The following is a 52,202-nucleotide window of genomic DNA, read 5'->3' as shown; positions in this document are numbered from 1 at the left end:
GGCGGGTCGAGCAGCCGGATCGTCACCGGCAGGCCCGCCATGATCTCGAACAGCTCGATGAAGTCGGAGCGCTGGATCGGCAGAAGGCGATCCAGCGCCGCGCGGCGCCCGGCCTCGTCGCGCGCCAGGATCATCTCGCGCATCATCGAGATCCGCTCGCCCTCGAAGAACATGTGCTCGGTGCGGCAGAGGCCGATGCCCTCGGCGCCGAAGGCGCGGGCCGCGCGAGCTTCCGCCGGCGTCTCGGCATTGGTGCGAACGCGCATGCGCCGCGCCCGGTCGGCAAACTCCATCAGCGTGGCGAAATCGCCGGTGAGCGAAGGTCTGCGCAGCTTCGGCGCACCGAGGATCACGTCGCCGGTGGAGCCGTCGATCGTCACCCAGTCGCCCGAGCGCAGCGTGCGCCCGAGGGCGATGAGCGTGCCCGCCTCGGCGTTGACGCGCAGGAGCCCGGCGCCGGTGACGCAGGGTTTGCCGATGCCGCGCGCCACAACGGCCGCGTGGCTGGTCGTCCCGCCGCGCACGGTGAGGATACCCTCGGTCACGTGCATGCCGTGAACGTCTTCGGGCAGCGTCTCGTTGCGCACGAGAATGGTCTTGCGACCCTCCCCGGCCACCGCGATCGCCTGTTCGGAGGTGAACACGATCTCGCCGCTCGCCGCACCCGGCGAGGCCGGCATGCCTTTGCCGATGAGGATGATCTCCTCGCCGCGCTCGATCGTCGGATGCAGCAGCTGGTCGAGCGAAGACGGCTCGATGCGCAGGAGCGCGTCCTCCTCGGCGATCAGGTTCTCGCGCACCATCTCGACGGCGACGCGGATGCCTTCGGCAACGTTGCGCTTGGCGACGCGCGACTGGAGCAGGAACAGCTCGCCGTCGCCGACCATGAAGTCGATCTCGCAGACGTCGGCCATATGCGCCTCGACGCGCCGCGCATGAGCGGCGAGCGCTTCGAGGTCGGCGGGAAACTCGTCGCGCCCGGTGCCACCGGCGCCGATGGCGGCCAGATCGATCGGCTCGGGCCGGATGCCGATGGCCTCGCCATTGCCACGCCCGCCGAGCGCGAACTCGCCGGTCAGGGCGGACTGGCCGGTCTTCAGGTCGCGCGAGAGGGCGCGGCCGGTGCCGGAATTCTCGCCGCGCTCGTTGAAGATCATCGCATGCACGGTCGTGGCGACGCCGGCATTCTCGGCAACGCCATGAACCATGCGGAAGGCACGCGCTACAGGGGTGCGCCAGCTGGCGAAGGAGGCTTCGACCACGCTGTAGAGTTGCTCGAGCGGCGTCTGAGGCATGGCCGTGCCCAACTCGTCCTCGACGAAGGCCAGATAGGCTGCGATCAACGCGCGCCAGTCGACCAGCGAATGCGGCTCGGCGCCATCCCATCCGGCGCGCGCGCGCTCGGCATCGGCCACCTCGTCGAAATCGCCGGGGTCGATGCTGTGCACGAGGCTGCAATAGCTCTCGATGAAACGGCGATAGGAGCGGAAGGCGAAACCGAGATCCGCCAATTCCTGGGCCAGCCGCTCGACCGTGCGATTGTTGAGGCCGACATCGAGCACCGTGTCGGCCAAGCCCGGCATGACCGAGCGGGCGCTCGTGCGCACGGCCAGCAGCAGCGGCTTCTCGGATCCGTTGAAGGTCCGCCCGGTGACGCCCTCGAGCCATTCGATCGACGCCAGGATCTCGTTGCGCAATGCCGCCGGAAGCCCCTCGGCAGTACCGGCCTCGCGCCAGGCAGACGTGGAGATCGTGAAGCCCGGCGGAACCGGCAGATCCAGCGAAGCCAGCAGCGCAAGGTTCGATCCCTTGAGGCCGAGGGCCTCCGTCGCGTCGGCCGTGCGGTCCGCCGCGCCACGTCTGAACGTGAAAAGTCTCTTGGCCATGGATCGTCTGATGTGTCGCCCGCTGCAGCAGGATGCCGGATACGCGGATCGGGCGTTCCTTCTACGTCAAATGTGCAGCGACGCCAATTGTTGCAACGCACAAATTCCCACGTGAGCATCGACCCGACCACGTATGTCCACGTCACGTGGGTCCGTTCCGCCTCACCGGTCGATCAGGGAGAGATCCATGCGGCGGCCATCAGCCCAGCGCGGCGATCGAACACGGCGCGACGCTGGCTGCCATCGACAAGCCGAAGAAAGTCGATCGCCTGTGCGTGAACCCGCACGAGCGTGAACCGCTCCACGACCGAACCTGCGTCGGCCTGGTCCAACATGTCAGGCGCGGCGATCACGGTGCCCGGCGCCGGATCGGTGCGATACTTGACGCGGCCCGCGTCCGGGATCGGTGCCAACGCCCTCGCCGCCTCCTCGCTTCCGGGTTCGTGAAGCGTGGCGAGGCCGGAGACCCGGATCTGAACCGACGATACCGGATCCCAGAAAAGGAGTTCGACGGCGCCGGACCTCGTCAATTCGCCAACCTTGGCCGAACGCGCGTCGGTGTGGAACTCGATGAGGCCCGTCTCGCCATCCACGGCCCGCAGCACGACGATCCGCGCATTGGGGCGACCATCCGTGCCGGTCGTGGCGACCACGACGTTGCGGAACGCGGAAGTGCGATTTCGGCATCCTGCCTCGAAGGATCGCCAGATGGACGCCAGCAGGACATCAAGCCGATCGGTATCCCAATCCGGTTCGGCGTCGGGGTTCGCAGGCGTCATGAGGGTTCGCCGCAATGCGTCCGAACGACGGTCGACGGGAATGCGAAAGAAGAACGTCCCGCAGCCGATGAATTAGAGCGCAGCCAAGCCGACTCGGCGAGCACTTTGGTGACCCCGGCAGGATTCGAACCTGCGACCATCGGCTTAGAAGGCCGGTGCTCTATCCTCTGAGCTACGGGGCCGATGCGACGCGGCACTGAGACGACGTCAATGCGTCCAGGGCTGCAGGCGCTCGTACTTGAAGTTATCGGAATAGGAAACGCGCGGGCGCACGGAGACGTGCTCTTCTTCCACGCGGAAGGGAATGGCATTGCGCTCGGCATATTCGATTGCCTGTTCCTTCGAATCGAAGGTCAGACGGATCTGGGCGTTCATGTCACCCGACGAGGTGTAACCCATCAGGGGGTCAATGCTCTTGGGCTCGGCGGGCTCGTAGGTGAAGAGCCACTCCTTCGTCTTCCCCTTGCCGGACTGCATCGCCGTGCGGGCAGGACGATAGATACGAGCCACCATGTCAGGAACTCCGCTCCGACGCCAAGTCTGGATTCTCGCGGCGCCGGACGAATGGTCGGAGCGGCAGGATTCGAACCTGCGACCCTCTGGTCCCAAACCAGATGCGCTACCAGGCTGCGCTACGCTCCGAACGGTCCCGGCGGACGGGAACGGACCGTGATATGCCCTGCCCGCCGGGGTCGGTCAAGGGCGCGGCACGCAATGGCTGGAAGAAGGCCGTATCCGCTACTTGTAGCGGCGCGATCTAAGGTCTCAGGGCGTGTTCGGGTTGGTGATGATCGGATGCTCCAGCCGATCGCCGACCTTGGTGCCGTAGGTCGCCGCAGCGCCGCCGTTCAGTTCCAGAACGTATTGAACAGGCGCACCGGAGGGAATCAGCGACAGCGACAAAGGCTGGGCGTTGGCGGCGATGCGCAAGACGCGACCATTGTGGTCCATGAACAGCATATCCAGCGGGATGAGGGTGTTCTTCATCCACATCGTGACCTCGCGCGTCTCGTCGAAGTCGAACAGCATGCCGCTGTCTTTCGCCATCCGGTCCCGATTCATCAGCCCGATCTCGCGTGCCTCCGGCGTATCGGCGAGTTCGACGGCGATCGGGTGGCGCCCGGACGCGGTGACGAGCGTGGCATTGGAGCCCGACGAGCCGGAGGTGAAGACGAAGTAGGAGGTGACCGCCAAAAGAAGGATGATGGCGAGGACGGCCTTGTTGCGGCGGATCGAGGCGATCATCAGTGTGCTCCCGCCCGGGCGGGACCATCGGCGGGATGGACCTCGGCGGCCATCAGCCCCTTCGACCCCGGCCCGAACCGCACGAGAACCTCCTGGCCCGGGCGCAACTCGGTCATGCCGAAGCGGCGCAGCGTTTCCATGTGGACGAAGATGTCTTCGGTTCCGGTCCCGCGCGAGACGAAGCCATATCCCTTCGTCCGGTTGAACCACTTGACCGTCGCCGGCTCCAGGTCGCTCGTCGCGACGACATCGACCTGTGCCTTCGGCGAGGTGCTGCGAGCCGGAAGTGTCGCGGTCGACTGGTCCATCGACAGCACGCGGAAGGCCTGCAGCCCGCGGTCGCCGCGCTGCACTTCGCAGACGATGCGGGCGCCCTCCAGCACGGTCGAGAACCCGTCCCGGCGCAGACACGTGACATGCAGGAGAATGTCGCCCGAACCATCATCCGGTACGATGAAGCCGAAGCCCTTCGCGACGTCGAACCACTTGATGTGACCCGACACCACGTCAAGGTCGAGTATCGTCGCCTCGACCTCGTCAAGGCCCGACAGGGTGTCGGGAATGCGTTCCGTCATCGGGCTGCCAGCCTGTTCTGCGAGAAGGCCGCGGATACCGTCGACGGGGTCGCTACGGAAAGGCGGGCGAGCCGAGCCCATGACCAAAGCGTTCGCACCTGTCGTACCGTCCCTCGATCGATCACCGTTGGTTTCAGAATAGATTACAAGGTGAGTTTGTGAATCCTCGCAACCTCACTTTCTTCGAAAACCAGCGAGAAAGCCACCGTCGGCAGGGCGAAACCCGCAAGCTTGGCAACATCTTTCGCGACCATAAGGGTCCGGGATGGAGTTCCCTGCCGACTTGGCGCGGGCACCCGTCGCGCTACCTCGCCGAGGATCCACCGGAGAGAGAGTTTCATGCGCTACCTGCACACCATGGTTCGAATTGCGGACATCGATCGTTCGCTCGACTTCTTCTGCAACAAGATGGGCATGACGGAAGTGCGCCGGACGGAGAGCGAGGGCGGTCGGTTCACGCTGATCTTCCTTGCGGCGCGGGACGACGTGGAGGCAGGCCGCGAGCATGCCGCTCCCCTCGTCGAACTGACCTACAACTGGGACCCCGAGGACTATGGAACGGGCCGAAATTTCGGCCATCTCGCCTACGAGGTCGACGATATCTACGCCACGTGCCAGTCCTTGATGGATGCAGGCGTCACGATCAACCGCCCGCCGCGCGACGGTCGGATGGCCTTCGTCAAATCGCCCGACAATATCTCCATCGAGTTGCTGCAGCGCGGCGAAAGCAAAGCGCCCGCAGAGCCGTGGGTTTCGATGGCCAATACCGGCAAGTGGTGAGAGCATCGACTCTCACGCCACACTTGTGCCACAGTAGTGAACGTTTTGTAATGTGCCCGGACATCCGCCCCTAGGGGTCGAAGGATGGGGACCTTCGGGTTCGGGTCAGACTTCGGTCGCGGGCGCCAGTTGGCCTCTGCGGCCGTTCACGTCGAGAGATCGACGCCGAGAGGGTGGACGACCATTTGATAGAGTATCAAGTCTCCGCGGCGCGTGCGCGCCTTGCAGGTCGCGGCTTGGCTGCCGCCTGCGTGCTGATGATGCCGATGATCGGTGGCTGCGTGTCGGCGGTCGATGAAAGCGCCTCGTTCGGTTTCGCGCCCACGGCCTCCTCAACATCCGCGGCGACCGGTCTTCCCAAGGATCAGACCACGGGCGAAATCGCCAAGGTGGACGCCGCGAAGCCTGCGGACGCGCCGGAAGAGAAAACGGTAGCCGCCGTGATCGAAGCGTCCGAGACCCAGGTGGCGGCCCTCGCCACATCGGAGACCGGTCGGCAACTAGCTAAAACCGCGGATGCGGCCGTCGAGGCCGAAGCCGGCGCGACAGGTGGCATCCAGCCTTCCGCCTTAATGACGCGAACCTCCGCCCCTGCCGTCGCCGCCTACGCAACCCCCAACCGGGGTGGCAAAGCCTCCGAGAGCTCGCTCTACGCCTCGCTCTTCACGCAGGCCGAGGCCAAGACGCCTCTGAAGAACGCCGAGGCCGGCAAGAGCCGCCGCGTGGTGGTTCTTCAGACGAAGGGGTCGGACAATGAGGCCGGCGGCAATTCCCTGCCCGGCGTCGATCCCAAATCCCTCTTCGAAATCGGCCAGCGCGCATCCGTCGATTCGGAGCTGATGGACGATATCGGCGGCAGCTACCAGATCGCCTCGCTCTCCGGCATCGCGCGTCTCGCGCCGAGCGGCCTGATGATCCAGCGCGAGGATGTCGTCACCAACTGCTTCGACAGCAATCTGATGGGCCTCATCAGCCAGATCGAGAATCGCTTCAAGCAGAAGGTGGTCATCACCTCCGGTTTCCGCTCGCCCGCGCACAATCGAAGAGTGAACGGCGCCAAGGCGTCCATGCACATGGCATGCAAGGCGGCGGACCTCCACGTGCCCGGCGCCAACGGGCTCGAAGTCGCCAAGTTCGTGCGCGCCCTGCCCGGTCGCGGGGGCGTCGGCACCTATTGCCACACGGCCGCGATCCATATCGACGTCGGCCCGAACCGCGACTGGAACTGGCCGTGCCGGACCCGTCGCATGGCCGCCATCAAACAGGACGGTTGATGCAAAAAGCGGGTTGCGCCAGTCCGCGACTCGTCTTATAGACCCGTTTGTCCGCGCCCATCGTCTATCGGTTAGGACGCCACCCTTTCACGGTGGAGAGAGGAGTTCGATTCTCCTTGGGCGTACCACCCTTTTTCTTCTGAATTACTTCAGTTGCGCATCGTCCCGATCAGGTTTTCTGATCGGCACGATGTGATTCGTCCCGCTTGCTTCCGCGCCGCGTTTCGTTGCTTCGGATGTGCCGCATCGGGTCGTCAGACCGGCGCTTCGCCGATGTCCGTGATCCGAACCGACACCTTCTCCCGCCCCTGATACCGGTCGATCGACAGCGTTCCCGCGGCATGGACGAGACGGTCGCGATTGCGCATCAACGCATCTCCGAGCGGCGAACCCACGGCCCGGAACGCGATCGCGGATGCGTCCGCCCCGTCGGCCGATCGCAGCGTCGCCTTCACGTGGCCGCCGGTGCCGACTTCCAGGGCCGAGACGAGCCGGTGACGCGGCAGAGCGAAAAGCGGCTGTGCATGGCCGGCGCCGAACGGGCCGGCCCGTTCGAGCTTCTCGACCAGCGCGGTCGTCAGGCCCACGGCGCTGACCGCGCCATCGAAGCGCAGGAGGTCGTTCGCCATCAGCCGGGTCACGGTCTCTCGGGCCTGATCCTCAGCGGCGGCGCGGAAATCCGCCAGCCGCTCGCGCTCGATCGTCAGTCCCGCCGCCATGCCGTGGCCGCCGCCCTTTACCAGAATGCCGTCCTCGACCGCGCGACGCACGAAGCCCCCGATGTCGAAACCGGGGATCGAGCGACCCGAGCCGGTGCCGCGACCTTTGGCGTCGAAGGAAATGGCGAAGGCCGGGCGCGCGAAGCGTTCGCGCAGGCGCGCCGCGATCAGCCCGACGATGCCGGGATGCCAGTTCGCACCTCCCGCGACGAGGATGGCGGGGCCGGTCCCGTTGCCGATCTCGGTGCGCACCTCGTGCTCCGCCTCGGCCAGCATGTCCTTCTCCATGGCCTGTCGTTCGGCATTGAGGAGATGGAGTTGCTCGGCCAGTTCGTGCGCCTCGCCGGCATCGCGGATCGTCAGGAGGCGGCTGCCGAGATGGGCTTCGCCGATCCGCCCGCCGGCATTGATGCGCGGCCCCAGCAGGAAGCCGAGATGAAACGTGTCGATCGGCCCGGCCAGCCGCGAGACCTCCGCCAACGCCTTCAGCCCGGCATTTTCGAGCGAGCGCATGCGAACGAGACCGCGCACCACCAGCGCGCGGTTGAAGCCGATCAGAGGCACCACGTCGCAGACGGTGGCCAACGCCACGATGTCGAGATCGTCGAGGATGTTCGGCAGGGAGGCCGGGGAATGACCGCGTCGGCGCAGCTCGCGCGAGACGGCGACGAGCGTCATGAACACGACACCAGCGGCGCAGAGATGCCCCTGCCCCGAAAGATCGTCCTGCCGGTTCGGATTGACGATGGCGACGGCCGGCGGCAGCGCCGGGCCGGTCTGGTGGTGATCGAGAACAAGGACATCGACGCCGATCGCGCGTGCGGCTTCGAGGGCATCGAAACTGCCGGTGCCGCAATCGACGGTGACGATGAGCGTCGCGCCGGCCGCCGCCATGTCGCGCATTGCATGCGGGTTCGGCCCGTAGCCCTCGGTGACCCGGTCGGGAATGCGGATGGGCGCATCGATGCCCATGTGCCGGAGATACCGGTGCAGGAGGGCCGCCGAGGCCGCGCCGTCGACGTCGTAGTCGCCGAAGATCGCGATGCCCTCGCGGCGCTCCACGGCGTCGGCAAGGCGCGCGGCCGCCACGTCCATCTGCGTCAGCGTCGATGGATCCGGCATGAGGTCGCGGATCGTCGGATCGAGGAAGCGTGGCGCTTCGTCGGCCTCGACGCCGCGCGCCGCCAGCACGCGCGCCACGAGGTCGGGAACGTTGCTCTCGCGCGCCATGCGCCCGGCGGTCGCTTCGGCGCGCAGGTTCAGAGCATGGACCCAGCGCCGCCCGGTCGCGGATCGCTCGACGCCGAGAAACGTCCGATGGGGATCGGTCATGAAAGCCTGATGGGCGTCAGAGCCCGAACTTGTCGAGGTCGTAATGCCGCGCGCGGATGTCGCGGATGGTGCGCGACTGCGCGCGCATCACCAGCGTGTGCGTCTCGATCCGGTTGGCGTAGATGCGAACGCCGTCGAGAAGGTTGCCGTCGGTCACCCCGGTCGCCGCGAAGATGACGTCGCCGGCCGCCATGTCCTGCAAGCGATAGATCCGATCGGGATCGCCGAGGCCGAGTTTCTCGGCGCGAATGCGCTTGTCGACGGTGTTGAGCTGGAGCCGCCCCTGCATCTGACCGCCCATGCAGCGCAGCGCAGCGGCCGCGAGCACGCCCTCGGGCGCCCCACCGATACCCATGTAGATGTCGATCCCGGTGCCCTCGGGGTCGGTGGTGTGGATGACGCCCGCCACGTCACCATCGCCGATCAGGCGGATCGACGCGCCGGTGGCGCGGATCTGCTCGATGAGCTTGGCATGGCGGGGGCGATCGAGGATGCAGGCGGTGATCTGGCCGACCGGCACGCCCTTGGCGGCGGCCAGCGCCTCGATGTTCTGGCGCGGCGTGCGCTCGAGGCTCACCACCTCATCGGGATAGCCGGGGCCAACCGCGATCTTTTCCATGTAGACGTCGGGCGCGTGGAGAAGGCTGCCCTTCGTGGCGACGGCGATCACCGTCAGCGCGTTCGGAAGGTTCTTGGCGCAGATGGTGGTGCCTTCGAGCGGATCCAGCGCGATGTCCACCGGCAGGCCGCCGGTGCCCACCTCCTCGCCGATGAAGAGCATCGGCGCCTGATCTCGCTCGCCCTCGCCAACGACGATGGTGCCACTGATGGCCAGCGCACCAAGTTCGACGCGCATGGCGTCGACCGCCGCCTGGTCGGCCGCCTTCTCGTCGCCCCGGCCGCGCAGCATCGCGGCCGCCACGGCGGCTCGCTCGGTGACGCGGGCGATCTCGATCGACAACACCCGGTCGAGCGACTGCGCACCATCGTCCATCGTGTCCGCCATGCCGTCAGCTCCCCGTTTCGAACTGGTATGCCCGACTTGCATGAAAACGCAACAACAGCGGGCGGGCCCGTACGGCCGGCGCGCGACGGTCGCGGATCAATCGAGGGTTTCGATCCGGATCATCCGGGGTTCGCCCTTGAGATGCCCGTCGCGCGACACGGCGTCGAGCGCCTTGCGGACCGCCGCTTCCGTGGTCTCGTGGGTGATCAGGATCACCGGCGCGGTCTCGCGATCGCCGCCATCCTCGCGCTTGCGCTGCACGATCGATTCCAGCGAAATCGCGTTCTCCGCCATGCGACGGGCGATCGATGCGAAGGCGCCGACCCGGTCGAGGACGCTGAGGCGAATGTAGTAGCCGCCTTCATGCGCCCTCATCCGCGCCCGCTTGTAGGGTACGAGGCTGGCCGGATCGACCGCGAAGGTCGGCATGCGAACGCCCTGCGCGGCGTCGATGATGTCGGAAAGAACCGCCGACGCCGTGGCGTTTCCGCCGGCGCCCGGGCCGACCAGAAGGATCGAGCCGAGAAGATCGGTGTCGACCGCCACCGCGTTGGTCACGCCGTCCACCTGCGCGAGCGCCGAATGGGCGGGGATCATCGTGGGATGCACGCGCTGCTCGATCCCGGTTTCGGTGCGTTGCGCCACCGCCAGGAGCTTGATGCGGTAGCCGAGTTCCGCAGCCGCCTCGATGTCCTCGTTCGACACCGAGGAAATGCCCTCGATGAAGATCGACTCGAGGTCGATCTCGCAGCCGAACGCGAGCGAGGTCAGCAGCGCCAGCTTGTGGGCGGCGTCGAAGCCGCCGATGTCGAAGGTCGGATCGGCCTCCGCGTAGCCGAGTCGCTGCGCGTCGGCGAGGCAGTCCTCGAAGGCGATGCCCTCCTTCTCCATGCGGGTCAGCATGTAGTTGCAGGTGCCGTTGAGGATGCCGTAGACGCGACTGACCGAATTGCCGCGCAGCGCCTCTCGCATCGTCTTGATAATCGGGATGCCGCCGGCCGCCGCCGCCTCGAAGAAGATCGTCGTGCCCTTGCGCTGCGCCAGCTTCGCGAGTTGCACGCCATGATGGGCGAGCAGCGCCTTGTTGGCGGTGACGACGGGAATGCCGCGGTTCAACGCAGCCTTCACGCTGTCGAGCGCCGCCCCTTCCGAGCCGCCCACGAGTTCGACGAAGAGATCGATCTCCGCCTGCGCCGCCAGCGACACCGGGTCGTCGAACCATTCGAGGCCGGACATGTTGATGCCGCGATCCTTCGAGCGGTCGCGCGCCGAGACTGAGACCACGTCGATGGGTCGCCCCGCCTTGAGGGCGTAGGCGTCGCGTTTGGAGGCGATCAGGCGGGCGAGCGAAGCGCCGACCGTTCCGAGCCCGGCCAAGCCGAGCCGCATCGGGCGATCCATGGAAGTCCTCGAAGGCTGGCGGTCGGGGCGACTCGCGGCAAAGGTCCGTCTACTGGCTTGCGCCGGCAAGCGACGCCTTTTGGACGGGATCGTGGCCCGACGCAAGGAAACGCTTGATGTTGCGCGCGGCCTGCCGCAGCCGGTGCTCGTTCTCCACCAGCGCGATGCGGACGTAATCGTCACCGTATTCGCCGAAGCCGATGCCGGGCGCGACCGCCACGTCCGCCTTTTCGATGAGGAGCTTCGAGAACTCCAGCGAGCCCATGGCGCGGAAGCGCTCGGGGATCTGGGTCCAGGCGAACATGGTGGAGGACGGCGGCGGAACCTCGAAACCGGCGCGTCCGAACGACTCGACCATCACGTCGCGGCGGTGACGATAGATCGAGCGCACCTCCTCGACCGCCGCGTCGCCGGCGTTGAGCGCCGCCGTCGCCGCGACCTGGATCGGCGTGAACGCGCCGTAGTCGAGGTAGGATTTGACGCGGGCGAGCGCCGCGATCAGCCGTTCGTTGCCGACCGCGAAGCCGACGCGCCAGCCCGGCATCGAGAAGGTCTTCGACATCGAGGTGAACTCGACCGTCACGTCCATCGCGCCGGGCACCTCCAGCACCGAGGGCGGCGGCGCGCCGTCGAAGAAGATCTCGGCATAGGCGAGGTCGGACAGAATGATGATCTCGTTCTCGCGCGCGAACTTCACGACCTCCTTGTAGAAGTCGAGATCCGCCTCGTAGGCCGTCGGGTTCGACGGGTAGTTCAGGATGATGGCGATCGGTTTCGGGATCGAGTGCCGCACCGCGCGGTCGATCGCCCGCAGGAAGTCCTCGTCCGGCTTGGCGGGAATCGAGCGGATCGTGCCGCCGGCCATCAGGAAGCCGAAGGCGTGGATCGGGTAGGTCGGATTGGGGCAGAGCACCACGTCACCCGGGGCGGTGATCGCCTGCGCCATGTTGGCGAAGCCCTCCTTCGACCCCAGCGCGGCGACGATCTGCGTGTCGGGATTGAGCTTCACGTTGAAGCGCCGCTCGTAATAGGCGGCCTGGGCGCGCCGAAGGCCGGCAATGCCCTTCGAGGCGGAATAGCGGTGGGTGCGCGGATCGCGGATCGCCTCGCACAGCTTGTCGACGACGAATTTCGGCGTCGGCAGATCGGGATTGCCCATGCCGAGGTCGATGATGTCGACGCCGCGCGCACGGGCTGCGGCCTTCTTCTTGTTGACCTCCTCGAACACGTAGGGCGGGAGGCGGCGGACCTTGTGGAACTCTTCGCTCATGGCGGATGGCTTTCGAATCGCGGCGAACATGTCGGCGGCGCGGCTCTCGGCCGGCCCACCCCGTGGCTCTCGAAGAACGTCGCTCGGTCCGGGCGCATCGACCCCTCCCGGGGCCGGCGGCGCTCTATTGCGCCCGGCTGGTGGCGGCAGCCTCGTCCGCGGGCGCAGGCGCCAGTGCCGCGGCGGCCTCGCGCTGCTGCGCCGCCGCCACGCCCTGCATTTCCTGCACGCGCTGAAGATAGGCCGCGTTGGACGAACCGGAGGCGCGGGCGCCGATATTGGCGAATCGTTGGCGTGTCGCCTCGACGTCGGCATCGCTCACCTGTGTCGTCGCAGCCTTGGGCATGGCACCGATGATCGGATAGCCGTTCGCGTCCCGGCGCTGCGCCGACGGACCGGAATCCGGGGCGGCGGCCAGAGGCGGCAGAATGCGGGGGGCGTCGTCGCGCGGCAGGAACGCCTGGCAGCCGGACAGCGGCACGCCGAGCGCAACGAGCACCGCCGCCATTCGAACCGTGTGTAATGCCATCGCTGCCGAACCTTCCCGAAACCGCTTTCTCTTATCGGATACGCGGTTCCTTTCAAATCGAAAACAGGCAGATCGGCCGATGCTGCGGTGCCGCGACGAAAGTCGGATCTTATTGGCGGCCGAGACCTGAACTGTCTCGCCGTTTCGTGCTTTCTAGGCGACAGGAGGAGATGGCCATGACCGAATCCCAGACCCGTTCCGCCGACGAATCCGGCGGCGCTCCGCCGTTTTCCGACTATGCCGTCCGAGACCCGGAAGCGTTCACGCGCAATATGGCGCACATGCTCGAGCATCTGGGCAAGGCCGCGTCCGCCTGGGTGGAGCCGCGCGAGCGCGGCGAAGTGCAGGACGGACCGGTCAGCTACGGCGACGTCGTCTCCACCCTGTCGAAGGTCGGCGAGTACTGGCTGACCGATCCGACGCGGGCGCTCGAAGCACAGACGACGCTCATGGCGGGCTTCTTCGGCATCTGGAGCAACTCGATCCGCCGCATGTCCGGCCAAGCGGCTGACGGCGCTTCGCCGGCACCCTCGATGCCGTCCGACAAGCGTTTCACGCATGAGGAGTGGACGAAGAACCTCTTCTTCGGCTTCCTGCGCGAAGCCTATGTGCTGACCTCCGACTGGGCGCAGCAGATGGTCGACCGGGCCGACGGCCTCGACCCCCACACGCGCCAGAAGGCCGCCTTCTACGTCAAGCAGCTGACGAACGCGCTGTCGCCTTCCAACTTCGTGCTCACCAATCCCGAGCTCTACCGCGAGACCGTGGAGCAGAACGGCGAGAACCTCGTGCGCGGCATGAAGATGTTCGCTGAGGACATGATGAAGGGTGCCGGCACGCTGAAGCTGCGCCAGTCCGACGCCTCGCAGTTCGCCCTCGGCAAGAACCTCGCGCTGACGCCCGGCAAGATCGTGGCACAGAACGATCTCTGCCAGATCATCCAGTATGCGCCGGCAACCGAGACCGTCTTCAAGCGGCCGATCCTCATCTCGCCGCCCTGGATCAATCGCTTCTACATTCTCGATCTGAACCCCGAGAAATCGATGATCCGCTGGATGGTCGAGCAGGGCCACACCGTGTTCGTGATCTCCTGGATCAATCCCGAAGCGCGCCACGCCGACAAGAACTGGCAGGACTATATCGACGAGGGCATCGTCTTCGGGCTCGACATGATCGAGGCGGCGACCGGCGAGCGCGACGTCAACGCCATCGGCTATTGCGTCGGGGGCACGCTTCTGGCCGCTTCGCTTTCCTATCTGAAGCAGCGCGGCGACGAGCGCATCCGCTCGGCCACCTTCCTCACCACGCAGATCGACTTCAAGCACGCCGGCGACCTGAAGGTCTTCGTCGACGAGGGCCAGCTCGACGAGATCGAGAAGGCCATGGATCGCGGCTATCTTGAAGGCACGCGCATGGCGACGGCCTTCAACCTTCTGCGCTCGGGCGACCTGATCTGGCCCTATTTCGTCAACAACTACCTGAAGGGCAAGGAGCCGCTGCCCTTCGACCTCCTGTTCTGGAATGCCGACGCCACCCGCATGGCGAAGGCCAACCACCTGTTCTACCTGCGCAACTGCTATCTCGAAAACCGGCTGTCGCGCGGGCGGATGGAGATCGGCGGGTCCAGGCTCGATCTCTCCGAGGTCACGATCCCCATCTACAATCTCGCGACGCGCGAGGATCACATCGCCCCGGCCCTCAGCGTCTACGAGGGCAGCCGCGCCTTCGGCTCGGACGTCACCTATGTCGTGTCCGGGTCCGGCCATATCGCCGGCGTCGTCAATCCGCCCTCGCGCGGCAAGTACCAGTTCTGGACGGGCGCGCCACCGTCCGGCGACCTCAGCTTCGAGACGTGGTGGACGCAGGCCGAGGAAACGAAGGGCTCTTGGTGGCCGCACTGGCAGAGCTGGATCGAGACGCAGTCGGGCGAGCAGGTGCCGGCCCGCGAACCCGGCGGCGGGTCCCTGTCGCCGATCGAGGATGCGCCGGGCAGCTACGTGCGCAACTGATCCCGGCGGCGGCAAGGGGTTGAAGACGCTGGCATTCGGTGCGACATCACGATGACACCTGCCCTGCACGAACCGATCAGGAAGCGCCCGTTCCCGCGATGACGATCTACCTCGAAGCCGAAGCCAATCCGCTGCGCAACACGGGCTCGATCCGCCTCTATGACGAGGCGGCCTTCGAGGGCATGCGCCGGGCCTGCCAGCTGACGGCGACCTGCCTCGATCAGCTCGCGACCATGATCGTTCCCGGCGTGACCACAGAGGCGATCGACCGCCACGTGTTCGAATTCGCGATGGATTCCGGCGCCCTCCCGGCGACGCTGAACTATCGCGGCTACATGAAGAGCGTCTGCACCTCGATCAATCACGTCGTGTGCCACGGTATCCCCAACGACAAGCCGCTGCGCGAGGGTGACATCGTCAATATCGACGTGACGCTCGTGCTCGACGGATACTACGGCGACTCCTCGCGCATGTATCCGGTCGGCAAGATCAAGCGCGCGGCCGAGCGCCTGTGCGAGATCACCTACAAGTCGCTGCTCCTCGGTATATCCGAGGTGAAGCCCGGCGGTCATGTCGGCGACATCGGCGCCGCGATCCAGGATTGTGCCGAAGGAGAGCGCTGCTCGGTGGTGCGCGACTTCTGCGGCCACGGCGTGGGCAAGCTGTTCCACGACGCGCCGAACATCCTCCACTACGGGCGTCGCGGCGAAGGCGTCGAGATGCGCCCGGGCATGATCTTCACGATCGAGCCGATGATCAACATCGGCCGCCCGCATGTGAAGGTGCTCGCGGACGGCTGGACGGCGGTGACGCGCGATCGCTCGCTCTCGGCGCAATACGAACATACGGTGGGTGTCACGGAAGGCGGCTGCGAGGTCTTCACGCTCTCGCCCGGCGGCTACGACATGCCCGGCTTCTCCGCCGAAACCTGGACCGCCCTCGGAGCCTGAGGTCATGTCGATGGGCGAGAAAACCACCGGGCTGAACGAGGCCTCGCTCTCTCTCCTCGGCGACGCCCTTCCCGTCTCGCCGGTCCTGCCGGCCCTCCGTCCCTCCAGGGATGCAAGGGCCAAGGCGATGCCAAAGCACGAGGATGGGCACCGCGACCGGCTTCGAGACCGCTTCGCCGAGGCCGGTTCGCTCGCGCTCGCGGACTACGAACTGCTCGAGCTTCTGCTGTTTCGAACGATTCCCCGCCGCGACGTGAAGCCGGTCGCCAAGGCGCTCCTCAAGCGGTTCGGCACCATGGCGGACGTCATCAACGCGCCCCTGCATCTCTTGCGCGAGGTCGACGGCGTCGGCCCCTCGACGGCGCTCGACTTCCACATCGTCGCGGCCGTCCACCAGCGCTCGATCCGCTCGGCGATCCGCTCGCGCGAGGTTCTGTCCTCGTGGTCTGCCGTCATCGAATACTGCCACACGGTCATGGCGCATGAGCCGCGCGAGCAGTTTCGCGTGCTGTTCCTGGACAAGCGCAATGCGCTCATCGCCGACGAGGTGCAGCAGACCGGCACGGTCGATCACACGCCCGTCTACCCCCGGGAAATCATCCGTCGCGCGCTCGAACTCTCGGCGACCGCGGTGATCCTCGTCCACAACCATCCCTCGGGCGACCCCGCCCCGTCGCGGGCCGATATCGAGATGACGCAGACGATCATCGATAGCGCGCGGCCGCTCGGCATTTCCGTCCACGACCACATCATCATCGGTCGCAACGGACACACGAGCTTCAAGGGCCTGCGACTGATTTGACCGACGTCGGCGACCTCAGTTGAGGTAGCCGACCTCTTTGACGAAGCGCACTTCCTGCGGCTTGATCAGGCCGCGATGCATCACGCGCACCGAATGGATCCGCGCCTCCACTTCCCGCTCCCAATGGTCGAGAAAGCGCTTGAGGCGCGGATATTGCGGAGCGATGTCGTCGAACTGCCAGGAGAAGGTCTGCAGGAAGCTGGGGTGGTCGGGCATGCGGTAGAGGATCTCGGCGAATGTCACGCCGTAGCCCGAAAGCATCTTCTGGAACTGCGGGTCGGAAACGCGTGCGGAAGGCATGTCGGCTCCTGTCCTGAGCGAGCCGAACCACTCGGCCTGACCCTCAGCCTGCACCCGAATGGTTAACCGGATCCTAACGCCGAAAACGCTATCCGCCTGGTTTCCGTGCATGCCTCAATAGTCGCCACCGGAGGTGAGCCCATCGAGAAACCGCCTCGTATCGGCCCGGGCGGTCGCGACCTTCGCCTCCGACATCCGGTCGAGCGTCGCCACCGTTCGGCTCGTTCTCGGATTGCGGGCGAGATGCCGCCGGTTGCGGGCCACGAAATCCCAGTAGAGGTAGTTGAACGGACAGGCACCTTCGCCCTCCCGCTTCTTCACGTTGTAGGCACAAGATCCGCAATAGTCGGACATCTTGTTGATGTAGTTGCCCGATGCCGCGTAGGGCTTGGAGGCGAACAGCCCTTCATCGGCGTAGAGGATCATGCCGACGACGTTCGGCATCTCCACCCATTCGTAGGCGTCGTGATAGACGACGAGATACCATTCCTGCACCTCGCGCGGATCGAAACCGGCGAGCAGGCAGAAGTTTCCGAGCACCATCAGCCGCTGGATATGATGCGCGTAGGCGTTGGCCCGCGTCTCTTCGATCGACTGCTTCAGGCAGTTGAGATCGATCTCGCCGGTCCAGAAGAAGTCCGGCAGCGGGCGCCTGGCGTCCAGCGCGTTGCGCTCGCCATAGCCGGGCATCTCGCGCCAGTAGACGCCGCGGATGAACTCGCGCCAGCCGATGATCTGCCGGATGAATCCTTCCACCGCGTTGATCGGCGCCTCGCCCTCGTGAAACGCGGCCTCCGCCGCCTCGCAGCATTCGCGGGGATCGAGCAGCCCGCAGTTGATGAGGCCTGACAGATGCGAGTGGAAGAGGAGCGGCTGCCCCTGCCGCATCGCATCCTGATAGGTGCCGAACTTTGGGAGCGCTTCGGCGACGAACCAGCCGAGATAGTGCAGCGCCTGCTCGCGCGTCACCGGGTAGTCGAAGTCTTCGAGACTGCCGAAATGATTGCCGAAGCGGGAGCGGACGAGATCGAGCGCCTCCTGCGTCACGGCATCCGGCGGATAGTTCGGGCGCTCGGGCGCCTCCAGTCGCGGCGGCAGCGCCTCGCGGTTCTCGGCATCGAAATTCCAGCGCCCCTCCGCGGGTTCGTCCGGTCCCGCCATCAGGTAGCCGGTGCGCCGGCGCATCTCGCGATAGAAATACTCCATGCGCAGGGTCTTCGTACGCCCCGCCCACGCCGCGAATTCATCGTGGGTGCAGAGGAAGCGGTCGTCCGCTCGGATCTCGACCGGCAGATCGAACTGCCTCGACCAGCCCCGGATCATCTCCATCACGCGCCATTCGCCGGCTTCGGTCACGACGATGCCGTCGATGTCATGACGGGCGAGCGCACGCTCCAGTTCGCCGGTGAAGCTACCGCTGTTGTCGCTATCGTCAAGCTTGATGTAATCGACGCAAGCGCCTGTCTTCGCGAGGTCTTCGGCAAAGTGGCGCATGGCCGAGAAGAGGAAGGCGATCTTGCGCTGGTGGTGGCGCACATAGGTCGCCTCGTCCCCGACCTCCGCCATGAGAACGATGTCGCCGGACTCGATGTCGCGCAGAGACGACAGGGCCGTGCTGAGCTGGTCTCCCAGAACGAAACGAAGCTTCGGCAAGCGCGTCAGCCCCGACCGGTGCGAAGGGTCGAACGCCCGCCGTCGACGCCGATCGTCTGCCCGGTGATCCAGCCGGCGTCCGGCGACAGCAGGAAACAGGCGAGCGCCGCGATCTCGTCGGCATGCCCGAGGCGCGGGATCGGGTGCAGCTTGGCGACGGCCTCGACCATTTTCTCGTTGCCGGCGACGGTGCGCCCGAGCGGCGTATCCACTAGCGACGGCGCGATGGCATTAACGCGGATGCGCGGCGCGAGCTCGGCCGACAACGAGCGCATCAGCCCGACCACCGCGCCCTTGGCCATGGCAATCGAGGCGTGGGCGGGAAAGCCCTGATCGACCGCAACAGTCGAGAACAAGACGATCGACGCGGCCTCGCTCGCCTGCAATGCCGGCAGGCAATGGCGAACGGCACTCGCCGCTCCCAGCGCATTGATGCGGAAGTCGCGCAGGAAATCGTCGTCGGACAGTCTCGTGAAGGGCTTCAGGTTGATCGTTCCGGCAGCGTAGACGAGCCCGTCGAGCGACGGACCGGCCACCGAGGCCAGCTTGTCCCATCCCTCGCCGCTCTCGACATCGAGCCGGACGGCCTCACCGCCGAGTTCCGAAGCCAGCGCCTCGATGGCGCCGGGATCGCGCCCGGTCAGCACGACGTCGTGGCCTGCTTTCCGAAGCCGGCGCGCCGTCGCTTCGCCTATTCCGCCCGATGCTCCCAGCACGATGTAACGCACGCGGTCTGTCTCCTCAGCCATTGACCGCATGAGATGCGCCATCCGGTCGCGGCTTCAAGTGCGGCGGGCGGGCGCAGCCGGCGCGCTGGCTGGACGGCGGAGGCGGCCCTATCTGCGCCGCCATGGCGAAGATGCGATCGAAGTCGGACCTGCCCACCAAACCCTGCGCGCACTGCCGTCGGCCGATGACGTGGCGCAAGGCCTGGGCGCGGCACTGGGACAAGGTCCTCTACTGTTCAGATCGCTGCCGTGCGGAGGCCAAGCGCGAGCGTCAGGGCGCAGCCAGCGTCACGCCGGCCGGCAACACCTAGAGCGGCGACGCCAGGATGCCGCCGGCCCGGGCCATGAGGTCTGGCGTATCGACATCGAACGAGGCCGCGGCACCGATTTCGACGGCCGTCACGAGATCGCGGTGGGCCTGGACGATGCTGCGCGCGCCGATGTCGCCGGCCAACCCCGCGACCTCGTCGCGAAACCGGCTCGACAGGATCACGGGGTTGGCTCGGCGCCCACCGTCGGCCGCCAGGACGATCGCCCCTTCGCCTGACGGGCGGAACTCGGCGATCATCCGGTCGAGATCGCCGGCCGTCAGCAGGGGCTGGTCCGCCAGGAGGACCAGCACCCCGTCCGCGGTCCCGGCTGCGGCCTCGAAGCCGGCCTTGAGCGACGTCGCCAGGCCATCGGCGTAGTCGGGATTGGCGACGAGCCCGACGTCGAGCCCGTCGAGCGCCGAGGTGATGGCATCCCGCATATGGCCCGTGACCACATGAACCCGTGCCGCGCGGCTGGCCAGTGCCGTCTCCACGGAGCGGCGGATCAGCGGCACCCCGTCGAAGGTCGCCAGAAGCTTGTTCGGACCGTTCATGCGGCTCGACCGGCCGGCCGCGAGCACGACGATCTCGACGCGCGGTGCGGGATCTGCAGCCGGATTCGCCGGAGCATCGCGCGGCTGCGGACGAGAGGCAATTTCCATGAGCAATCCTCCTACGCCCAACCCCGTCACATCCTCACGCGTCACAGGAAGATCGGCGAGGATGCGATTGAGAATCCAGTCGAAACCGTTCTCGCGCGGACTGCGAGCGCAGCCTGGCGCGCCCAACACGATCCGCGTTCCGATCCGCCCCAGCAGCAGCAGGTTGCCGGGGTCCACCGGCATACCGAGATGCTCGACGTCACCGCCCGCCGCCCGGATCGCGGCGGGAATGACGTCGTCGGCGTCGATCACGGCCGAGGCTCCAAAGACGATGGTCAGATCCTCGTCTGCGGCCGCCTCGACAAGCGCTTGCGCCAGTGGCTCCCCACTGTGATGGCAGCGCACCTCTCGCTCGATCCAGGACTCCGACTTTTCGAGGCGCGAAGCCAGCGCGTCACGGGTCTTGTCGAGGACGCTCGCCTTGACGGTTGGCAACTCCGTCTGCACCAGCCCGACTCCGCGCGCCCGAAATGGCGCCAGCTTCAGCGCCCGCCGCCCGCGCAGCAACGCGACCGCGGCCTCGACCGCCGCGCCGGGAACGGCCAGCGGAATGATCTTGACGGTGGCGACCATCCGGTCGGCTTCGACCGGCGCGAACTCGCCGAGCGTCGCCAGCGTGATGCCGGGGTCGAGGCGGTTGAGCCGGTCGATCGTTGCGCGATCGGGCAGGAACAACCCGTTCTCGCCCGCGAAAAGGTTGGCCCGGCCGGTGGCGGCGGGCGCGGCGCCGATGCGCGAACTCGCGAGCGCCTCGGCGATCTGCCCGGCGGCTTCGTCCTCGCCGACATCGCCCGCGTCCAGCATGGCCGCTACCACTAAGGCGATGTCCGCCGCACGCAGCCGCTCGATCTCGGCCGGCCCGATCCGCGTGCCCTTCGCGATGCGTCCGTCCGGAAGCTTCTGCGCATGGGCGAGGATCGCCCCAATCGCACTCTCCACCGCGACCGGCCCGAACCTCATGCCGGGTCCATCTCGCCGCGACGCTCGGCGTGCATCTTGCGCTTGCGGAACGCGGAGATCACCGAGGCCAGGATCGCCACCGCGATCTCGGCCGGCGTAGAGGCTCCGATATCGACCCCGATCGGCGCCTCGATGCGGTCGATCCTGTGCTGCGGCAGGCCGGCCGCAAGCAGTCGCTCGACGCGGCGCGCGTGGGTCTTCCGGCTACCGAGCGCGCCGACATAGAAGCAGCCGGTCCGCAGCGCTTCGATCAGCGGACGGTCGTCGATCTTCGGGTCGTGGGTGACCGCGACGACGGCCGTGTAGGGGTCGAGCGGGCGCTCGCCGAGCGCAATCTCCGGCCATTCGGCGCGGAGGTCCGCCCCCGGGAAGCGCTCGACGGATGCAAAGGCCGTGCGCGGATCGATGATCTCGACGTGAAAGCCGGCGAGAGCCGCCATCGGCGCCAGCGCCTGGCTGATATGGACGGCGCCGATCACCAGCAGCCGCGGCGGCGGCAGATGCACGTTGAGGAAAAGATCGCTTCCCTCGAGCCCGCCCGACTTGCCCGAGCGCAACGCCTTCTCGGCCTCGACTTCGAGCGCGTCACCCGCAATCTCGGTTTCGCGCAATAGACGGCTTTCGCCGGTCTCCAGGTCGGTGACGAGGAGGCAGGCGCGGCGGGCGACACGCTCGACATTGAGCTCGCGCAGGAGATCCAGATGCATCAGGCCACCTTCTCGACGAAGACGCGGATCCTTCCGCCGCAGGAGAGGCCCACCTGCCACGCCGTCTCGTCGGCGACGCCAAATTCCAGCATCCGCGCCGTGCCGCTCTCGATCACCTCGGCCGCTTCTGCGACCACCGCTCCCTCGACGCAGCCGCCCGACACCGAGCCCTCGAAGCGCCCCTCGGCATCGATGACGAGATGGCTGCCCACGGGGCGCGGTGCGGAGCCCCAGGTTTCCACGACCGTCGCGAGCGCCAGCGAGCGTCCCTCGAGACCCCAGGCCTCGGCGATGGCCAGAGTGTCGTTCGCCGTGATCGACGCGTTGTCCGACATGGGCGGGATCTCCATTCAGGCCGCCTGTGCGGCGGGATCGTCGAGAAGCCATCGGCGCGGATCAAGCGATCCGCCGGACGGCGCAGCCGAGAGCGCCCGGCAGAGATCTTCCATCGCATCGAGCGAATGCACAGAGCGGAACTCGTCGACATGGGGCAGCATCGCGCGGACGCCGCGAGCGCGCGCCGAAAACCCCTCGAAGCGCAACAGAGGGTTCAGCCAGATCAGCCGACGGCTGGACCGGTGCAGGCGCGCCATCTCACGCGACAACGTATCGATGTCGTCGCGCTCCAGCCCGTCGGTGATCAGCAGCACCACCGCGCCGCCGGACAGCACCCGCCGCGACCAGCGCTTGTTGAAGGTCTCCAGCGCCTCGCCGATCCGCGTGCCGCCCGACCAGTCGGCGACGGCGCCCGCGCACCGGTCGATGGCGGCGTCGGGGTCTCGGCTCGTCAGCTCGCGCGTCACGTTCGTCAAACGCGTGCCGAAGAGGAACGTGCGCACCCGTCTCCTGCGCGCCGTCACGGCATGGAGGAAATGCAGGAAGATGCGACTGTACTGGCTCATAGAGCCCGAAATGTCGGCGATCACGACCAGCGGCGGATGAACCTCGCGGCGTGCGCGGTAGCGCGGGAGGACGAGGTCGCCGCCGGTGCGCATCGACGCCTGCAGCATGCGGCGCGGATCGAGCCGCCCGCGTGCCGCATCCATGCGGTAGCGCCGGGTCGCGACGCGATCTTCTGGTAGTTCGAGCGCGGCGATGGCCCGCTTGGCACGCTCGATCTCGGCCGCGCTCATCTGCGCGAAGTCCTTCGCCCGCAGGATCTCGTCGCGCGAGACGGTCAGCCGCGCGTCGATTTCCAGAACCGGCGTGTCCTGCATGCGCGGCTCGCGCCGGGCCCCTTCCGCCAAGGCCTCGTCGACCCGGCGCTCACCCGGGCGCTTCTTCTCGGGCGCCGTCTCGCGCGGCGGCGCCATGGAGGAGAACATCGCGATCATCTTCTCGACGAGCTGCCGCGAGCGCCAGAACTGCCGGAAGGTTTCCGCAAAGACCGCCTCATCCTCGCGCCGCATGACGAAGACCGAATGCAGCGCCCAGAAGAAGTCGTCGCGCGAGGAAAGTCCCGCCGCCTCCGCCGCATCGATGGCGGTGAGCGTCGAGGCAGGCCCGATGCGCAGGCCGGCCTTGCGCAGGGTTCGCGCGAAAAAGGCGATGTTGTCGGCCAGCCTGCCGTCCGGGTCCGCGCCGTCGCGCTCCGTACTCATGCCCGTCAGACCTGCCGCATGTCGCGCTTGACGGCGGCCAGGATCTCGCGGCTCTCGCCCTTCTCGATCCGTGCGATGTCGTCCTGATACTTGAGGATCACGCCAAGCGTATCCGTCACCAGAGCTGGGTCGAGCGCGACCGCGTCGAGCTCGGTCAGCGCCATCGCCCAGTCGATCGTCTCGGCGACGCCCGGCGCCTTGAACAGGTCGACCTGCCGAAGCCGTTGCACGAAGTGCACGAGCTCGGCGGCGAGATGGGCGTTGGCGCGCGGCGCCTTGCGATGGACGATCTCGAGTTCCCGCTCGGCCGAGGGGTAGTCCACCCAATGATAGAGGCAGCGACGCTTGAGCGCGTCGTGGATCTCGCGCGTGCGATTGGTGGTGATGATGACGATCGGTGGCTCGGCGGCCTTCACGGTGCCGAGTTCGGGGATCGTCACCTGATTGTCCGACAGGATCTCGAGAAGGAACGCCTCAAAGGCCTCGTCTGTGCGGTCGAGTTCGTCGATCAGCAGCACCGGGGCCCGCCCCGGCTCGCCCTCGAGCGCCTGCAGGATCGGCCGCCGGATCAGGAAGCGCTCGGAGAAGATGTCGGATCGCATTGCGTCGCGAGAGACGTCTCCGGCCGCCTCGCGCATGCGGATCTCGATCATCTGCGCGGCGTAGTTCCACTCGTAAAGGGCGGTCGAGACGTCGAGGCCCTCATAGCACTGCAGCCGGATCAACGGCCGGTCGAGCGCGCTGGCCAGAACCTTCGCGATCTCGGTTTTGCCGACGCCGGCCTCGCCTTCGAGGAAGAGCGGCCGGCCCATACGTAGCGACAGGAACAGGACGGTCGCCAGCGATCGATCCGCGACATAGTCGGCGCTTTCGAGAAGCGCCTGCGTTTCGTCGATGCTGACGGGAAGTGATGCCACGGGCCGATCCTGTGCGAGACGGAGCGCTGTTGCACCCAAGATAGGCGCGGCAGCCGGGCTTGGACAGGCTCCCTGCGCGTCAGCCCATCAGACGACGTGATAGCTGCGGGCGCGGTAGACAAGGCTGCCGCCAGCCTTCGGCTCGGCCAGAGCGACCACCTGGCCGATCATCACGCGATGCGTCGCCACCGGGCGGCTGTCGATGATGCGGCAATCGAAGCTGACGAGGGCGTCGTCGAGGATCGGCGCGCCCGATTCCAGCCGGTGCCAGCGACCGGCGGCGAAGCGGCCCTCGACGTCGAGATTGCCCTCGCCGGCAAAGACGCGGGCAAGCGCCTCGTTGCGATCGGCCAGGACATTGACGGCGAAGACGCCGTTCTGCTCGAAGCGCACGTTCGCGGCGCTGGACTGGTTGAGGCAGACGAGGATCGTCGCGGGATCGTCGGACACCGAGCAGACGGAGGTGACCGTGACGCCCCTGAGGCCCGCTGGTCCGTCAGTGGTTACGAGACAGACGGCAGCGGCGAAATGGCTCATCGCCTCGCGGTAGGCGACGCGGTCGATCAGGTCGGGAGAGAGGGACGATGAGGTCAGCACGAATGATCCTTTTCCGGCCGACTCAGGGGACATGCGGCTGGGCTCCACGGCAACATAGGGCTCGCAGCGCGATTTCGCACCGGGCGGACAGATGGGACCGGGCAGCACGCGAAATTTGGCAGGGCGCCGGCCTCCCGCAGCGACCGAAGCATTCCGGCGCGCATCCCCTCGCAGCCCGCGATCGAACTCGCAAGCCGACGCGCAACGACGTCGCGCCGCCTCTCGCCGCCCCACTCGGCTTCCGCTACGCTGACCTCATGAACCTGCGTCCGTTCCTGCCTGCCCTCGCCTGCCTCCTCGCCGTCTCGGCCTCCGTCAGCGCGAGAGCGCAGGAGCAACCCATGCGGATCGGCGTCGCTGCCCCTTCCAGCGGCCCCTATGCCGCCCTCGGCGCGCAGATCCTGGCGGGCGCTCGCTCCGTCGCGGGCAATGCCGAGATCGTCTCCGCCGATACGCAATGCTCCGCGGAGGGTGGAATGCAGGCCGCCGAGCAGTTCGTCCGGGACCGGGCCGACATCGCGATCGGCTTCCTCTGCACCGCCGCGCTTCATGCGGCGCTTCCGATCCTGAAGGGCGCGAACATTCCGGCGCTCGATGTGGGCGTGCGCGCGGACCGGATCCTGACCCGCCGCGAGCGGGATGGAACGCTCGTCTGGCGGATCGCGCCCGCCTCCTCGGCAGAGGCCGAGGCCATCGCCCGCTTCGTGCGCACGCGCTGGAGCGGCGCGGCTTTTGCGATCGTCGAGGACGGCTCATCCTACGGGCGAGATCTCGCCGACACCGTGCGCGCCCGCCTCGAAGAGGATGGCCTGCGCCCCAGCTTCGTCGACAACTATCGGCCGGCCGAGGAGAAGCAGTTCGCCCTGGCGCGGCGGATCGGGCAGAGCGGCGTGACGCGGGTCCTCGTCTTCGGCACGCGCGGCGACATCGCCGTGATCGCACGCGATGCCGCCGCGTCCGATCTCGGCCTGACGATTGCTGGCGGCGAATCGCTGCTGGATGAGAGCACCGGTCAGGTTCCGCTGGCGCCTGGCATCATTGCGGTCGCCTCGGGTTTCGACGTCGACTGGACGCCGTCCGAAACCGCACCGCCGCTCGAAGGCTACGGCACGGCCGCGGCCGTCGCCACGGAGGTCGCGGTCGAGGCCCTGCGGCGCAGCAGGTCTTCCGGTGGCTCGATCGCGGACATCCTCAACACCGACAGCTTCGACACCAGCCGCGGCGCCCTGCGCTTCGACGGCACGGGTCAGGCCGATCTCGCGACGTTCCGACCCTATCGCTGGGACGGGGCACGCTTCCTGGCCGACGGCGAAGGCTAAGCCCGTGGAACTTTGGCAGCCTGGCCTCCGCAATCTCCTGACCGATCTCGACGGCGTCACCGTCGGAAACGCTTCCGATGAGCGGATGAAGAGCGGCACGACGGCGATTCTGTTCGATCGGCCCGCCGTCGCCTCCGCGCTCGTGCTCGGCGGAGCCCCGGGCTCTCGTGACATCGAACTCCTCGATCCCGCCAACACGGTCGGCGGCGTCGATGCCTTCGTGCTGTCGGGCGGCTCCGCCTTCGGCCTCGATGCCGCATCCGGCGTTCAGTCCTACCTTCGCGAGGCCGGACGCGGTTTCGAGGTCGCGGGCTTCCGGGTTCCGATCGTGCCGGCCGCCATCGTCTTCGACCTCGCCAATGGCGGTGACAAGGACTGGGGCTTCGCCTCGCCGTATGCAGCGCTCGGGCTGGACGCGGCTCGCCTCGCCTCGCGCGACTTCGTGCTCGGCACGGCGGGCGCAGGCACCGGCGCGACGACGGCCGTCTGCAAGGGCGGTCTCGGCTCGGCGTCGATCAGGCTGCCCGGTGGCATCACCGTCGCTGCGCTCGTCATCGTCAACGCGGTGGGTTCGCCGCTCGTCGGTGGCACCCGCAGCTTCTGGGCGGCACCCTTCGAGATCGCGGGCGAGTTCGGTGGCCTCGGCCTACCGCATCCGATGCCGGCCGACGCCGCGATGCCGCGCACCAAGCACGGGGCGCGCGAGGGCGCCAACACGACGGTCGCGGTGATCGCGACGGATGCGGTGCTGACGAAGGGCGAAGCCAAGCGCCTCGCGGTCGCCGCCCATGACGGGTTCGCCCGGGCGCTCTATCCCGTCCACACCGACTTCGACGGCGATCTCGTCTTTGCCGCGGCCACAGGCACCAGCGGCATCGCGCCCTCGCCGCTCGACCGGATGATGCTGGCGGCGGCCGCCAGCGCAGCGATGTCGCGCGCCATCGCCCGAGGCGTCTTCGAGGCGATGGGCACGCCCGGAGACCGCCTGCCGGCCTGGCGGGATCTGCCGGCTTGAGCGCTCGCGATTGAGGCGCGGGGCGCGGTCTGTTAGGAGCCGGGCATCCGCGATCCTCGCTTTCGAAAGCTCGAACCCATGATCCCTCGCTATTCCCGTCCCGAGATGGTCTCGATCTGGTCGCAGGAGACCAAGTTTCGCATCTGGTTCGAGATCGAGGCGCATGCCTGCGACGCGCTCGCCGAACTCGGCGTGATCCCCAAGGACGCCGCGAAGACGATCTGGGAGAAGGGCAACGCCGCGACGTTCGACGTCGCCCGCATCGACGAGATCGAGCGAGAGACGAAGCACGACGTCATCGCCTTCCTCACCCATCTCGCCGAGTTCGTCGGGCCCGACTCGCGCTTCATCCACCAGGGCATGACCTCGTCGGACGTGCTGGACACCTGCTTCAACGTGCAGCTCGCACGCGCCTCCGACCTGATGCTCGCCGACCTCGACGCGCTTCTCGCCGCGCTGAAGCGCCGCGCGATGGAGCACAAGGACACCGTCACGATCGGCCGCTCGCACGGCATTCACGCCGAGCCGACGACCTTCGGCGTCAAGCTGGCGCTCGCCTATGCCGAGTTCGACCGCTGCCGGGCCCGCCTCGTCGCCGCCCGCGAGGAGATCGCGACCTGCGCGATTTCAGGCGCCGTCGGCACCTTCGCCAACATCGACCCGAGCGTCGAGGAGCATGTCGCGGCGGCGATGGGCCTGAAGCCCGAGCCGGTCTCGACGCAGGTCATCCCGCGCGACAGGCACGCCATGTATTTCGCGACGCTCGGCGTCATCGCGTCCTGCGTCGAGCGCCTGTCGATCGAGATCCGGCACCTGCAGCGCACCGAGGTGCTGGAGGTCGAGGAGTATTTTTCGCCGGGCCAGAAGGGCTCGTCGGCCATGCCGCACAAGCGCAACCCGGTGCTGACCGAGAACCTCACGGGCCTCGCCCGCATGGTGCGCTCCTACGCGCTGCCGGCGATGGAGAACGTCGCCCTCTGGCACGAGCGCGACATCTCGCACTCCTCGGTCGAGCGGATGATCGGCCCGGATGCGACGGTGACGCTCGACTTCGCGCTCGCCCGCCTTACCAACGTCATCGACAAGCTTCTCGTTTACCCCGAGCGGATGGACCGGAACCTCAACCAGTTCAAGGGTCTGGTACATTCGCAGCGGGTGCTGCTGGCGCTGACGCAAGCCGGCGTCAGCCGCGAGGACGCCTATCGTCTCGTGCAGCGCAACGCGATGAAGGTTTGGGAGCACAATGCCGACTTCCTCGAAGAGCTGCTGTCGGACGGCGAGGTGACGGCCGCGCTCGGTGAGGCGCAGATCCGCGAGAAGTTCGATCTCGGCTACCACACCAAGCACGTCGACACGATCTTCGCCCGCGTCTTCGGCGCAGCCTGACCTGTCAGGCCGCCTGCGATGCCGTGGCGCCCGCAACAATGACGGGCGTCGCCAGTCGCTCAAGCGGCGCGAGGTCGATGCCGCGAATGTCGACCTTGATCATCTGATGATCTGAGAAGGGCTGGTCGATGATCTCGACATCGGCCTGCTCGCGCAACTGCGGCGACAGAAGGCACGTGTCGAGCGTCGCGCGGTAGGGCCCGAGCCGGAAGGTCGGCCCCGACTGGGCGTTGGCGTGGACGAGGCCGCTGCGCAGCAGCGGCTCCAGTTCGCCTGCGCCGCGAAACAGGTTGAAGTCGCCGACGACGACGGTCGGCGTCTGGCGCTCGTCCACCCAGCGCGCCAGTTCCGCGATCTGGATGCAGCGGATGCGATAGCGCAGCGACAGATGCGCGACGAGCACCCGGACGCCGGCCATCTCGATGTCGTAGACCAGCCGCTTCTTGCCGGCCGAGAGATAGCGCGCCGCATAGTCGAGCGGCCGGGCGGCGAGGAAGGCGTTTGACTTTCCGACCGAGACGGAGAGCCGCCGGAACTGCTTGTCCGCCCCGTACTTGTTGTCGATCCGCACCGTCGTGTGGTGCTCTTCGCGCAGCGATGGCAACTGGTCGAAGAAGCCGTTCGTCAGCGAGCCCCGGTCGATCTCGACGAAGCAGGACAGGTCCGGTTTCAGGTCGCGGAGGCGCTCGCGCACGAAGCCGAGAGTGCGCTCCTGCACCCGCCGCGTCGTGAAGACATGGCGGTGGCCATGGCGCACATGATGGCCGATGGATCCGTCGATATCGCGGGCATAGCCGAGATTGGCGTAGACGATCCTCAACATGGCTTCCACCCGTTCCCGCATCCGGAACGATGCTGCAGGCAACGCCCCGCATCGGGGCGCCGTTCCGGAGCCCATCGACGATTCATCTCGACCATAGGCGTCGCGTGTCTGGAACGTCGTTCGCCGCGGCCCATATCCCCGCTGAGACGCGGCCGCAATCCCTGCTAGACGGCAGGGGGCCGGCCTTCATCCGAACGGCGCTTCGGTTTCGTGCCGAGAGGACCAACGAGACATGACGGACTTCTTCGACGGCACGGTCTGGGCGATCGCTGCGGGTGTGATCAGTTGGTCGATCATCATCGGCGCCGTCGTCTACATTCCGTTCCGCCGCTCGCCGGTGGCGGCGCAGGCCTGGCTCCTGCTGTTCTTCTTCCTGCCCTGGGTCGCGCTGCTGATCTATCTCGCGGTCGGCAACGCAAGGCATCCGAAATGGCGGCGGGACCGCATCGCCGAGGTGCCGGACATCATCCGCAAGGCGATCGGCCACATCTCGCTCGAAAGCATGGGCGGCATGCGCAGCCTCAGGCCGCATCACCGGATGACAGCCCATCTCGTGCATCGCATCGGGCGCTTTCCCTGCCTTGCCGACAACCGGATTCGGCTCGATGCGGACTACAACCGCGTGGTCGACCGCATCGCCGGCGATATCGACGCGGCCAAGCACCATGCGCATGTCATGGTCTACATCCTGCAGAACGATCAGGCTGGCAACAAGGTGCTGAGCGCGCTCGAGCGGGCCGCGCGGCGCGGCGTGAAATGCCGGCTGCTCATCGATGCGGTGGGTTCGTCGCGCGACCGCAAGGCCATCGCCAAGCGCCTCAAGGGCAGCGGCGTCGAGCTTCAGCTGATCCTGCCGCTGCGCTTCTGGAACCGCGCGACCCGCCTCGACCTGCGCAATCACCGCAAGATCGTGGTGGTGGACGGGCGCGTCGGCTGGGTCGGTTCGCAGAACATGCACCGGATCGAATACGAGCCCAAGACCTTCTATCGCGAACTGATGGCGCGAGTCGAAGGCCCTGTCGTGCTCGAACTCCAGGCGATCTTCATCGGCGACTGGTATCTGGAAACCGAGGAGGACATCGCCTCTCGCGATCTGATGCCCGAGCCCCTGCCGCCCTCGCCCGACCGGACCGCCACCGCGCAGGTTCTGCCGAGCGGCCCGGACTATCCGATGGCCGGCGTCGACGTGCTCTTCACCGATCTCATCTACAGCGCCCGCCAGCGCGTGGTGCTGGCGACGCCCTACTTCATCCCGAACGAGCCGCTTCTCGTGGCGTTGCGCACGGCCGTGTCGAAGGGCGTGCGCGTAACCCTCTTCGTCACCTCGACGACGAACAGCATGCTCATCGACCGGGCGCAGCAGTCCTATTACGACGAGCTGCTGGAGGCGGGCGTCGAGGTCATGCTTTACCGGGAGCGTTTCCTGCACGCCAAACACCTGTCGATCGACGACGACATCGCCATCGTCGGCTCCGCCAACATGGATCGGCGCTCCTTCGAGCTGAACTCGGAGGTAACGCTCATCGCCTACAACGAGGATCTGGTGCGCGACCTTCGCGTCATCGAAGACGACTACCGCGCCAAGAGCCACCGCCTGCAACTAAAGGACTGGGAAAAGCGGGGTTTCTTCATGCAGCTGGCCGAGAACGCGACTCGGCTGATCAGCCCGCTTCTCTAACTGCCGCAGGAGCGGGCCGGCTTCGGTCGCCCCGCTCGCTTGACAAAATCCGGCGGCCTTCGCATCTCGGCACCATGCGAATTTCAGAAGCCGACATCCTCATCGTCCCCGGATACACCGGCTCGTCCGACCAGCACTGGCAGACCCGCTGGGAGCAGAAGCTCTCCACCGCGCGGCGCGTTCATCAGCGTGAATGGTCGAAGCCCGTCCGAGAAGATTGGACGCAGGCGGTGGCCGATGCGGTCAACGAAGCCGTGAAGCCGGTGGTGCTCGTGGCGCATTCGCTCGGCGTCGCTGCGGTCGTACAGGCCGTGCCGCTGTTCCGGCATCGCGTCGCCGGCGCCTTTTTCGTCTCGCCGCCGGATGTTGCGGACGAGACGATCCGCCCGAAGCACCTGATGACCTTCGGCCCCTATCCGCGCGATCCCCTGCCGTTCCCCTCGGTGGTGGTGGCCAGCCGCAACGACCCGTTCTCCACATTCGAGGCGGCCGAAGATGCAGCCGGCGCCTGGGGCTCGCTCTTCGTCGATGCGGGCGAAGCGGGCCATCTGAACGCAGACAGCGGCCACGGCCCTTGGCCGGAGGGGCTGCTGACCTTCGGCAAGTTCCTGTCGACGCTGCCGGCCTGACGGCCGACAGCGCTATTCGGTCAGGCGCGAACTTCGGCGACGATCGCGGCGGACGCAGCCCGCAGCAGGCCGATGTCGGAGGCGATGCAGATCATCGCATAGCCCATGTCGCGGTAGCGCCGCGCATCGGCGGCGGTCGCCGCGTAGATCGCGGTGGCCTTGCCGGCCGCCTTGGCCTTGGCGAGGATGGATCGCGCCGCCGCGTCGGTTTCCTCGCCGTTGGGGTCCAGCCCCTTCGAGCCGATCGCCATTGACAGGTCGGACGGCCCAACGAAGATGCCGCCGAGTTCGGGCACCGCGAGAATCGCGTCGATCTCGGCATAAGCGGACGCGGTCTCGATCATCGCCAGCGACACCACGGCCGCGTTGGCGATGTCCATGTAGGCCTTGCCGGACTCGTAGCCGAAGAGGTCCACGGCGCGGGCCGGGCCGTAGGATCTCGTGCCCGACGGCGCGTAGCGCAGCGCCTTGGCGAAGGCGGCGGCATCCGCCGCGCCCTCGACCATCGGCAGGATGACGCCCGTAGCGCCGAAATCGAGCGAGCGTGCCGCAAGCGCCAGATCGCCGATCGGCACGCGCACCACCGCCGGCTTGCCCATCAGGACGGCACGGGCACAGCCTTCGCGGATTTCGGCGACGCTCTGCAGGCCGTGCTGCACGTCGAGCGTCAATACGTCGAAGGTCCGCAGCAAGGTCTCGTGAACGACGGGATCGCCGAGGCCGGCCCAGGCCGACAGCACCGTGCGCTCGCCGGCGAGCATCCGGCTGAGTTGCGCGGCGGGCATCAGCTGGCGGCCACTTGCTGCTGGGCCTCGGTGAGGAACTCCTCCATGTGCCGGCGGATCTGGTGCTCGGACTGCGCGACGGCCGCCGCATCGAAATCGGCCCGCACGCGCTGGTAAACGTCTTCCGAACCACCGGCGCCGAGATCGAGCTGCACGAGCGCGGCCGCGTAAGCGTCCGCCTCGGCGCCGGACTTACCGAGCTTGTCCGCAGCCCAGAGGCCCAGAAGCTTGTTGCGCCGGGCTTCGACGCGGAAGCGAAGCTCCTGCTCGTGGCCGAAGCGCGCCTCGGCGTCGTGGGCCCTGTCGTTGATGGACATCGCTGCGATCCTTCGTCTCGAATTGTTCGGCCGGGCCGATTCCAGCCCTGCATGGTCCCTAGGCTAGCGAGAGACCGGGCGAAGTCCAGCCGATCCCTCTCGGGCATGGCGCCTTGCGCCGGGAGCCGCGAACCCTGACCTTTGGCTTTGTGATTGTTTAGAACGGGGCTTTGGTCTATTCACGGCCCTAAAGCATTCGAGTTTTCGCGTGTCGGGACCGACTCGCCCTCCACCATGATCGAGCATCATTCATGACACGTCGCCGCCGTATCTACGAAGGCAAGGGCAAGATCCTTTACGAAGGCCCGGAGCCCGGCACGCTCGTTCAGTTCTTTAAGGACGACGCGACGGCGTTCAACAAGAAGAAGCACGAGGTCATCGACGGCAAGGGGGTGCTCAACAACCGCATCTCCGAATACATCTTCACGCACCTGAACCGGATCGGCATCCCCACGCACTTCATCCGCCGGCTGAACATGCGCGAACAGCTGATCAAGGAAGTCGAGATCATTCCGCTCGAGGTCGTGGTGCGCAACGTCGCGGCCGGCTCGCTGGCAACGCGCCTCGGCATCGAGGAGGGCACGGTGCTGCCCCGCTCGATCATCGAATTCTACTACAAGGCCGACGCGCTGAACGATCCGATGGTCTCGGAAGAGCACATCACCGCTTTCGGCTGGGCGAGCCCGCAGGAAATCGACGACATCATGGCGCTCGCCATTCGTGTCAACGACTTCCTCACCGGCCTCTTCCTCGGCGTCGGCATCCAGCTCGTCGACTTCAAGATCGAGACCGGCCGCCTGTTCGAAGGCGACATGATGCGGATCATCGTCGCCGACGAAATCTCGCCCGATTCCTGCCGCCTCTGGGACGTGCAGACACAAGACAAGCTGGACAAGGACCGGTTCCGCAGCGACATGGGCGGCCTCGTCGAGGCCTACCAGGAAGTGGCGCGGCGTCTCGGCATCATGAACGAGAACGAAACGCCCCGCCCTTCGGGGCCGGTGCTGGTCAAGTGACGCCCCTGCCGGCGTCGCATCCGGCGCCGGCGTTGAGACTGGTTCATTCGCAAGGCAGGCATATCACGTGATCAAGGCGCGCATCGTCGTCACCCTCAAGAACGGCGTTCTCGACCCGCAGGGCAAGGCCATAGAGGGAGCCCTCGGCACCCTCGGCTTCGGCGGCGTCCACGGCATCCGTCAGGGCAAGGTCTTCGACGTGGTGGTGGACGGAGACGACCGGGCCAAGGCCGAAACCGATCTGAAGGCGATGTGCGAGCAGTTGCTCGCCAACACCGTGATCGAGAATTACGCCGTCGAAATCGCCTGAGGTCGAAGATGAAATCCGCCGTCGTTCTCCTGCCGGGGCTCAACCGCGACCGCGACATGATCGCGGCGCTGACGAAGATCTCCGGTCAGGCACCCGTTACCGTCTGGCAGACCGACACCGAGATCCCGGACGTGGATCTCATCATCGTTCCCGGCGGCTTCTCCTTCGGCGACTACCTGCGCTGCGGCGCCATCGCCGCACGCTCTCCCGTGATGCGCGCCGTCGCTGCGCGGGCAGAGGCAGGTGTCGCAGTGCTGGGCGTCTGCAACGGCTTCCAGATCCTTTGCGAAGCGGGTCTCCTGCCGGGCGCCCTGATGCGCAACACAAGCCTGAAGTTCGTCTGCCGCGAGGTCAAGCTTGAAGTCGCCAACGCCGCGACACGCTTCACGTCGGCTTATTCGCAAGGCCAGATCATCCGCTCGCCCGTGGCCCATCACGACGGCAACTACTTTGCCGACGCCGAGACGCTGGAGCGCATCGAGGGCAACGGGCAGGTCGTCTTCCGCTACGCCGAGGGCACCAATCCGAACGGCGCGATCAACGACATCGCCGGCATCATGAACGAGCGCGGCAACGTGCTGGGCCTCATGCCGCATCCCGAGAACCTCATCGAGCCCGAGCATGGCGGCTCGGACGGACGCGGCATTTTCGAGAGCGCGCTGGGTCTTGGCTCGCGCGAGCTCGCGGCTTGAGCACGCATCGTCCCGGCCGTCGGCTTGCGTTGATCGGCGTGGCCACCGTCATGGCGCTGTCGGCCTGCAGTTCGCCGGCCCCACAACCGCGTCCGGCAGCCCCGCCCAAGCCGCCGCGTGGCGAGGCGGCCCTGCCCGTGATGGAGCGCGTGGCGCTTGCCGCGCGCGACTGCTGGTTCCGCGGCAAGGATCCGGCGTTCCGCGCCTTTCGCCTGGCGCCGGAGCTCGACTCCCATTCCGGCCGACCCCGCATCCTCGTGGTGCCCGCCGCCAATCCCGGCGGCCTTCCGCTGCTCGTCGTCGAAGGCCGCGGATCACCCGCTCAACTCGAGACCTTCGGACCTCTCCTCCAGACCGGCGAAGGCGCGCGGATCGCGCGCGACGTCGATCGGTGGGCCGCTGGCAACCGGACCTGCGCAACCTCTTGATCGCGTCTCACATGGCCCGCCATCCCGCGGTTCTCGCGTGGACCGTCCTCGCTCTTCTCATGGCGGCCGGCTTCACCCTGCTTGGCCTCGAATTGGGCGAGCGACCGTCCGCGCTGCAGTTCTTCGCAGAGAACGGGCCAATCGAGACGGTCGAGTGCCTGTTCCTGGCGATCGCGATCGTTCCGTTTTCGCTCGCGGCTATCAATCTGACGCGCGGCCATGCCCTCACCTGCATCGGCGTCATGGTGGTCATCGCCCTGATGATCGTTCGAGAGACCCCGCGCTGCGGCAGCATCTACTCCACCGCCGACGCCTGCCTTCCCGCCTCGGGAAAGCTGGTCGCCTACATCCTGATCGCAGTGGTGCTGACCCTGATGCTGGTGGCCAAGCGCTTCGTCCCCATGCGAAAATCCGCCTATCTGGTGATCAGCGAACATCGTTGGATCTGGCCGGTCGTCTGGGTCGTGGCGATCCTTGGGGGCGCACAACTGGCCGAGCATCTGCATGAGGTTGGCGTGGAGGAGATGCTCGAACTCTGCGCTTACCTCTATCTCGCCCTGATCGGCCTCTGGGTCCTCAGACATTCCTGCCAGTTGACCGACGCCTCGGCGCCGATCCGACGCGGAATGTGCCGGTGATTGCGGCGGAGGCGGCCGAGCGTCGTCCGGCAGCGTTCGCTCGAGGCGGGTCGAGCCTTGCGGGCGGCGTTCTGCTGGCCTGCGGCCTCGGTCTGACCAGTGGCTGCGCCGCGCCCGTCCGCGACGGACCGACGTCCTCCACCACCCGGCCCGCCACCGGCCTGACCACCGCGGCGCCCAGCGCAATCGAGCTGCGCTATCTCAGGCAGACGGCAGCTACGATCTATCGCGGCCGTCCGCTGGAGCGGAGCGCCGCTTTCCTGCCGTCCGCCGGCGACGGCTACCGCCTTTGCGTTCGCGCCGCCGTAAAGGGTGGATACGACCACACGCTGTTCACCCTGCAGCGCCGCATCGCAGAAGATTTCATCCCGCAGGCAGGCGACGACGTTCTCATCGAGCGAACGAGCGCAGCGACGATGCCGTGCCGCGATCCCCGGATCGACTGGATTTCGCTTCGTTGATCTTTCGGGCGGGATGATTCCCTCCTATAGACCAGACCGTTACACCCCAGTCGGAAAGAGGGTCGCCTTGACCGAGATCGCTATCACGCCCGAACTCGTCGCCAGCCATGGGCTGAAGCCCGACGAGTATCAGCGGATCCTGACGCTCATCGGTCGCGAGCCGACCATCACCGAACTCGGCATCTTCTCCGCCATGTGGAACGAGCACTGCTCGTACAAGTCCTCCAAGCGCTGGCTGCGCACCCTGCCGACGACAGGCCCCCGCGTCCTTCAGGGTCCTGGCGAGAATGCCGGCGTGGTGGATATCGGCGATGGCGACTGCGTGGTCTTCAAGATGGAGAGCCACAACCACCCCTCCTATATCGAGCCCTATCAAGGCGCGGCGACGGGCGTCGGCGGCATCCTGCGCGACGTCTTCACGATGGGCGCGCGGCCGATCGCGGCGATGAACGCGCTGCGCTTCGGTTCGCCGGATCATCCCAAGACCCGGCACCTCGTCTCCGGCGTCGTGGCGGGCGTCGGCGGCTACGGCAATTCCTTCGGCGTGCCGACCGTCGGCGGCGAGGTGAACTTCCACCCCCGCTACAACGGCAACTGCCTCGTCAACGCCTTCGCGGCCGGGCTCGCCAAGACCGACGCGATCTTCCTCTCGGAAGCCAAGGGCGTCGGCCTGCCCGTCGTCTATCTCGGCGCCAAGACCGGCCGAGACGGCGTCGGCGGTGCGACGATGGCCTCGGCCGAGTTCGACGAGAAGATCGAGGAGAAGCGCCCGACCGTGCAGGTCGGCGATCCCTTCACCGAGAAATGCCTGCTCGAAGCCTGCCTCGAACTGATGAAGACCGGCGCGGTCATCGCGATCCAGGACATGGGCGCCGCCGGCCTCACCTGCTCGGCGGTCGAGATGGGCGCCAAGGGCGACCTCGGCATCGAGCTCGACCTCAACAAGGTGCCGGTTCGCGAAGAGCGGATGACGCCCTATGAAATGATGCTGTCGGAAAGCCAGGAGCGTATGCTCATGGTGCTAGAGCCATCGAAGCGGGACGTGGCCGAGGCGATCTTCGTCAAGTGGGGCCTCGATTTCGCGGTCGTCGGCAAGACCACGGACGACCTGCGTTTCCGCATCCTCTTCGATGGGGCCGAGGTCGCCAATCTGCCGATCAAGGATCTCGGCGACCAGGCGCCGGAATACGACCGGCCATGGATCGAGCCCAAGCCCGCGAAATCAATCCACGCCGCCGACATTCCCGAGCCGACCGACTACGCCGCGACCCTCCTGAAGATCGTCGGCTCGCCCGACATCGCCTCGCGTCGCTGGGTGTTCGAGCAATACGACACGCTGATCCAGGGCAACTCGCTGCAGCGGCCGGGCGGCGACAGCGGCCTCGTGCGCGTCGAAGGCCATCCCACGAAGGCGCTGGCCTTCTCGTCCGATGTGACGCCCCGCTATTGCGAGGCCGATCCCTATCTCGGCGGGGCGCAGGCCGTGGCCGAATGCTGGCGCAACCTGACGGCGGTGGGCGCCGAGCCGCTGGCCGCGACCGACAATCTGAACTTCGGCAATCCCGAGAAGCCCGAGATCATGGGCCAGCTCGTCAAGGCCATCGAGGGCATTGGCGCTGCCTGCCGCGCGCTCGACTTCCCCATCGTCTCCGGCAACGTCTCGCTCTACAACGAGACGCAAGGGCACGCCATTTTGCCCACACCGACGATCGGCGGGGTCGGGCTGGTCGACGATCGCTCAAAGACGGCCTCGGTCGGTGGCTGGAAGGCCGGCGACGTCGTGTTCCTCGTCGGCGAGGATGGCGGGCATCTCGGCAGCTCGATCTACCTGCGGGAGATCGAGGGCCGCGAAGAGGGTGCGCCGCCGGCGGTGGATCTGGCAGCGGAAAAGCGCAACGGCGACTTCGTGCGCGGTCTCATCCGTTCCGGCCGGGTCACCGCCTGCCACGACCTGTCGGACGGCGGCCTCGGTGTCGCGCTGGCCGAGATGTGCATGGCCTCGAACCTCGGCGCCACCATCAATGCCGGCGGCGGTCTGTTGCATGCCCTGCTCTTCGGCGAGGATCAGGCGCGCTACGTCGTCTCCGTCGCGCCGGGCGATGCCGCGGCCCTCGCATCCGAGGCTGGCTCCGTGCCGCTTCGCGAGATCGGGCAGGTGGGCGGCGCGAGCCTCACCGTCAACGGCACCTTCTCGGTGGAGGTCGGCGAACTGCAGATCGCCCATGAAAGCTGGTTCCCCAACTTCATGGCCGGCACCCTGCCCGAGCATCCCGCAACGGCTTGAAGCGACGGGACGCCGGGTCGATTGCGACCCGTTTCCAAAGCCCCTATCCTCAACGCCAAAGGGCCGGATTCGACCATCCGGCTCCGGTGCAGGAGACGACCCATGCCGATGAACGCCCATGACATCGAGACGATGATCCGGCACGCCATCCCCGACGCCACCGTGACGATCCGTGATCTCGCGGGCGACGGAGACCATTACGCCGCCGAGGTGGTGGCCGAGAGCTTCCGGGGAAAGTCGCGTGTCCAGCAGCACCAGATGGTCTATCAGGCCCTGCAGGGCAACATGGGTGGCGTGCTGCACGCGCTGGCCCTTCAAACCAGCGCACCGAAGTAATATCTTCGCATCACGATAGGCGTGTCTTCCCCCGGGATTGCCGCCGCAGACGACAGATCGAGACTTCGCGTCGCCCGGCCGACGCTGACCCACGGGAACGGATCGCATGAGCGGAATCATTGACTGGATCGACAACGAGGTGAAGACGAACGACGTGGTCGTCTTCATGAAGGGCACGCCGGACTTCCCGCAGTGCGGCTTCTCCGGACAGGTCGTCCAGATCCTCAATCACCTCGGCGTCGACTACAAGGGCGTCAATGTCCTGTCCTCCGACGACCTTCGCACGGGCATCAAGGAATACGGTTCCTGGCCGACGATCCCGCAGGTCTACGTCAAGGGCGAGTTCGTCGGCGGCTGCGATATCCTGCGCGAGATGTTCCAGGCCGGCGAGTTGCAGGACTTCTTCGCCGACAAGGGCGTCGGCGCCAAGGCTGCCGCTCCCGTCGCCTGACCACGTTGCATCGTATTCGATGACGAAAGCCCGCTCGAAACCCGAGCGGGCTTTCGTCGTTGTGGCTGCATCTACCCCGACGCCCATCATCGTCAGGGCGCCTTGCTTTTCTCCCGATCGGGGGTAGAGAGGGGCACACCATCGGAAAGACCAGACAGATGTCGAACGCGCACGCCCAGACGCGAGGGATCCCCTATTGGGAACTCGTCACTCTCATCGCATGCCTGATGGCGCTGAACGCCGCCGCGATCGACATCTTCATTCCCGCGCTGACCAACATCAGCCGCTCGCTCGAACTCGCCAATCCCAACCAGGCGCAGTTCGTGATTTCGTCCTACGTGCTGGGCTTCGGCGTCGCGCAGATCGCCTACGGCACGCTATCGGATCGCTTCGGGCGTAGGCCCGTGCTGCTTTTCGGCCTCGGTGTCTATGTCCTTGCCTCGATTGCCGCGATCTTCTCCCCGACCTTCGGCGTGCTCCTGTTCTGGCGCCTCGTTCAAGGCATCGGCGCGGCCGCGACGCGCGTCATCGCGGTGTCGGTGGTGCGCGACTGCTTCGGCGGTGCACGGATGGCAAGCGTCATGTCGCTGGTCATGATGATCTTCATGGCGATCCCGGTCGTCGCCCCGAACATCGGTCAGGTCATCCTTCTGTTCGGCAACTGGCGCGAGATCTTCATCGCCATTGCGGTGTTCGGCAGCCTCATCACGGTCTGGGCCTATTTCCGCCTGCCCGAGACGCAGCACCCGGAAGATCGCCTACCGCTGACGGCCAAGCGCGTGACCGATGCATTCCGCATCGTACTGACCAACCGACGCGCCTTCGCCTACACGATGTCCACCGCCCTGATCTTCGGCGTGCTCTTCGCCTTCATCAATCAGGCCGAGCAGATCTACGGCCACGTCTACGATCTCGGACCGGCCTTCACGCTCTACTTCTCGGCCGGCGCGATCTTCATGGCGATCGCCTCGTTCAGCAATTCGCGGCTGGTCGAGCGCTTTGGCATGCGCCGGCTCTCGCACGGGGCGCTGTGCCTGTTCCTCGCGTTCAGCTCGATCCATCTGGCGATCGCGCTGGCTTCAGGCGGCGTACCGCCCTTCGCCGTCTTCCTGCCGCTGACAATCCTGACCTTCTGCATGTTCGGCTTTATCGGCACGAACTTCAATGCGCTGGCGATGGACCCGCTCGGCCACGTCGCGGGAACGGCCTCGTCGGTGCTCGGCTTCATGCAGACCTTCGGCGGCGGGATTCTTGGCGCGGCCATCGGCTACTTCTACGACGGCACGGTGATCCCGCTGCTTTGCGGCTACGTGGTCCTGTCGGCCGGCGCGCTGGTCTGCGTGCTCGTCGCCGAAGGCGGCACGCTGTTCAGCCGGGACGCGAAGGCATCGCACCTTCATGCCAAGGATCGAATCGCCGCCAGCCCTGCCGAATAGGGCCGGCGGCGATCAGGTTACGACGTCAGCCGATGGCGGGTGCCACGAGCGCGCGAACGGCCTTCCAGCTCGCCTCGTCCGGTGCGGTGATCAAGCCTCCGTCGATGTCGGTCGGCTTGTAGTCGCTGCCGTCGAAGCGGCGCACGACGCCGCCGGCCTCCTGCACGAGCAACGTGCCGGCGAGATGATCCCACGGCATGAGCTTGAGATAGAACTGGAAATGCAGGTGGCCCGAAGCCATCAGCCGGTACTCGTGCGCGGCCGTGCGGTAGTTGGCGAAGATGCGGATGTTGGCGAGTTCGTTCAGCAGCCGGCGCCGTTCCTCGCGCGGCAGGAAGCTCGACGACGCCACGCCGATCATCTCCTCGACGGGTGCCGCCGGGCGAACCGACAGTCTCACACGCTCGCCGTCCGGGCGCACGAGGAAGGACCCCGCCCCCTTCTCGGCGATCATGAAGTCGTCGCCCAGCGGATCGTAGATGATGCCGCCGATCGTCTCGCCGCGCGACACGACGGCCGCCATGACGCCGAAGAGCGGCGCCCCGGCGGCGAAGTTGGCGGTGCCGTCGATCGGGTCGACAACGATCGTCAAGTCCGACGAGCCGATGCGGGCCAGCAGCGCGGGATCGGCCGCGACGCCCTCCTCGCCGACGAAGAGCGCGTCGGGAAACGCTCCGGCGCAGGCATCCCGGATGAAGCGCTCGGCCGCCTCGTCGGCCTCCGTCACCAGATCCACCGCCGAGGTCTTCTCGCGGATGTCGCCTTCACCGAGGCGGCGGAATCGCGGCATGACCTCGGCGGCGGCGGCGTCGCGCAGGATCGTGGCGAGAGTGTCGATGTCGAAGGTCACGAGGCGGGATCCGTTTTCGGCTGGAGATTGGCGAAGTCGAAGAGCGAGGTGTCGAGGAGATGGCTCGGCCGAACCTGCGAGAGGGCGCGTGCGATCGTCTCCTTGCGGCCGGGAAAGCGCGTTTCGAGATCGCCGAGGAACGCCTTCATCGCGTTGCGCTGCAGACCATCCTGACTGCCGCAAAGGTCGCACGGGATGATGGGAAAGCGCATCGCCGCCGAGAACCGCGCGATGTCGTCCTCGCCGGACCGGATCAGCGGCCGCAGGACCAGGAGATCGCCCTCGTCGTTGAGAAGCTTGGCCGGCATCGCCGAGAGCTTGCCGCCGTGGAACATGTTGAGGAAAAAGGTCTCGAGGCTGTCGTCGCGGTGATGGCCGAGCACCAGCGCCTCGCAGCCCTCCTCGCGCGCGATGCGATAGAGGTTGCCGCGCCGCAGCCGCGAGCAGAGCGAGCAGTAGGTGCCGCCCGCCGGCACCTTCTCCTTCACCACCGAATAGGTGTCGCGATACTCGATGCGGTGGGCGATGCCGTAGCGCGTGAGGAAGTCCGGCAGAACGTGCTTGGGGAAGTTCGGCTGACCCTGGTCCAGGTTGCAGGCAAGCAGATCGACCGGCAGCAGGCCGCGCCATTGCAGGTCGTGCAGGAGGGCCAGCAGCGCGTAGGAGTCCTTGCCGCCCGAGATGCCGACGAGCCAGCGCGCACCCGGCCGCACCATCGCGTGAGAGTCGAGCGTCTCGCGGATCTCGCGCAGCAGGCGCTTGCGCAGCTTGCGGAAGGAGACGCTGTCGGGAACCTCGCGAAACAGCGGATGGGCGCCTTCGCCGGCGCTGTCGCTCGAACCCGCGGGCTCCTCGCGATCGCGATCGTCGATGACATGGAGCATGGCGGACCTCCCGGTGGGACGCGACCGCAGTACCAAGGCCGTGCCCAAAACAAAAGGCCGCCCGGAGGCGGCCTTTCGAAAAGCGTTGCGATGCGGCGGCTGCCGATCAGCGCGAGTAGAACTCGACCACGAGGTTCGGCTCCATGACGACCGGATACGGCACGTCATGCAGGCCGGGAACGCGCTGGTAGTTCACGACCATCTTGGAGTGATCGACCGACAGGTAGTCCGGCACGTCGCGCTCGGCGAGCTGGGTCGCCTCGATGACGATCGTCAGCTGCTTCGACTTCGGGCGAACCTCGATGACGTCGCCCTGCTTGCAGATGTAGGAGCCGATGTTCGTGCGCACGCCGTTGACGTTGACATGGCCGTGGTTGACGAACTGACGGGCCGCGAAGATCGTGGGAACGAGCTTGGCGCGGTAGACGAGCGCATCGAGACGCGACTCGAGCAGGCCGATCAGGTTCTCCGAGGTGTCGCCACGACGACGGGCGGCTTCCTCGTAGGTCTTGCGGAACTGCTTCTCGGAGATGTCGCCGTAGTAGCCCTTCAGCTTCTGCTTGGCGCGCAGCTGCGTGCCGAAGTCGGACATCTTGCCCTTGCGGCGCTGTCCGTGCTGGCCGGGGCCGTACTGGCGACGGTTCACCGGGGACTTCGGACGACCCCAGATGTTCTCGCCCATGCGGCGATCGAGTTTGTACTTGGAAGCTTCGCGCTTGCTCATCGCATTTCCTAAGAATGAGGCCGTCGCCGGATGATCCGCCCGGCCAGGAAACGCGCCCTCCTTTGCCCGCCTCCTTCGAGGAAGCGGCCGACAGAGCGGCCACACCAGTTGCGGCAGCTCACGGGACACGTAAAAACCGGCGGGACTTTCGTCCCGCCGATGCGCAGTTCCTAAGACTGGGAAGCCGTCGAGTCAACCATGGATCAACGGCGGGCGATCACCCAGATCGCATGCACGATGCCCGGAATGTAGCCGAAGAGCGTGAGCACGATGTTGATCCAGAAGTGCTTGCCGATGCCGACCTCCATGAAGACGCCGAGCGGCGGGAGGAGGATGGCGAAGATGATTTTGATCAGATCCATGGGACGCCCGTTCAAGTCTTGTTCAGTCAACGAACGGAATACGGGCCCAACCGTTCCCTTTCGACATGACCGGCCCAAGGGCCGTCCTGCCGCCGTGGCGGCTTAAAAAGCCCGGAAGGTCCGTCCCATGACCCACTCGATCCCGTCCCTTCGCGCGGTCCTGGCCGCCGTCGCCGTTCTCTCGGCCACCCCTGCGCTCGCCGACGCCAGCTTTCTCGATCGGTTCGAGGGACGCTTCGCCGGCAAGGGCTTCGTCCAGCGCGAGCAGGACACCTCGCCTCGCTCGGTGAGTTGCAGCGTCAACGGTACCAGACCCTCGACGAACGCACTGACGATCGCCGGCTCGTGCCGGGCGGCGATCATCGTGACCCGCAAGATCGGCGCCGACATTCGCTTCGACCGCGCCACGAACCGCTTCGCCGGGACCTATACGGGGTCCAGCCGTGGGCCGGCCCAGTTGTCGAACGGGCGCCTCAATGGCAACACGCTGACGCTCGACCTCACGTATCCGACGCCGGTGCATGGAGACCGCAACGCCGTCATGCGGATCACCAATGCCGGCGGCGGGCGGTTCACGCTGGCGGTCACCGATCAGGTGGACGGCGCGCCGAAGAAGACCTCGGACGTCACGCTGTCCAAGGGCTGACACTCAGGTGTGCAGGCCGAAACCATGGATCACGCGGCGTGTCGCGTAATCGATCTCGCCGGCGGTGAATACGGCGAGATCGAAGCCCTCGGGCAGCGAAGACGGGCGGTCCGGCAGGAAGCGCGACGCCTGCCGGGCGATGGCCTCGGCGGGGTCCAGCCAGTCCACCGGCCAGGGCGCCACCTTGCGAAAGGCGTTCGCGAGGAACGGATAGTGCGTGCAGGCCAGCGCCACGATATCGGTGCGCCGTCCGTCGCGCTCGCGAAAGCACGGCGCGATCTCCGCCTCCACCTCGTCGAGGCCGACGCGCTCGCCCCGGACATGCGCCTCCGCCATCGTCGCCAGCCGCACCGATCCAACGAGCTGCACCTCGCAGTCGCGTGCGAACTCGGCGATGAGCGATCGCGTATAGTCGCGCTTCACGGTGCCGGGCGTGGCGAGAACGCTGACGAGCTTCGAGCGCGAACGCTCAGCCGCCGGCTTCACCGCCGGAACGGTGCCGACGAAGGGGATCGTGAAGCGCGTGCGCAGGCTCGGCAGCACCAGCGTCGAGGCCGTATTGCAGGCGATGACCGCGAGTTGCGGCCGGTGCGTCTCGATCAGCGTGGCGAAGAGATCGCCGATGTGGCGGACCAGCGCGGCCTCCTCCCAGTTGCCATAGGGAAAGCCCGCGTCGTCGGCGACATAGACGAAGCGACGGTCCGGCATGACGACACGAAGCTCCCGCAAGACCGAGAGCCCGCCGATGCCGCTGTCGAAGACGAGGACCGGCGGCTCCTTCAAGCGCCCGCCTCCTCGTCGAGACGCCGGCGACGCTCCAGCGTGCGCAACACGCCGCGCAGGGTCCGCAGTTCCGGCTCCGAGAAGCCCGCGCGCGTCATCATGGTGCGCAGGTTGTGGACCATCGTGTCGCGCTTGGCCGGCGGGAAGAAGTAGCCGGCCTCGTCGAGCGTCGCCTCCAGATGCTCGAAGAAGCGATAGAGATCGTCCTTGCCGGCCTGCAACACTTCCGGGGCCTGGAAGCGGGGCGCGGCATTCTCGCCGAGCCCGGACTTCATCCACTCGTAGCTCATGAGAAGCACCGCCTGCGCGATGTTCAGCGAGGCGAAGGCGGGATTGACCGGGAAGGTCACGATCTCGTCGGCGAGATCGACCTCCTCGTTCGAGAGGCCGAAGCGCTCGCGCCCGAAGAGAATGCCAGAAGGCTGGTCGGTCTCGAAGCGCCGGCGCAGCTCCATCGCGGCAGAATCCGGCCCGCGCACGGGCTTCACCGAGTAGCGGGGACGGGCCGTCGTCGCCAAGAGATAGCGAAGGTCGGCAGCCGCCGCCTCGACGCTGTCGAACAGTCGGACGGCATCGATCACGTGGTCGGCACGCGAAGCGCTCGCCCGCGCCCGCTCGTTCGGCCAGCCGTCGCGCGGGTTGACGAGACGCAGGTCGCTCAGGCCGAAATTGGCCATGGCGCGCGCCACCATGCCGATATTTTCGCCGAGCTGCGGCTCCACGAGGATGATCGCCGGTCCGCCTGCCAGGTTCTCGTCGCTTCGGTTCGTGCCGGCCAAGGGGGTCTCTTTCGTCTTCAACCAGATCCGTTCGCTCGCTGAGTAAACGAGCGCTTGGCGTTGCGCAAAGGCCCGGCGACGAAGGCAGCCCGAAAACCGGCACGTCGCTTTGCCTTCCCCGGTGCGAATGCTATAGGCGCGGAACATGCGCGGGGGGCGGATCGGCCCCCTTCTTCCGACACACGTCGCCGCCGACGGCGGGACGGTCTCCCAAGGGAAAATCAGCGATGGCGAAGATCAAGGTCGACAATCCGGTCGTGGAGCTCGACGGCGACGAGATGACCCGGATCATCTGGCAGGCGATCAAGGACAAGCTGATCCACCCCTATCTCGACATCGATCTCGAATATTACGACCTCTCGGTCGAGAACCGCGACGCCACCGGCGACCAGGTGACGATCGACTCCGCCCACGCCATCAAGAAGCACGGCGTCGGCGTGAAGTGCGCCACCATTACCCCCGACGAGCAGCGCGTCGAGGAGTTCAAGCTCAAGAAGATGTGGAAGTCGCCGAACGGCACGATCCGCAACATCCTCGGCGGCGTGATCTTCCGCGAGCCGATCATCATGCAGAACGTGCCGCGCCTCGTGCCCGGTTGGACGCAGCCGATCATCGTCGGACGCCATGCCTTCGGCGATCAGTACCGCGCCACCGACTTCAAGTTCCCCGGCAAGGGCACGCTGACGATCAAGTTCGTCGGCGAGGACGGCGAGGTCATCGAGCACGAGGTCTATCAGGCGCCTTCCGCCGGCGTCGCGATGGCGATGTACAATCTCGACGATTCGATCCGCGAGTTCGCCCGCGCCTCGCTGAACTACGGCCTGCTGCGCAACTACCCGGTCTACCTTTCGACCAAGAACACGATCCTCAAGGCCTATGACGGCCGCTTCAAGGACATCTTCCAGGAGGTGTTCGACGCCGAGTTCAAGGCCGAGTTCGATAAGCGCAAGCTGACCTACGAACACCGCCTGATCGACGACATGGTGGCGTCGGCGCTCAAGTGGTCGGGTGGTTATGTCTGGGCCTGCAAGAACTACGACGGCGACGTGCAGTCCGACATCGTGGCGCAGGGCTTCGGCTCGCTCGGCCTGATGACCTCGGTGCTGATGACGCCGGACGGCCAGACCGTGGAAGCCGAAGCCGCGCACGGCACCGTGACCCGCCATTACCGCCAGCACCAGAAGGGCCAGGAGACGTCGACGAACTCGATCGCCTCCATCTTCGCCTGGACCCGGGGCCTCGCCCACCGCGCCAAGCTCGACAACAACGAGGCGCTGAAGCAGTTCGCCGACACGCTGGAAGCCGTCTGCGTCCAGACCGTCGAAGCCGGTCACATGACCAAGGACCTGGCGCTTCTCATCGGACCGGAGCAGCCCTGGCTCTCGACCACCGGCTTCCTCGACAAGATCGACGAGAACCTCCAGAAGGCGATGGCGGCATAAGCATCCGCAACCTGGACGACGACGAAGACGCCCGGCCTTGCGGCCGGGTTTTTCGCTTGGGATCGCGAATTTGTCGAGGAACTCGTCCGAAAATTTTTCGTTAGGAGCTCATTAATCCATACGGAGATCTTAGAATGCATCGCATGCTTCTCGCCGCGACCACTGCCGTCCTCCTGTCCGGCGCCGCTGCCCAGGCTCAGAACGCCCCCCTCGTCGAAGTTGCCGACAACGTCGTCCTCCAGCCGTGGAACAAGACCGTCGACGCCATCGAGGATGCCAAGGTCCTCAAAAGCGGGGACGGCGTGGAACTCGGTGAAGTCGAGGAAGTGCTCGGAAGCGACGCCAACACGCCGGTCGCCCTCGTGGTGGACTTCGACGGCGCGACCACCGGCTTCACGGGATCCAAGGTGATCCCCCTCGACCGCTTCACGCCGGACGGCGCCCGGCTGACGCTGACGACCTCGGCCGTCGAAGTGGCTTCCTTCCCCAATTACCGCGACTGACGAAAGCAAAAGGGGCGCCGCGAGGCGCCCCTTTTCCGTTACTGAAGCCGACATCTTCCGTAGAAGAGCCGTCCGGTATCAGGCCGCGAGCGAGGCCTCGATCGCGGTAATAGCTTCGTCCGCCTTTTCGGCATCTGGTCCGCCGGCCTGCGCCATGTCCGGCCGTCCTCCGCCGCCCTTGCCGCCGATCGCCTCCGACGCCGCCCGCACGAGATCAACGGCGCTGAAACGCGTGGTCAGATCGGCGGTCACGCCGACCACGACGCTTGCCTTGCCGTCGGCAAGGCCGATGAAGGCAACGACGCCGGAGCCAAGGCCTGCCTTAGCCTCGTCGACCATGCCCTTCAGGTCCTTCGCGGCAACGCCGTCGAGAACGCGCCCGACGAACTGGACGCCGCCGATCTCCTTGGGCGCGGCGGCAGCAGTCGATCCGTCGCCGGCTAGAGCCAGCTTCTTCTTGGCCTCGGTGAGTTCACGCTCCAAGCGGCGACGCTCGTCGACCAACGTCTCGACGCGCTCAGTGATCTCGCTTGGCCCGACCTTCAGCGAGGCGGCGATGCGGCGCACCCGCGCATCCTGCTCTAGAAGATAGTCGCGAGCCGCCGCACCCGTCAGCGCCTCGACGCGGCGCACGCCAGCGCCCACCGCGCTTTCGGAGAGAACGTGGACAAGACCGATATCGCCGGTAGCGCGCGCATGGGTGCCGCCGCAGAGCTCGATCGAATAGGCGGCCTTGCCGTCCTTCGGGAGGCCCATCGACACGACGCGAACCTCGTCGCCGTACTTTTCGCCGAACAGCGCCATGGCGCCGAGCGCGATCGCGTCGTCCACCGCCATCAGCCGCGTCTCGATCGGCGCGTTGTCGAGCACCACGGCGTTGGCGAGCGCCTCGACGCGCGCCAGCTCCGCAGCATCGAGGGGCTTGGGATGGGAGAAATCGAACCGCAGACGATCGGCCGAGACCATCGAGCCCTTCTGCGCGACATGCGTGCCGAGAACTTCGCGCAGGCCCTCATGCAGCAGGTGGGTGGCGGAATGGTTGGAGCGGATCTTCGTGCGACGGGTGTGATCGACGACGAGTTCCAGCGCGGCGCCCTTGCGCAGCGTGCCCTCGACGACCGTGCCACGATGGATGAAGAGCCCGTTGGCGACCTTCTGCGTATCCGTCACCTCGAAACGAACGCCCTCGCCCTTCAGGATGCCGGTATCGCCGACCTGACCGCCGGACTCGCCGTAGAACGGGGTCTGGTTGAGGACGATCGCCGCCTCCTCGCCCGTCGACGCCGCATCGACTTCTGCGCCGGCCTTCACGATGGCGCGCACCTGCCCCTCGGCCGTCTCGGTGTCGTAGCCGAGAAACTCGGTCGCGCCTTCGCGCTCGCGGATCGCGAACCACACCGTCTCGGCCGCCGCCTCGCCGGATCCGACCCAGGACGCGCGCGCTTCCGCCTTCTGGCGCTGCATCGCATCGTCGAAGGAGCCGAGATCGACGCCGATGCCACGCGCACGCAACGCGTCCTGCGTCAGGTCGAGCGGGAAGCCGTAGGTGTCGTAAAGCTTGAACGCGGTCTCGCCGTCGAGGCTGTCGCCGGTCGCCAGCGACGCCGTGGCGTCGTTCAGCAGCGTGAGGCCGCGATCGAGCGTCGTCAGGAAGCGCTTCTCTTCCAGCTTCAACGTCTCGGTGATCAGCGCCTCGGCCCGCACCAGTTCGGGATAGGCGCGGCCCATCTCGGCGACGAGCGCGGGCAGCAGGCGAAACAGCACCGGCTCGCGTGCTCCCAGCAGCTTCGCATGGCGCATGGCGCGGCGCATGATGCGACGCAGGACATAGCCACGTCCCTCGTTCGACGGCAGCACGCCATCGGCGATGAGGAAGGCGGTGGAGCGCAGGTGATCGGCGATGACGCGGTGGCTCGCCACCTGCTCCTCACTCTGCGGCGCGCCGATGGCCTCGACCGAGGCCCGGATCAGCGCCTTGAAGAGGTCGATGTCGTAATTGTTGTGGACGCCTTGCAGTACGGCGGCGACGCGCTCGAGACCCATGCCGGTGTCGATCGAGGGGCGCGGCAGGGCGACGCGGTTGCCCGGCGCGATCTGCTCGAACTGCATGAAGACGAGGTTCCAGATCTCGATGAACCGGTCGCCGTCCTCCTCGGCGCTACCGGGAGGGCCGCCCCAGATGTGGTCGCCATGATCATAGAAGATCTCGGAGCACGGGCCGCAGGGGCCGGTTTCGCCCATCGACCAGAAATTGTCGGAGGTGGCGATCCGGATGATGCGGTCATCGCCCAGACCGGCGATCTTGCGCCAAAGCGAGGCGGCATCCTCGTCTTCCGCATAGACGGTGACGAGCAGCTTCTCCTTCGGGAGGGCGAACTCCTTGGTGATCAGGTTCCACGCCAGCTCGATCGCACGTTCCTTGAAATAGTCGCCGAACGAGAAATTGCCGAGCATTTCGAAGAACGTATGGTGACGCGCGGTGTAGCCGACATTGTCGAGATCGTTGTGCTTGCCGCCGGCGCGCACGCATTTCTGCGAGGTCGCGGCCCGCGAATAAGGGCGCGACTCCAGCCCGGTGAAGACGTTCTTGAACTGCACCATGCCGGCATTGGTGAACATCAATGTCGGATCGTTGCGAGGCACCAGCGGCGACGAAGCGACCGGCTCGTGCCCGTTCTTCGCGAAGTACTGAAGAAACGTCGACCGGATCTCGTTCACGCCGCTCATGAGAACACCTTGAGGCTTGCAAAAAGAGCGCTGGACGAACCACCGCTGGGTGCCGCCTTTTAACCAGACGCCAAAACCCTGTCCATGGCGCCGGTCCCTCGGGGCCATGGCTCGCTCGGGCGACCGGTCGCGGTTCGATCCAACGTCCGGATACGAAAACGCCCGCGATCTCCGCGGGCGCTTTCGGTCTGTTTGGAAGCGGAGATCAGGCCTCCGGTGCGTCGTCGTCGTCCGGCTCAGGGCCTGTGTCGAGCAACTGCTCGGCGATCAGCCCCGCATTCTGGCGAATCGCCAGTTCGAGTTCGGCGGCCAGCGCCGGATTGTCCCGCAGCGTCTGCTTGGAGTTCTCGCGACCCTGCCCCAGCCGCTGGCTGTTGTAGGAGAACCAGGCACCGGATTTCTCGACGATACCGGCCTTGACGCCCAGGTCGACGAGTTCGCCGACCTTCGACACGCCCTCGCCGTACATGATGTCGAACTCGACCTGCTTGAAGGGCGGCGCCAGCTTGTTCTTGACCACCTTCACGCGGGTCTGGTTGCCCGTCACCTCTTCGCGGTCCTTGATCGCGCCGATGCGGCGGATGTCGAGGCGCACGGAGGCGTAGAACTTCAGCGCGTTGCCGCCGGTCGTCGTCTCGGGCGAGCCGAACATGACGCCGATCTTCATGCGGATCTGGTTGATGAAGATAACCATGCACTTGGAACGCGAGATGGAACCGGTCAGCTTACGCAGCGCCTGGCTCATCAGGCGCGCCTGCATGCCCGGCAACGAGTCGCCCATTTCGCCCTCGATTTCGGCTCGCGGCGTCAACGCCGCCACCGAATCGACCACCAGCACGTCGATCGCGCCGGAGCGCACGAGCGTGTCGACGATTTCAAGCGCCTGTTCACCCGTGTCGGGCTGCGAGATCAGGAGGTTTTCCAGATCGACGCCGAGCTTGCGGGCATAGACGGGATCGAGCGCGTGCTCGGCATCGACGAAGGCACAGATGCCGCCGGACTTCTGCGCTTCCGCCACCGTGTGCAGCGCCAGCGTCGTCTTGCCCGACGATTCCGGACCGTAGATCTCGACGATACGACCCTTGGGCAGACCGCCCACACCGAGTGCGATGTCGAGGCCGAGCGAGCCGGTCGAGATCGTCTGCACTTCGACGATCTTCTCGTTTGCGCCGAGGCGCATGATCGAGCCCTTGCCGAAGGCACGCTCGATCTGCGAAAGCGCTGCGTCGAGTGCCTTGTTCTTGTCCACCGATGTATCCTCAACGAGACGAAGTGAATTCTGGGCCATGTCGGCGAGACCTTATTCCACGGGGTGGTACGGGGCGCAATCGGATTGGCAATGACGAAGATGTACTCTTTTTGTTCTCATCCCGCAAGCTGTGATCCGGCTTTGTTCGCATTCCGTCCTCTTGATTCGCACGGTCCTTTCCGGGGCCATGAATGACCGAACCGTCGACGCCGACAGCAGCGTCCGCGCCGCTCGTGATCCTGATCGGCGCTGCTCA

The 52,202-nt window shown here is 66.6% G+C and carries 55 protein-coding genes and 3 tRNA genes (1 of these 58 cut by a window edge); 26 read left to right on the top strand and 32 right to left on the bottom strand.

The window, feature by feature from the left end:
- From AUL33_RS17915 to AUL33_RS17885, 7 genes are all read right to left on the bottom strand, one after another.
- On the bottom strand, window positions 1-1,886 hold a 1,886-nt coding region (locus AUL33_RS17915), incomplete at its 3' end, for a PEP-utilizing enzyme (protein WP_062211410.1).
- Window positions 1,887-2,059: 173 nt separating this feature from the next.
- Window positions 2,060-2,665 carry a pyridoxamine 5'-phosphate oxidase family protein gene (locus AUL33_RS17910; protein ID WP_062211408.1) on the bottom strand — a complete coding sequence of 202 codons (606 nt, stop codon included), beginning with the start codon at window positions 2,663-2,665 and terminating at the stop codon, window positions 2,060-2,062.
- A gap of 106 nt (window positions 2,666-2,771) precedes the next feature.
- Window positions 2,772-2,847: transfer RNA gene (locus AUL33_RS17905), tRNA-Arg, on the bottom strand.
- A gap of 25 nt (window positions 2,848-2,872) precedes the next feature.
- Complete coding sequence (locus AUL33_RS17900; RefSeq protein WP_062211405.1) at window positions 2,873-3,178, bottom strand: ETC complex I subunit; 306 nt, start codon at window positions 3,176-3,178, stop codon at window positions 2,873-2,875.
- A 52-nt stretch (window positions 3,179-3,230) separates the two neighbouring features.
- Window positions 3,231-3,307: transfer RNA gene (locus AUL33_RS17895), tRNA-Pro, on the bottom strand.
- Window positions 3,308-3,430: 123 nt separating this feature from the next.
- Window positions 3,431-3,910, bottom strand: coding sequence for a DUF192 domain-containing protein (locus AUL33_RS17890; RefSeq protein ID WP_082652703.1), 480 nt, complete (start codon window positions 3,908-3,910; stop codon window positions 3,431-3,433).
- Window positions 3,910-4,485, bottom strand: coding sequence for a cold-shock protein (locus tag AUL33_RS17885; RefSeq protein ID WP_062211471.1), 576 nt, complete (start codon window positions 4,483-4,485; stop codon window positions 3,910-3,912). Before AUL33_RS17885 ends, AUL33_RS17890 begins: the two co-directional genes overlap by 1 nt.
- A gap of 339 nt (window positions 4,486-4,824) precedes the next feature.
- On the opposite strand from AUL33_RS17885, the gene AUL33_RS17880 reads away from it, so the two are divergent.
- The 3 genes from AUL33_RS17880 to AUL33_RS17870 all read left to right on the top strand — a co-directional run bounded on the left by AUL33_RS17880 (window position 4,825) and on the right by AUL33_RS17870 (window position 6,667).
- The gene (locus AUL33_RS17880; RefSeq protein ID WP_062211402.1) at window positions 4,825-5,265 is read left to right on the top strand and encodes a VOC family protein; all 441 of its coding nucleotides are present in this window, start codon (window positions 4,825-4,827) and stop codon (window positions 5,263-5,265) included.
- Window positions 5,266-5,501: 236 nt separating this feature from the next.
- Window positions 5,502-6,539 (top strand): D-Ala-D-Ala carboxypeptidase family metallohydrolase, encoded by a 1,038-nt coding sequence (locus AUL33_RS17875; protein ID WP_062211399.1) that lies wholly within the window; start codon window positions 5,502-5,504, stop codon window positions 6,537-6,539.
- A gap of 53 nt (window positions 6,540-6,592) precedes the next feature.
- Window positions 6,593-6,667: transfer RNA gene (locus AUL33_RS17870), tRNA-Glu, on the top strand.
- Window positions 6,668-6,793: 126 nt separating this feature from the next.
- On the opposite strand, the gene recJ is transcribed toward AUL33_RS17870, so the two are convergent.
- From recJ to AUL33_RS17845, 5 genes are all read right to left on the bottom strand, one after another.
- Complete coding sequence (recJ, locus tag AUL33_RS17865) at window positions 6,794-8,590, bottom strand: single-stranded-DNA-specific exonuclease RecJ (RefSeq protein ID WP_062211396.1); 1,797 nt, start codon at window positions 8,588-8,590, stop codon at window positions 6,794-6,796.
- Between the two features lie 16 nt (window positions 8,591-8,606).
- Window positions 8,607-9,596: a class II fructose-bisphosphatase gene (glpX, locus tag AUL33_RS17860; RefSeq protein ID WP_192843214.1), complete on the bottom strand. Its 990-nt coding sequence runs from the start codon at window positions 9,594-9,596 to the stop codon at window positions 8,607-8,609.
- Window positions 9,597-9,692: 96 nt separating this feature from the next.
- A complete protein-coding gene (locus tag AUL33_RS17855; protein WP_062211394.1) occupies window positions 9,693-10,997 on the bottom strand; it encodes a homoserine dehydrogenase in 1,305 nt (434 codons plus the stop codon).
- 49 nt (window positions 10,998-11,046) lie between these two features.
- Entirely contained in the window at window positions 11,047-12,267 is a 1,221-nt protein-coding gene (locus AUL33_RS17850; RefSeq protein ID WP_062211391.1) for an LL-diaminopimelate aminotransferase, read from the bottom strand.
- Between the two features lie 124 nt (window positions 12,268-12,391).
- The gene (locus AUL33_RS17845) at window positions 12,392-12,796 is read right to left on the bottom strand and encodes a hypothetical protein (protein ID WP_156419476.1); all 405 of its coding nucleotides are present in this window, start codon (window positions 12,794-12,796) and stop codon (window positions 12,392-12,394) included.
- Between the two features lie 176 nt (window positions 12,797-12,972).
- Here AUL33_RS17845 and phaC point away from each other — a divergent pair, with 176 nt between their 5' ends.
- The 3 genes from phaC to radC all read left to right on the top strand — a co-directional run bounded on the left by phaC (window position 12,973) and on the right by radC (window position 16,557).
- Window positions 12,973-14,805, top strand: a complete 1,833-nt coding sequence (gene phaC, locus AUL33_RS17840; RefSeq protein ID WP_062211385.1) for a class I poly(R)-hydroxyalkanoic acid synthase — start codon at window positions 12,973-12,975, stop codon at window positions 14,803-14,805.
- Between the two features lie 98 nt (window positions 14,806-14,903).
- Window positions 14,904-15,755, top strand: a complete 852-nt coding sequence (gene map, locus AUL33_RS17835) for a type I methionyl aminopeptidase (protein WP_062211383.1) — start codon at window positions 14,904-14,906, stop codon at window positions 15,753-15,755.
- Window positions 15,756-15,765: 10 nt separating this feature from the next.
- Window positions 15,766-16,557: a DNA repair protein RadC gene (gene radC, locus AUL33_RS17830; protein ID WP_244492323.1), complete on the top strand. Its 792-nt coding sequence runs from the start codon at window positions 15,766-15,768 to the stop codon at window positions 16,555-16,557.
- Between the two features lie 15 nt (window positions 16,558-16,572).
- Here radC and AUL33_RS17825 read toward each other — a convergent pair whose 3' ends face one another.
- From AUL33_RS17825 to AUL33_RS17815, 3 genes are all read right to left on the bottom strand, one after another.
- A complete protein-coding gene (locus AUL33_RS17825; RefSeq protein WP_062211375.1) occupies window positions 16,573-16,857 on the bottom strand; it encodes an usg protein in 285 nt (94 codons plus the stop codon).
- 114 nt (window positions 16,858-16,971) lie between these two features.
- Entirely contained in the window at window positions 16,972-18,510 is a 1,539-nt protein-coding gene (locus AUL33_RS17820; RefSeq protein ID WP_156419475.1) for a cryptochrome/photolyase family protein, read from the bottom strand.
- 5 nt (window positions 18,511-18,515) lie between these two features.
- A complete protein-coding gene (locus AUL33_RS17815) occupies window positions 18,516-19,259 on the bottom strand; it encodes an SDR family NAD(P)-dependent oxidoreductase (protein WP_062211466.1) in 744 nt (247 codons plus the stop codon).
- A 101-nt stretch (window positions 19,260-19,360) separates the two neighbouring features.
- On the opposite strand from AUL33_RS17815, the gene AUL33_RS17810 reads away from it, so the two are divergent.
- Window positions 19,361-19,549 carry a DUF2256 domain-containing protein gene (locus tag AUL33_RS17810; protein WP_192843213.1) on the top strand — a complete coding sequence of 63 codons (189 nt, stop codon included), beginning with the start codon at window positions 19,361-19,363 and terminating at the stop codon, window positions 19,547-19,549.
- On the opposite strand, the gene AUL33_RS17805 is transcribed toward AUL33_RS17810, so the two are convergent.
- The 6 genes from AUL33_RS17805 to AUL33_RS17780 form a co-directional block, all read right to left on the bottom strand.
- Window positions 19,546-21,171: an NTP transferase domain-containing protein gene (locus tag AUL33_RS17805; RefSeq protein ID WP_062211359.1), complete on the bottom strand. Its 1,626-nt coding sequence runs from the start codon at window positions 21,169-21,171 to the stop codon at window positions 19,546-19,548. The genes AUL33_RS17810 and AUL33_RS17805 overlap by 4 nt on opposite strands.
- Window positions 21,168-21,878: an XdhC family protein gene (locus AUL33_RS17800; protein WP_062211356.1), complete on the bottom strand. Its 711-nt coding sequence runs from the start codon at window positions 21,876-21,878 to the stop codon at window positions 21,168-21,170. Before AUL33_RS17800 ends, AUL33_RS17805 begins: the two co-directional genes overlap by 4 nt.
- Window positions 21,878-22,213, bottom strand: a complete 336-nt coding sequence (locus AUL33_RS17795; RefSeq protein WP_062211461.1) for an XdhC family protein — start codon at window positions 22,211-22,213, stop codon at window positions 21,878-21,880. The genes AUL33_RS17800 and AUL33_RS17795 overlap by 1 nt, the downstream gene beginning before the upstream one ends.
- A 15-nt stretch (window positions 22,214-22,228) precedes the next feature.
- Complete coding sequence (locus AUL33_RS17790) at window positions 22,229-23,479, bottom strand: VWA domain-containing protein (RefSeq protein WP_062211353.1); 1,251 nt, start codon at window positions 23,477-23,479, stop codon at window positions 22,229-22,231.
- Window positions 23,480-23,484: 5 nt separating this feature from the next.
- Window positions 23,485-24,396: a MoxR family ATPase gene (locus AUL33_RS17785; protein ID WP_244492321.1), complete on the bottom strand. Its 912-nt coding sequence runs from the start codon at window positions 24,394-24,396 to the stop codon at window positions 23,485-23,487.
- Window positions 24,397-24,483: 87 nt separating this feature from the next.
- Complete coding sequence (locus AUL33_RS17780) at window positions 24,484-24,933, bottom strand: flavin reductase (protein WP_062211458.1); 450 nt, start codon at window positions 24,931-24,933, stop codon at window positions 24,484-24,486.
- 317 nt (window positions 24,934-25,250) lie between these two features.
- Between AUL33_RS17780 and AUL33_RS17775 the strand changes: the two genes are divergently transcribed.
- From AUL33_RS17775 to purB, 3 genes are all read left to right on the top strand, one after another.
- Window positions 25,251-26,312: an ABC transporter substrate-binding protein gene (locus AUL33_RS17775; RefSeq protein WP_156419474.1), complete on the top strand. Its 1,062-nt coding sequence runs from the start codon at window positions 25,251-25,253 to the stop codon at window positions 26,310-26,312.
- 4 nt (window positions 26,313-26,316) lie between these two features.
- Window positions 26,317-27,327, top strand: a complete 1,011-nt coding sequence (locus AUL33_RS17770) for a P1 family peptidase (protein WP_062211347.1) — start codon at window positions 26,317-26,319, stop codon at window positions 27,325-27,327.
- A 78-nt stretch (window positions 27,328-27,405) separates the two neighbouring features.
- A complete protein-coding gene (gene purB / locus AUL33_RS17765) occupies window positions 27,406-28,713 on the top strand; it encodes an adenylosuccinate lyase (RefSeq protein ID WP_062211345.1) in 1,308 nt (435 codons plus the stop codon).
- A gap of 4 nt (window positions 28,714-28,717) precedes the next feature.
- Here the strand turns inward: purB and AUL33_RS17760 are convergent, their stop codons facing one another.
- Window positions 28,718-29,536, bottom strand: coding sequence for an endonuclease/exonuclease/phosphatase family protein (locus AUL33_RS17760; RefSeq protein ID WP_062211343.1), 819 nt, complete (start codon window positions 29,534-29,536; stop codon window positions 28,718-28,720).
- A 232-nt stretch (window positions 29,537-29,768) separates the two neighbouring features.
- On the opposite strand from AUL33_RS17760, the gene cls reads away from it, so the two are divergent.
- Complete coding sequence (cls, locus tag AUL33_RS17755) at window positions 29,769-31,214, top strand: cardiolipin synthase (RefSeq protein WP_062211339.1); 1,446 nt, start codon at window positions 29,769-29,771, stop codon at window positions 31,212-31,214.
- A gap of 74 nt (window positions 31,215-31,288) precedes the next feature.
- Window positions 31,289-31,843 (top strand): alpha/beta hydrolase, encoded by a 555-nt coding sequence (locus AUL33_RS17750; protein WP_062211336.1) that lies wholly within the window; start codon window positions 31,289-31,291, stop codon window positions 31,841-31,843.
- A gap of 20 nt (window positions 31,844-31,863) precedes the next feature.
- Here AUL33_RS17750 and AUL33_RS17745 read toward each other — a convergent pair whose 3' ends face one another.
- Both AUL33_RS17745 and AUL33_RS17740 read right to left on the bottom strand, forming a co-directional pair.
- Window positions 31,864-32,628, bottom strand: a complete 765-nt coding sequence (locus AUL33_RS17745) for an HpcH/HpaI aldolase/citrate lyase family protein (RefSeq protein ID WP_062211333.1) — start codon at window positions 32,626-32,628, stop codon at window positions 31,864-31,866.
- On the bottom strand, window positions 32,628-32,945 hold the full coding sequence (locus AUL33_RS17740; RefSeq protein WP_062211330.1) for a DUF1476 domain-containing protein: 318 nt from the start codon (window positions 32,943-32,945) through the stop codon (window positions 32,628-32,630). The genes AUL33_RS17745 and AUL33_RS17740 overlap by 1 nt, the downstream gene beginning before the upstream one ends.
- Window positions 32,946-33,196: 251 nt before the next feature.
- On the opposite strand from AUL33_RS17740, the gene purC reads away from it, so the two are divergent.
- From purC to AUL33_RS17690, 10 genes are all read left to right on the top strand, one after another.
- Window positions 33,197-33,961 (top strand): phosphoribosylaminoimidazolesuccinocarboxamide synthase, encoded by a 765-nt coding sequence (gene purC / locus AUL33_RS17735; RefSeq protein ID WP_062211327.1) that lies wholly within the window; start codon window positions 33,197-33,199, stop codon window positions 33,959-33,961.
- Between the two features lie 67 nt (window positions 33,962-34,028).
- Window positions 34,029-34,271: a phosphoribosylformylglycinamidine synthase subunit PurS gene (gene purS, locus AUL33_RS17730; RefSeq protein WP_062211324.1), complete on the top strand. Its 243-nt coding sequence runs from the start codon at window positions 34,029-34,031 to the stop codon at window positions 34,269-34,271.
- An 8-nt stretch (window positions 34,272-34,279) separates the two neighbouring features.
- Window positions 34,280-34,963: a phosphoribosylformylglycinamidine synthase subunit PurQ gene (gene purQ / locus AUL33_RS17725; RefSeq protein WP_062211321.1), complete on the top strand. Its 684-nt coding sequence runs from the start codon at window positions 34,280-34,282 to the stop codon at window positions 34,961-34,963.
- 50 nt (window positions 34,964-35,013) lie between these two features.
- Entirely contained in the window at window positions 35,014-35,391 is a 378-nt protein-coding gene (locus tag AUL33_RS17720) for a hypothetical protein (protein WP_062211451.1), read from the top strand.
- A 59-nt stretch (window positions 35,392-35,450) separates the two neighbouring features.
- On the top strand, window positions 35,451-36,029 hold the full coding sequence (locus AUL33_RS17715) for a hypothetical protein (RefSeq protein ID WP_156419472.1): 579 nt from the start codon (window positions 35,451-35,453) through the stop codon (window positions 36,027-36,029).
- Window positions 36,020-36,490, top strand: a complete 471-nt coding sequence (locus tag AUL33_RS17710) for a hypothetical protein (protein ID WP_062211315.1) — start codon at window positions 36,020-36,022, stop codon at window positions 36,488-36,490. Before AUL33_RS17715 ends, AUL33_RS17710 begins: the two co-directional genes overlap by 10 nt.
- A gap of 13 nt (window positions 36,491-36,503) precedes the next feature.
- The gene (gene purL / locus AUL33_RS17705) at window positions 36,504-38,774 is read left to right on the top strand and encodes a phosphoribosylformylglycinamidine synthase subunit PurL (protein ID WP_062211312.1); all 2,271 of its coding nucleotides are present in this window, start codon (window positions 36,504-36,506) and stop codon (window positions 38,772-38,774) included.
- 102 nt (window positions 38,775-38,876) lie between these two features.
- Window positions 38,877-39,110, top strand: a complete 234-nt coding sequence (locus AUL33_RS17700; RefSeq protein ID WP_062211309.1) for a BolA/IbaG family iron-sulfur metabolism protein — start codon at window positions 38,877-38,879, stop codon at window positions 39,108-39,110.
- A 106-nt stretch (window positions 39,111-39,216) separates the two neighbouring features.
- The gene (gene grxD, locus AUL33_RS17695) at window positions 39,217-39,561 is read left to right on the top strand and encodes a Grx4 family monothiol glutaredoxin (protein ID WP_062211306.1); all 345 of its coding nucleotides are present in this window, start codon (window positions 39,217-39,219) and stop codon (window positions 39,559-39,561) included.
- 158 nt (window positions 39,562-39,719) lie between these two features.
- A complete protein-coding gene (locus AUL33_RS17690) occupies window positions 39,720-40,997 on the top strand; it encodes a multidrug effflux MFS transporter (protein WP_062211303.1) in 1,278 nt (425 codons plus the stop codon).
- 25 nt (window positions 40,998-41,022) lie between these two features.
- On the opposite strand, the gene AUL33_RS17685 is transcribed toward AUL33_RS17690, so the two are convergent.
- From AUL33_RS17685 to AUL33_RS21740, 4 genes are all read right to left on the bottom strand, one after another.
- A complete protein-coding gene (locus tag AUL33_RS17685; RefSeq protein WP_062211300.1) occupies window positions 41,023-41,847 on the bottom strand; it encodes an inositol monophosphatase family protein in 825 nt (274 codons plus the stop codon).
- Window positions 41,844-42,731 (bottom strand): tRNA 2-thiocytidine(32) synthetase TtcA, encoded by an 888-nt coding sequence (gene ttcA / locus AUL33_RS17680; protein WP_062211297.1) that lies wholly within the window; start codon window positions 42,729-42,731, stop codon window positions 41,844-41,846. The genes AUL33_RS17685 and ttcA overlap by 4 nt, the downstream gene beginning before the upstream one ends.
- Before the next feature lie 106 nt (window positions 42,732-42,837).
- Window positions 42,838-43,455 carry a 30S ribosomal protein S4 gene (gene rpsD, locus AUL33_RS17675; RefSeq protein WP_062211295.1) on the bottom strand — a complete coding sequence of 206 codons (618 nt, stop codon included), beginning with the start codon at window positions 43,453-43,455 and terminating at the stop codon, window positions 42,838-42,840.
- A 203-nt stretch (window positions 43,456-43,658) separates the two neighbouring features.
- Entirely contained in the window at window positions 43,659-43,817 is a 159-nt protein-coding gene (locus AUL33_RS21740) for a YqaE/Pmp3 family membrane protein (protein WP_082652702.1), read from the bottom strand.
- A gap of 127 nt (window positions 43,818-43,944) precedes the next feature.
- Between AUL33_RS21740 and AUL33_RS17670 the strand changes: the two genes are divergently transcribed.
- Window positions 43,945-44,463 carry a hypothetical protein gene (locus AUL33_RS17670; protein ID WP_062211294.1) on the top strand — a complete coding sequence of 173 codons (519 nt, stop codon included), beginning with the start codon at window positions 43,945-43,947 and terminating at the stop codon, window positions 44,461-44,463.
- Between the two features lie 3 nt (window positions 44,464-44,466).
- Here AUL33_RS17670 and murI read toward each other — a convergent pair whose 3' ends face one another.
- Both murI and AUL33_RS17660 read right to left on the bottom strand, forming a co-directional pair.
- Entirely contained in the window at window positions 44,467-45,246 is a 780-nt protein-coding gene (murI, locus tag AUL33_RS17665; RefSeq protein ID WP_062211292.1) for a glutamate racemase, read from the bottom strand.
- Window positions 45,243-46,025, bottom strand: coding sequence for an RNA methyltransferase (locus AUL33_RS17660; protein WP_062211290.1), 783 nt, complete (start codon window positions 46,023-46,025; stop codon window positions 45,243-45,245). The genes murI and AUL33_RS17660 overlap by 4 nt, the downstream gene beginning before the upstream one ends.
- A 227-nt stretch (window positions 46,026-46,252) precedes the next feature.
- Between AUL33_RS17660 and AUL33_RS17655 the strand changes: the two genes are divergently transcribed.
- Window positions 46,253-47,467, top strand: a complete 1,215-nt coding sequence (locus AUL33_RS17655; RefSeq protein ID WP_062211288.1) for an NADP-dependent isocitrate dehydrogenase — start codon at window positions 46,253-46,255, stop codon at window positions 47,465-47,467.
- Window positions 47,468-47,601: 134 nt separating this feature from the next.
- Window positions 47,602-47,970 carry a hypothetical protein gene (locus AUL33_RS17650; RefSeq protein WP_062211286.1) on the top strand — a complete coding sequence of 123 codons (369 nt, stop codon included), beginning with the start codon at window positions 47,602-47,604 and terminating at the stop codon, window positions 47,968-47,970.
- Between the two features lie 78 nt (window positions 47,971-48,048).
- Here the strand turns inward: AUL33_RS17650 and alaS are convergent, their stop codons facing one another.
- On the bottom strand, window positions 48,049-50,697 hold the full coding sequence (alaS, locus tag AUL33_RS17645; RefSeq protein WP_062211284.1) for an alanine--tRNA ligase: 2,649 nt from the start codon (window positions 50,695-50,697) through the stop codon (window positions 48,049-48,051).
- A gap of 205 nt (window positions 50,698-50,902) precedes the next feature.
- Window positions 50,903-51,985 carry a recombinase RecA gene (gene recA, locus AUL33_RS17640; protein WP_062211281.1) on the bottom strand — a complete coding sequence of 361 codons (1,083 nt, stop codon included), beginning with the start codon at window positions 51,983-51,985 and terminating at the stop codon, window positions 50,903-50,905.
- 152 nt (window positions 51,986-52,137) lie between these two features.
- Here recA and AUL33_RS17635 point away from each other — a divergent pair, with 152 nt between their 5' ends.
- A protein-coding gene (locus AUL33_RS17635; protein WP_082652701.1) for a carbohydrate kinase family protein crosses the window boundary here: on the top strand, window positions 52,138-52,202 show its 5' end (the start). Its footprint extends 895 nt past the window's final position; 65 of the gene's 960 nt are visible here — the first part of the coding sequence; its start codon is at window positions 52,138-52,140; its stop codon lies off the right edge, out of view.

Origin of the sequence: Aureimonas sp. AU12, from assembly GCF_001463705.1 — a bacterium.
Taxonomy (GTDB): Bacteria; Pseudomonadota; Alphaproteobacteria; order Rhizobiales; family Rhizobiaceae; genus Aureimonas.
This window is presented reverse-complemented; position numbering and strand designations above follow the sequence as displayed.

What these genes read in the sequence shown, in the direction of transcription:
- AUL33_RS17790 (WP_062211353.1), bottom strand. Translation starts at nt 23,479, where the DNA reads ATGAGTACGGAGCGCGACGGCGCGGACCCGGACGGCAGGCTGGCCGAC.
- AUL33_RS17795 (WP_062211461.1), bottom strand. Translation starts at nt 22,213, where the DNA reads ATGTCGGACAACGCGTCGATCACGGCGAACGACACTCTGGCCATCGCC.
- map (WP_062211383.1), top strand. Translation starts at nt 14,904, where the DNA reads ATGACGATCTACCTCGAAGCCGAAGCCAATCCGCTGCGCAACACGGGC.
- AUL33_RS17890 (WP_082652703.1), bottom strand. Translation starts at nt 3,910, where the DNA reads ATGATCGCCTCGATCCGCCGCAACAAGGCCGTCCTCGCCATCATCCTT.
- AUL33_RS17885 (WP_062211471.1), bottom strand. Translation starts at nt 4,485, where the DNA reads ATGACGGAACGCATTCCCGACACCCTGTCGGGCCTTGACGAGGTCGAG.
- purC (WP_062211327.1), top strand. Translation starts at nt 33,197, where the DNA reads ATGACACGTCGCCGCCGTATCTACGAAGGCAAGGGCAAGATCCTTTAC.
- AUL33_RS17650 (WP_062211286.1), top strand. Translation starts at nt 47,602, where the DNA reads ATGCATCGCATGCTTCTCGCCGCGACCACTGCCGTCCTCCTGTCCGGC.
- purQ (WP_062211321.1), top strand. Translation starts at nt 34,280, where the DNA reads ATGAAATCCGCCGTCGTTCTCCTGCCGGGGCTCAACCGCGACCGCGAC.
- AUL33_RS17825 (WP_062211375.1), bottom strand. Translation starts at nt 16,857, where the DNA reads ATGCCTTCCGCACGCGTTTCCGACCCGCAGTTCCAGAAGATGCTTTCG.
- AUL33_RS17760 (WP_062211343.1), bottom strand. Translation starts at nt 29,536, where the DNA reads ATGTTGAGGATCGTCTACGCCAATCTCGGCTATGCCCGCGATATCGAC.
- AUL33_RS17670 (WP_062211294.1), top strand. Translation starts at nt 43,945, where the DNA reads ATGACCCACTCGATCCCGTCCCTTCGCGCGGTCCTGGCCGCCGTCGCC.
- alaS (WP_062211284.1), bottom strand. Translation starts at nt 50,697, where the DNA reads ATGAGCGGCGTGAACGAGATCCGGTCGACGTTTCTTCAGTACTTCGCG.
- AUL33_RS17720 (WP_062211451.1), top strand. Translation starts at nt 35,014, where the DNA reads ATGGCGCTGTCGGCCTGCAGTTCGCCGGCCCCACAACCGCGTCCGGCA.
- radC (WP_244492323.1), top strand. Translation starts at nt 15,766, where the DNA reads ATGGGCGAGAAAACCACCGGGCTGAACGAGGCCTCGCTCTCTCTCCTC.
- purB (WP_062211345.1), top strand. Translation starts at nt 27,406, where the DNA reads ATGATCCCTCGCTATTCCCGTCCCGAGATGGTCTCGATCTGGTCGCAG.
- AUL33_RS17715 (WP_156419472.1), top strand. Translation starts at nt 35,451, where the DNA reads ATGGCGGCCGGCTTCACCCTGCTTGGCCTCGAATTGGGCGAGCGACCG.
- AUL33_RS17815 (WP_062211466.1), bottom strand. Translation starts at nt 19,259, where the DNA reads ATGGCTGAGGAGACAGACCGCGTGCGTTACATCGTGCTGGGAGCATCG.
- glpX (WP_192843214.1), bottom strand. Translation starts at nt 9,596, where the DNA reads ATGGCGGACACGATGGACGATGGTGCGCAGTCGCTCGACCGGGTGTTG.
- AUL33_RS17655 (WP_062211288.1), top strand. Translation starts at nt 46,253, where the DNA reads ATGGCGAAGATCAAGGTCGACAATCCGGTCGTGGAGCTCGACGGCGAC.
- rpsD (WP_062211295.1), bottom strand. Translation starts at nt 43,455, where the DNA reads ATGAGCAAGCGCGAAGCTTCCAAGTACAAACTCGATCGCCGCATGGGC.
- cls (WP_062211339.1), top strand. Translation starts at nt 29,769, where the DNA reads ATGACGGACTTCTTCGACGGCACGGTCTGGGCGATCGCTGCGGGTGTG.
- AUL33_RS17900 (WP_062211405.1), bottom strand. Translation starts at nt 3,178, where the DNA reads ATGGTGGCTCGTATCTATCGTCCTGCCCGCACGGCGATGCAGTCCGGC.
- AUL33_RS17750 (WP_062211336.1), top strand. Translation starts at nt 31,289, where the DNA reads ATGCGAATTTCAGAAGCCGACATCCTCATCGTCCCCGGATACACCGGC.
- AUL33_RS17845 (WP_156419476.1), bottom strand. Translation starts at nt 12,796, where the DNA reads ATGGCATTACACACGGTTCGAATGGCGGCGGTGCTCGTTGCGCTCGGC.
- purL (WP_062211312.1), top strand. Translation starts at nt 36,504, where the DNA reads ATGATTCCCTCCTATAGACCAGACCGTTACACCCCAGTCGGAAAGAGG.
- ttcA (WP_062211297.1), bottom strand. Translation starts at nt 42,731, where the DNA reads ATGCTCCATGTCATCGACGATCGCGATCGCGAGGAGCCCGCGGGTTCG.
- AUL33_RS17800 (WP_062211356.1), bottom strand. Translation starts at nt 21,878, where the DNA reads ATGCATCTGGATCTCCTGCGCGAGCTCAATGTCGAGCGTGTCGCCCGC.
- AUL33_RS17855 (WP_062211394.1), bottom strand. Translation starts at nt 10,997, where the DNA reads ATGGATCGCCCGATGCGGCTCGGCTTGGCCGGGCTCGGAACGGTCGGC.
- AUL33_RS21740 (WP_082652702.1), bottom strand. Translation starts at nt 43,817, where the DNA reads ATGGATCTGATCAAAATCATCTTCGCCATCCTCCTCCCGCCGCTCGGC.
- AUL33_RS17700 (WP_062211309.1), top strand. Translation starts at nt 38,877, where the DNA reads ATGCCGATGAACGCCCATGACATCGAGACGATGATCCGGCACGCCATC.
- AUL33_RS17745 (WP_062211333.1), bottom strand. Translation starts at nt 32,628, where the DNA reads ATGCCCGCCGCGCAACTCAGCCGGATGCTCGCCGGCGAGCGCACGGTG.
- AUL33_RS17805 (WP_062211359.1), bottom strand. Translation starts at nt 21,171, where the DNA reads ATGAGGTTCGGGCCGGTCGCGGTGGAGAGTGCGATTGGGGCGATCCTC.
- AUL33_RS17775 (WP_156419474.1), top strand. Translation starts at nt 25,251, where the DNA reads ATGAACCTGCGTCCGTTCCTGCCTGCCCTCGCCTGCCTCCTCGCCGTC.
- AUL33_RS17810 (WP_192843213.1), top strand. Translation starts at nt 19,361, where the DNA reads ATGGCGAAGATGCGATCGAAGTCGGACCTGCCCACCAAACCCTGCGCG.
- AUL33_RS17850 (WP_062211391.1), bottom strand. Translation starts at nt 12,267, where the DNA reads ATGAGCGAAGAGTTCCACAAGGTCCGCCGCCTCCCGCCCTACGTGTTC.
- AUL33_RS17780 (WP_062211458.1), bottom strand. Translation starts at nt 24,933, where the DNA reads ATGAGCCATTTCGCCGCTGCCGTCTGTCTCGTAACCACTGACGGACCA.
- recJ (WP_062211396.1), bottom strand. Translation starts at nt 8,590, where the DNA reads ATGACCGATCCCCATCGGACGTTTCTCGGCGTCGAGCGATCCGCGACC.
- AUL33_RS17740 (WP_062211330.1), bottom strand. Translation starts at nt 32,945, where the DNA reads ATGTCCATCAACGACAGGGCCCACGACGCCGAGGCGCGCTTCGGCCAC.
- recA (WP_062211281.1), bottom strand. Translation starts at nt 51,985, where the DNA reads ATGGCCCAGAATTCACTTCGTCTCGTTGAGGATACATCGGTGGACAAG.
- phaC (WP_062211385.1), top strand. Translation starts at nt 12,973, where the DNA reads ATGACCGAATCCCAGACCCGTTCCGCCGACGAATCCGGCGGCGCTCCG.
- grxD (WP_062211306.1), top strand. Translation starts at nt 39,217, where the DNA reads ATGAGCGGAATCATTGACTGGATCGACAACGAGGTGAAGACGAACGAC.
- AUL33_RS17690 (WP_062211303.1), top strand. Translation starts at nt 39,720, where the DNA reads ATGTCGAACGCGCACGCCCAGACGCGAGGGATCCCCTATTGGGAACTC.
- AUL33_RS17880 (WP_062211402.1), top strand. Translation starts at nt 4,825, where the DNA reads ATGCGCTACCTGCACACCATGGTTCGAATTGCGGACATCGATCGTTCG.
- AUL33_RS17910 (WP_062211408.1), bottom strand. Translation starts at nt 2,665, where the DNA reads ATGACGCCTGCGAACCCCGACGCCGAACCGGATTGGGATACCGATCGG.